This is a genomic window from Bacteroidales bacterium, from assembly GCA_021648725.1.
Lineage (GTDB): Bacteria > Bacteroidota > Bacteroidia > Bacteroidales > JAADGE01 > JAADGE01.
On record JAKISF010000025.1, the window covers coordinates 1 to 52707 of the forward strand.

Annotated in this window: 51 protein-coding genes; 27 read left to right on the forward strand and 24 right to left on the reverse strand. The window is 31.9% G+C overall.

All coding sequences use genetic code 11. From position 1 onward, the window contains the following. Positions 1–243: 243 nt before the first annotated feature. On the reverse strand, positions 244–2535 hold the full coding sequence (locus L3J35_09760) for a T9SS type A sorting domain-containing protein (GenBank protein MCF6366471.1): 2292 nt from the start codon (positions 2533–2535) through the stop codon (positions 244–246). Between the two features lie 27 nt (positions 2536–2562). Beyond that, on the reverse strand, positions 2563–3636 hold the full coding sequence (locus L3J35_09765; protein ID MCF6366472.1) for a TIGR03032 family protein: 1074 nt from the start codon (positions 3634–3636) through the stop codon (positions 2563–2565). A 143-nt stretch (positions 3637–3779) separates the two neighbouring features. Here L3J35_09765 and L3J35_09770 point away from each other — a divergent pair, with 143 nt between their 5' ends. The 8 genes from L3J35_09770 (at position 3780) to arcC (ending at position 11642) form a co-directional block, all read left to right on the forward strand. Further along, a complete protein-coding gene (locus L3J35_09770; protein ID MCF6366473.1) occupies positions 3780–6305 on the forward strand; it encodes a bifunctional aconitate hydratase 2/2-methylisocitrate dehydratase in 2526 nt (841 codons plus the stop codon). Positions 6306–6362: 57 nt separating this feature from the next. Then, positions 6363–7046, forward strand: a complete 684-nt coding sequence (locus L3J35_09775; protein MCF6366474.1) for a hypothetical protein — start codon at positions 6363–6365, stop codon at positions 7044–7046. 238 nt (positions 7047–7284) lie between these two features. Next, positions 7285–7833, forward strand: a complete 549-nt coding sequence (locus L3J35_09780) for an RNA polymerase sigma factor (protein ID MCF6366475.1) — start codon at positions 7285–7287, stop codon at positions 7831–7833. A 32-nt stretch (positions 7834–7865) separates the two neighbouring features. Further along, positions 7866–8435 (forward strand): hypothetical protein, encoded by a 570-nt coding sequence (locus tag L3J35_09785; GenBank protein MCF6366476.1) that lies wholly within the window; start codon positions 7866–7868, stop codon positions 8433–8435. An 18-nt stretch (positions 8436–8453) separates the two neighbouring features. Continuing rightward, a complete protein-coding gene (locus L3J35_09790) occupies positions 8454–8918 on the forward strand; it encodes a hypothetical protein (GenBank protein MCF6366477.1) in 465 nt (154 codons plus the stop codon). Between the two features lie 70 nt (positions 8919–8988). Beyond that, on the forward strand, positions 8989–9987 hold the full coding sequence (holA, locus tag L3J35_09795; protein MCF6366478.1) for a DNA polymerase III subunit delta: 999 nt from the start codon (positions 8989–8991) through the stop codon (positions 9985–9987). 57 nt (positions 9988–10044) lie between these two features. Further along, on the forward strand, positions 10045–10671 hold the full coding sequence (locus L3J35_09800) for a rhomboid family intramembrane serine protease (GenBank protein MCF6366479.1): 627 nt from the start codon (positions 10045–10047) through the stop codon (positions 10669–10671). Positions 10672–10682: 11 nt separating this feature from the next. Further along, positions 10683–11642: a carbamate kinase gene (gene arcC / locus L3J35_09805; protein ID MCF6366480.1), complete on the forward strand. Its 960-nt coding sequence runs from the start codon at positions 10683–10685 to the stop codon at positions 11640–11642. Positions 11643–11705: 63 nt separating this feature from the next. On the opposite strand, the gene L3J35_09810 is transcribed toward arcC, so the two are convergent. Together L3J35_09810 and L3J35_09815 are read right to left on the reverse strand one after the other, a co-directional pair. After that, the gene (locus L3J35_09810; protein MCF6366481.1) at positions 11706–13100 is read right to left on the reverse strand and encodes an MFS transporter; all 1395 of its coding nucleotides are present in this window, start codon (positions 13098–13100) and stop codon (positions 11706–11708) included. Between the two features lie 118 nt (positions 13101–13218). Beyond that, on the reverse strand, positions 13219–13641 hold the full coding sequence (locus L3J35_09815; GenBank protein MCF6366482.1) for a hypothetical protein: 423 nt from the start codon (positions 13639–13641) through the stop codon (positions 13219–13221). Between the two features lie 244 nt (positions 13642–13885). On the opposite strand from L3J35_09815, the gene dnaK reads away from it, so the two are divergent. The 13 genes from dnaK (at position 13886) to L3J35_09880 (ending at position 28324) form a co-directional block, all read left to right on the forward strand. Then, the gene (dnaK, locus tag L3J35_09820; GenBank protein MCF6366483.1) at positions 13886–15817 is read left to right on the forward strand and encodes a molecular chaperone DnaK; all 1932 of its coding nucleotides are present in this window, start codon (positions 13886–13888) and stop codon (positions 15815–15817) included. A 117-nt stretch (positions 15818–15934) separates the two neighbouring features. Next, positions 15935–16312, forward strand: a complete 378-nt coding sequence (locus L3J35_09825) for a hypothetical protein (protein ID MCF6366484.1) — start codon at positions 15935–15937, stop codon at positions 16310–16312. 46 nt (positions 16313–16358) lie between these two features. Beyond that, positions 16359–17645, forward strand: coding sequence for a DUF2851 family protein (locus tag L3J35_09830; protein MCF6366485.1), 1287 nt, complete (start codon positions 16359–16361; stop codon positions 17643–17645). Continuing rightward, positions 17638–18684, forward strand: a complete 1047-nt coding sequence (locus L3J35_09835) for a potassium channel protein (protein ID MCF6366486.1) — start codon at positions 17638–17640, stop codon at positions 18682–18684. The genes L3J35_09830 and L3J35_09835 overlap by 8 nt, the downstream gene beginning before the upstream one ends. 6 nt (positions 18685–18690) lie before the next feature. After that, complete coding sequence (miaA, locus tag L3J35_09840) at positions 18691–19599, forward strand: tRNA (adenosine(37)-N6)-dimethylallyltransferase MiaA (GenBank protein MCF6366487.1); 909 nt, start codon at positions 18691–18693, stop codon at positions 19597–19599. An 80-nt stretch (positions 19600–19679) separates the two neighbouring features. Next, entirely contained in the window at positions 19680–20162 is a 483-nt protein-coding gene (locus L3J35_09845; protein ID MCF6366488.1) for a hypothetical protein, read from the forward strand. 9 nt (positions 20163–20171) lie between these two features. Further along, a complete protein-coding gene (gene gpmI / locus L3J35_09850) occupies positions 20172–21695 on the forward strand; it encodes a 2,3-bisphosphoglycerate-independent phosphoglycerate mutase (GenBank protein MCF6366489.1) in 1524 nt (507 codons plus the stop codon). 3 nt (positions 21696–21698) lie between these two features. Next, complete coding sequence (locus L3J35_09855; protein MCF6366490.1) at positions 21699–22271, forward strand: DUF3109 family protein; 573 nt, start codon at positions 21699–21701, stop codon at positions 22269–22271. Between the two features lie 50 nt (positions 22272–22321). After that, positions 22322–23692 carry a dipeptidase gene (locus L3J35_09860; protein ID MCF6366491.1) on the forward strand — a complete coding sequence of 457 codons (1371 nt, stop codon included), beginning with the start codon at positions 22322–22324 and terminating at the stop codon, positions 23690–23692. Between the two features lie 44 nt (positions 23693–23736). Next, entirely contained in the window at positions 23737–24135 is a 399-nt protein-coding gene (locus tag L3J35_09865; GenBank protein MCF6366492.1) for a hypothetical protein, read from the forward strand. Between the two features lie 26 nt (positions 24136–24161). Beyond that, the gene (locus L3J35_09870; protein MCF6366493.1) at positions 24162–24842 is read left to right on the forward strand and encodes a hypothetical protein; all 681 of its coding nucleotides are present in this window, start codon (positions 24162–24164) and stop codon (positions 24840–24842) included. Positions 24843–24956: 114 nt separating this feature from the next. Continuing rightward, entirely contained in the window at positions 24957–27149 is a 2193-nt protein-coding gene (locus L3J35_09875) for a glutamine synthetase III (protein ID MCF6366494.1), read from the forward strand. A 56-nt stretch (positions 27150–27205) separates the two neighbouring features. Continuing rightward, a complete protein-coding gene (locus L3J35_09880) occupies positions 27206–28324 on the forward strand; it encodes a hypothetical protein (protein ID MCF6366495.1) in 1119 nt (372 codons plus the stop codon). On the opposite strand, the gene L3J35_09885 is transcribed toward L3J35_09880, so the two are convergent. From L3J35_09885 to L3J35_09910, 6 genes are all read right to left on the reverse strand, one after another. Then, positions 28321–28713: an acyl-CoA thioesterase gene (locus L3J35_09885; GenBank protein ID MCF6366496.1), complete on the reverse strand. Its 393-nt coding sequence runs from the start codon at positions 28711–28713 to the stop codon at positions 28321–28323. The genes L3J35_09880 and L3J35_09885 overlap by 4 nt on opposite strands. A 34-nt stretch (positions 28714–28747) precedes the next feature. After that, positions 28748–29563 (reverse strand): 3-methyl-2-oxobutanoate hydroxymethyltransferase, encoded by an 816-nt coding sequence (gene panB, locus L3J35_09890; GenBank protein MCF6366497.1) that lies wholly within the window; start codon positions 29561–29563, stop codon positions 28748–28750. 29 nt (positions 29564–29592) lie between these two features. Further along, positions 29593–30168, reverse strand: coding sequence for a hypothetical protein (locus L3J35_09895; GenBank protein ID MCF6366498.1), 576 nt, complete (start codon positions 30166–30168; stop codon positions 29593–29595). A 55-nt stretch (positions 30169–30223) separates the two neighbouring features. Beyond that, positions 30224–30742, reverse strand: a complete 519-nt coding sequence (locus L3J35_09900; protein MCF6366499.1) for a hypothetical protein — start codon at positions 30740–30742, stop codon at positions 30224–30226. Beyond that, the gene (locus L3J35_09905) at positions 30743–31606 is read right to left on the reverse strand and encodes an FKBP-type peptidyl-prolyl cis-trans isomerase (GenBank protein MCF6366500.1); all 864 of its coding nucleotides are present in this window, start codon (positions 31604–31606) and stop codon (positions 30743–30745) included. It lies immediately after the preceding gene. 89 nt (positions 31607–31695) lie between these two features. Then, the gene (locus L3J35_09910; protein MCF6366501.1) at positions 31696–32556 is read right to left on the reverse strand and encodes a hypothetical protein; all 861 of its coding nucleotides are present in this window, start codon (positions 32554–32556) and stop codon (positions 31696–31698) included. Positions 32557–32819: 263 nt separating this feature from the next. Here L3J35_09910 and L3J35_09915 point away from each other — a divergent pair, with 263 nt between their 5' ends. Beyond that, the gene (locus L3J35_09915) at positions 32820–35723 is read left to right on the forward strand and encodes a phosphoenolpyruvate synthase (GenBank protein MCF6366502.1); all 2904 of its coding nucleotides are present in this window, start codon (positions 32820–32822) and stop codon (positions 35721–35723) included. 6 nt (positions 35724–35729) lie between these two features. Continuing rightward, on the forward strand, positions 35730–36137 hold the full coding sequence (gene arfB, locus L3J35_09920; protein MCF6366503.1) for an aminoacyl-tRNA hydrolase: 408 nt from the start codon (positions 35730–35732) through the stop codon (positions 36135–36137). 9 nt (positions 36138–36146) lie between these two features. Here arfB and arsB read toward each other — a convergent pair whose 3' ends face one another. Continuing rightward, positions 36147–37184 (reverse strand): ACR3 family arsenite efflux transporter, encoded by a 1038-nt coding sequence (arsB, locus tag L3J35_09925; protein ID MCF6366504.1) that lies wholly within the window; start codon positions 37182–37184, stop codon positions 36147–36149. Positions 37185–37267: 83 nt separating this feature from the next. Here arsB and L3J35_09930 point away from each other — a divergent pair, with 83 nt between their 5' ends. Next, positions 37268–39442, forward strand: coding sequence for a carbohydrate binding family 9 domain-containing protein (locus L3J35_09930; protein ID MCF6366505.1), 2175 nt, complete (start codon positions 37268–37270; stop codon positions 39440–39442). Between the two features lie 45 nt (positions 39443–39487). Here the strand turns inward: L3J35_09930 and L3J35_09935 are convergent, their stop codons facing one another. The 12 genes from L3J35_09935 to crcB form a co-directional block, all read right to left on the reverse strand. Continuing rightward, complete coding sequence (locus L3J35_09935; protein ID MCF6366506.1) at positions 39488–40930, reverse strand: DUF3570 domain-containing protein; 1443 nt, start codon at positions 40928–40930, stop codon at positions 39488–39490. 12 nt (positions 40931–40942) lie between these two features. Further along, positions 40943–41155 (reverse strand): DUF4266 domain-containing protein, encoded by a 213-nt coding sequence (locus tag L3J35_09940; GenBank protein MCF6366507.1) that lies wholly within the window; start codon positions 41153–41155, stop codon positions 40943–40945. Further along, entirely contained in the window at positions 41145–42041 is an 897-nt protein-coding gene (locus tag L3J35_09945) for an FAD:protein FMN transferase (GenBank protein ID MCF6366508.1), read from the reverse strand. The genes L3J35_09940 and L3J35_09945 overlap by 11 nt, the downstream gene beginning before the upstream one ends. A 99-nt stretch (positions 42042–42140) precedes the next feature. After that, positions 42141–42572 (reverse strand): thioredoxin family protein, encoded by a 432-nt coding sequence (locus L3J35_09950; GenBank protein ID MCF6366509.1) that lies wholly within the window; start codon positions 42570–42572, stop codon positions 42141–42143. 22 nt (positions 42573–42594) lie between these two features. After that, positions 42595–43101, reverse strand: a complete 507-nt coding sequence (locus L3J35_09955) for an HAD hydrolase family protein (GenBank protein MCF6366510.1) — start codon at positions 43099–43101, stop codon at positions 42595–42597. Continuing rightward, the gene (locus L3J35_09960) at positions 43094–43876 is read right to left on the reverse strand and encodes a DUF2520 domain-containing protein (GenBank protein ID MCF6366511.1); all 783 of its coding nucleotides are present in this window, start codon (positions 43874–43876) and stop codon (positions 43094–43096) included. The genes L3J35_09955 and L3J35_09960 overlap by 8 nt, the downstream gene beginning before the upstream one ends. A 102-nt stretch (positions 43877–43978) precedes the next feature. Further along, positions 43979–44953 carry an electron transfer flavoprotein subunit alpha/FixB family protein gene (locus tag L3J35_09965; GenBank protein ID MCF6366512.1) on the reverse strand — a complete coding sequence of 325 codons (975 nt, stop codon included), beginning with the start codon at positions 44951–44953 and terminating at the stop codon, positions 43979–43981. Positions 44954–44980: 27 nt separating this feature from the next. Next, entirely contained in the window at positions 44981–45724 is a 744-nt protein-coding gene (locus L3J35_09970) for an electron transfer flavoprotein subunit beta/FixA family protein (GenBank protein ID MCF6366513.1), read from the reverse strand. Positions 45725–45890: 166 nt separating this feature from the next. Next, positions 45891–46613: a PspA/IM30 family protein gene (locus tag L3J35_09975; GenBank protein ID MCF6366514.1), complete on the reverse strand. Its 723-nt coding sequence runs from the start codon at positions 46611–46613 to the stop codon at positions 45891–45893. Positions 46614–46703: 90 nt separating this feature from the next. Then, positions 46704–47144 (reverse strand): PaaI family thioesterase, encoded by a 441-nt coding sequence (locus tag L3J35_09980; protein ID MCF6366515.1) that lies wholly within the window; start codon positions 47142–47144, stop codon positions 46704–46706. A 3-nt stretch (positions 47145–47147) separates the two neighbouring features. Next, positions 47148–47885 (reverse strand): bifunctional demethylmenaquinone methyltransferase/2-methoxy-6-polyprenyl-1,4-benzoquinol methylase UbiE, encoded by a 738-nt coding sequence (ubiE, locus tag L3J35_09985; protein ID MCF6366516.1) that lies wholly within the window; start codon positions 47883–47885, stop codon positions 47148–47150. A gap of 12 nt (positions 47886–47897) precedes the next feature. Then, the gene (gene crcB / locus L3J35_09990) at positions 47898–48269 is read right to left on the reverse strand and encodes a fluoride efflux transporter CrcB (protein ID MCF6366517.1); all 372 of its coding nucleotides are present in this window, start codon (positions 48267–48269) and stop codon (positions 47898–47900) included. Positions 48270–48411: 142 nt separating this feature from the next. On the opposite strand from crcB, the gene L3J35_09995 reads away from it, so the two are divergent. Genes L3J35_09995 through L3J35_10005 form a run of 3 tightly spaced genes read left to right on the forward strand, consistent with a single transcriptional unit; the run spans position 48412 to position 50654 of the window. Continuing rightward, positions 48412–49143: a hypothetical protein gene (locus L3J35_09995; GenBank protein ID MCF6366518.1), complete on the forward strand. Its 732-nt coding sequence runs from the start codon at positions 48412–48414 to the stop codon at positions 49141–49143. Between the two features lie 6 nt (positions 49144–49149). Next, positions 49150–49743, forward strand: coding sequence for a response regulator transcription factor (locus tag L3J35_10000; protein MCF6366519.1), 594 nt, complete (start codon positions 49150–49152; stop codon positions 49741–49743). 26 nt (positions 49744–49769) lie between these two features. Beyond that, positions 49770–50654, forward strand: a complete 885-nt coding sequence (locus L3J35_10005; GenBank protein ID MCF6366520.1) for an NAD kinase — start codon at positions 49770–49772, stop codon at positions 50652–50654. 52 nt (positions 50655–50706) lie between these two features. Here the strand turns inward: L3J35_10005 and L3J35_10010 are convergent, their stop codons facing one another. Then, positions 50707–52503, reverse strand: coding sequence for a bifunctional metallophosphatase/5'-nucleotidase (locus L3J35_10010; protein MCF6366521.1), 1797 nt, complete (start codon positions 52501–52503; stop codon positions 50707–50709). Positions 52504–52707 lie beyond the last annotated feature (204 nt).

Genomic DNA, 52707 nt, shown 5'->3' on the forward strand with positions numbered 1-52707 from the left:
GCTATATTTTTCGATTTTAAATTTTACAAAAACACAAATCCAAATTTTTGACTTGTATTTTTGTGATGATAAAATAAAAAAATCAGAAATAAGCTGTTTTTAAGGCCGAGAAAATCAGCAAGCCCTAATTAGGGTTAAATATATTTTCTCACGATTGAATTTTTAACTCGAACTTGATACAAGTATTATTACAAACAAAAACCGCAAATAGTTGCGGTTTTTGTTTGTATAAAAAAGATAAAATTATTTAACAATCAATTTTGCAGTTTCTGAATGCTTTAAATCTGAAACTTTTATAAAATAAATACCGTCTTTTAATTTACTGATATTTATTTTACCGTTGATTATTTTACTGTAGCCTGAAACCATTTTTCCGGCTATGTCAAATATTGAAACTTGTACATTCTGAATATCAAATAATGATAAATCTATAGCTATTTCATTATCGCCCGGGTTAGGGTAAATATTTAATGCATCTCCTTTGTCAACAGTTTCAACTCCTACGGAAACAATTTTGTTTTTAAAGAAATATACTTCTCCGCCGGAAGTTCCTATGAATGCATCATTATCTCCGTCATTATCTATATCAACTAATGAAACTCCCGGAATATACAGTGCTAAATTCAAAGGATTTTCGTTGCCGTATTGTACTTTAAAATCCGGTGTATCGGCAGTTCCTTTATTTTCTGCATATGAAACTCTCCAACCCATTCCATAATAATAACTGCCGGCTAACAAGTCATAATCTCCGTCGTTATCAACATCCGCAAATTCCGGAAACAAATAATACCAAGTACCGGGCAAAGTTACAGGACTTGCTTCGCTTGTAAAAACAGGAGCGGAAACTGTTCCGGTATTTCTGTAAAAGTCTAAAACATTTCCGAAATTTCCGAGAAATAAGTCCAAATCACCGTCATTATCAATATCTACAAAATCAAAATCTAAGGGATTCGAAATACCCGGCAAAGGATTATCTGCCCCCGTTTGTTCCGTGAAAACGGGGTTGTCGGCAGTTCCCGTATTCTCAAAATATCTTAAATCTCCGTTACCGTATCCGCCTACAAAAACGTCTTCATCACCGTCATTATCAATATCAACAAATTTTAGTGTCGGTATAGAGCTTGGATTTAAAACTGCATTTAAGGGATTATCTGCCCAATCTTGTTTTTCAAAAGCGGGAGATGTATTTGTTCCGGTGTTTTTATAATATGCAAATTTAAATGCAGAGGCAGCAGCATTATAAACACCCGTGAACATATCATAATCACCGTCGTTGTCAATATCAACGAAATCAGGTAATACGTAATATGTTGAATCTATTCCGCCGGAAGTGTTTTCAAAAATTGCGGTTGATGATGTTCCCGTATTTTTGTAGTATTCTATTTTATTGTACCGGCCGAAAATTAAGTCTAAATCGCTGTCGGTATCCAAATCAATAAGGTCGGGTAAGTTTGAACTTAAATTGTTAATATTGTTAAACGGATTTGAATTTCCGGTAATTTCTACAAAATCAGGAGTTGTATTGCTTCCCTGATTTTCAAAATAACGATTTCCGTTTAAAAGACCGTCTAAGTCGCCGTCTCCGTCAAGGTCTTTCAGTAACATACTTTCAAGTGAGCTGCCGAATGTTGCATCAAAAAAAGCTGAAGCATCTTCCTGTGTAAATGCAGGATTTTGGGCATCTCCGGTATTTCTGTATAAATAAGGATAATTGTTGTATTTTCCTATAAAAACATCCAAATCACCGTCATTATCAATATCGGCAAAACTTAATCTGTCCATATATTGAGGGTCAACACCGTTCAGCGGATTACTTCCTCCGGTTCTTTTGACAAAATAAGGATTTGAAGTATTACCCAGGTTTTCATAATAAAGAGTCTCACTATTACCTTGGTCTCCTATAAAAGCATCAAAGTCACCATCGTTATCAATATCGGTAAAACTCAGATAAGGTTGGTTTTGAAAGAACTTTCCGTCAAAAGGATTGTTTGTTCCGAATTGTTCTTCCAAAATTGCGTTTGAATTATCGCCGGTGTTTTTAAAATATTTTATTGTGTAAATTCCGGAATTATAATCTTGATAAATTGAAAAAACATCCAAATCACCGTCATTATCAATATCAATGAAATTTGTATAACCTGCATTTGCAATAATATTTCCTGAGAACGGGTTTGTTCCTCCGAAGGGGTTATCGGTACCGGTCATTTGAACAAACATATCTGATTCGTATGCTTTTACTGCGACAGATGTTTTAAAATCAGTTTTAAAAGGCAGTTTTTTGTTGAAATTTTGTGCATCTGCCTGTCCTGCTGTCAACATTAAAGACATTGTTGCACCGGCAGTTGCCAGCTTAAGCAAATTTTTCAAACGTAACAGTTTTTCGAATAATTTTCTTACACGATAAACAAGGCTTCGTTGTTTTTTTTTGGTCAATTGATAAAAAGAACCGCTTTTGATTCTTTTATCAAGACGTTTGCGAAGTTTTTTGTACTTCACTCCGGTTTCCCGAAACTCTCTTAAAGTAATTGTGTTCATGGTACTTAAATTTTAAATTAGAAAAAGTTATTTCTTATCGGGTATTGCCCAATAGCTCTCGTCAGGTGTTGTTATTGCAATACTTACTGATTGATGATCCTGATTTATTATATTTGGCCTTACCGTATTCGGTAATATTTTAACGTCATAAATTTCATCTACACTGTTTTCGTACATAATATTTCCCACAATTGCACCGCTCGGCAAATGCACTATTATAACTCCGGCTTTTTGAGATTTTTTTGCTATCGGCAAATCTTTGAATGCCGAAGTTGTATGTCTTAATTTTGAATGTCCTATGAACAAATAATCACCGATTTTATCCATTCCTCTTAGGAAATAATCAAATTTTGTAACGGTTTCAAACTTTCCTGTTTTTTTATCAATCTCTATTAATTCGCCTGCGGCAGATTGTAAGGCGTATAAATCCCCGTTGTATATTCTCGGAGAATGAGGCATTGCAAGATTTTCTGATATAATTTCATTAGATTCAACATCTATAATAATGCCGCCGGTAAGTTTATTTTCTCTCCATCCTCCGGGAGTATCAGTTTTACCTAATGCCGAAACGTATTTTATTTTTTTATCTTCTGTTGCTGTTCCGTTTAAATGGCAACGGTCTTCCGGAGCAAGTTGAGATATAAACTTAGGTTTCCAAACGGGCTCAAAACTGTAATTATCATTTATCTTTACAATTGATGAAAAAAGAGTGTTCACGGCAAGTAAATCATTATTGTTCCAATTTAAATCATGTAAAGATAATTGCCCTGTATGAAAAGTTGCTCTCGGCATATATAATGCATCATACACATTCGGTTTAGGCGGATATGTTTTTGCCATTGAAGGTGTGTTTGCCAAAATATGCAAATTAGATTTACAAGCAATCGCCATTTTATTCCCTTGGGTTGCAATTCCCATTGCACCTTCAAAAGTTCTCGCAAGCAAGATAATTTTATCGGGTGTGGGGGCACTAAGTAAAACAACTTTTCCTGCCTGATAAGTGCTTAATGCTATGGTGCATTGCAAATTATATAGTATTTCCGGAACTTCAGGACTGTATCTTGAGGTAAAGGGAGGTAACGGTTTTTTTGTGTCGTTCATTTTTTTCTTTTTGATATTTATAACAAATATAATATAATAAAATCAGAATCTTAATTTATAAAAGAAAAGCTTGCATTAGTGACTTGAATTTTGCTTTAAATTTATTACTTTTGTAAAACTTTTGAACAAAATAATCCACTATAATGACAGAAAAATATTTAAAACACGAAGCAGAAAGAAATGCAATGGGAATTCCTGCTCTTCCCCTAAATTCAGAACAAACAGAAGATTTATGCAAACTGCTTGAGAATCCGCTTGCCGGAAAAGAAGAGTTTTTAATAAATTTATTTACCCAAAGAATATTTCCCGGGGTTGACCCTGCGGCAATGGTAAAAGCAAAATTTCTGCATAAAATAATTAAGAAAGAAAAGAAATCTCCTCTCGTTTCTCCGAAAAAAGCTGTTGAAATATTAGGTACAATGCTCGGAGGCTATAATGTTGCTCCGCTTATTGATATACTAAACAACGAAGAACTTGCGAATGATGCCGTTAAATCTTTATCACAAACAATTTTTATTTATGAAGCGTTTAATACGATTTCCGAATTATCAAAAACAAATAAATATGCAAAAAAGGTTATTGAATCATGGGCAAACGCAGATTGGTTTACTGCAAAAACACCTGTTCCCGAAAATTTAAAAGTTAAAGTTTTTATGGTTGAGGGCGAAACAAATACTGATGACCTTTCACCTGCAAGCGATGCTTGGAGTCGTTCAGATATTCCTTTGCACTCACTTTCAATGCTTAAAGCAAGAATGCCCGAAGGACTTAAAGAAATTGCAGATTGGAAAGCAGCAGGAAGCAAAGTTGCCTATGTCGGAGATGTTGTCGGAACAGGGTCTTCCAGAAAATCAGCAACTAACAGCGTTTTGTGGCACATGGGAGAAGATATACCCTTTATTCCGAATAAGAAAAGAGACGCAGTTGTTATCGGAAGTGTTATTGCTCCGATTTTTTTCAACACGGTTGAAGATTCCGGAGGTTTACCGATTGTGGCGGATGTTGCAAAATTAAATCACGGAGATATTATCAATATTAATACCGTAACCGGTAAAATAACTTCTGAAAGCGGAGAACTTTTATCAACATTTGAATTAAAACCGAATACACTTGCAGACGAATTCAGGGCAGGAGGTCGTATTCCGTTAATTATAGGAAGAAAACTTACAAATGATGCAAGAGAGTTTCTGGGATTGGATGAAACAGACGTTTTTGAAAAGCCTCAGAACCCTGTTCCTAAACCTAATCAAGCATATACATTAGCACAAAAAATGGTCGGAAAAGCTTGCGGTACGGAAGGTGTTCTTCCCGGCATGGCGGTTGAACCGAAAATGACAACCGTAGGTTCGCAAGATACAACAGGGCCAATGACGGCAGATGAAATTACGGAACTTGCATGTTTAAAATTTCAATCAGACTTATTTATGCAATCATTCTGTCATACAGCAGCTTACCCGAAGGAAACAGATACAAAAATGCACCAAATGTTACCGAAATTCATTATGGAAAGAGAAGGTGTTTCTTTATATCCAGGCGACGGTGTAATTCATTCATGGCTTAACAGAATGTTGCTTCCCGATACGGTAGGAACAGGCGGAGATTCGCATACAAGATTTCCTTTGGGAATTTCATTCCCGGCAGGTTCGGGACTTGTTGCATTTGCCGGAGCACTCGGCTCAATGCCTCTTGATATGCCTGAATCTGTTCTGGTAAAATTCAAAGGAAAAGCAAAGCCGGGTATCACTTTGCGTGATATGGTAAACGCAATTCCGCTTTGGGCAATTGAAAAAGGTTTAATGACTGTTGAGAAGGAAGGCAAAAAAAATATTTTTAACGGCAGGATTTTAGAAATGGAAGGAATGCCGGATATTACCGCTGAACAAGCATTTGAATTAACAGATGCTGCCGCTGAAAGAAGTGCTGCCGCAGCAACTTATAAATTATCAGAGAAGTCGGTAGCAACTTATTTAAAATCAAATGTTGCACTTCTTGAAAAAATGTTGAAAGACGGATACGGATACGCAACAACTATTCAAAAACGTATTGACGCAATGAAAGATTGGTTGAAAAATCCGCAACTTTTAAAAAGAGATAAAAATGCAGAGTATGCAGCAGTAATTGAAATTGATTTAGCAGAAATTAAAGAACCTATTGTTGCCTGCCCTAACGACCCCGATGATGTTAAATACATTTCGGAAGTTCAAAATACAAAAGTTAATGATGTTTTCATCGGTTCATGTATGACAAATATCGGTCATTTCCGTGCAGCATCAAAAATTTGGGACGGTTTTGAAAGAAATACCGAAATAAGAACCTACATTGTACCTCCTACAAAAATGGACAGTGAAAAATTGAAATCAGAAGGTGAGTTTTCAAAATTTGCAAAAATGGGTGCAAGAATTGAAATTCCCGGATGTTCAATGTGTATGGGAAATCAGTTGAGAGTACCTGACAATGCTGTTGTATTTTCAACTTCAACAAGAAATTTTAATAACAGAATGGGAAAAGGTGCACAAGTTTATTTAGGCTCTGCCGAAATGGCGGCAATTGTTTCTGTTTTAAACAGAATTCCTACACCCGAAGAGTATTTTGAATATTACAATAAATACGTTAAACCGGAAGAAAGTAATATTTATAAATATTTGCAATTTGACGAAGAATATGTATAGGTAAAAGAAAGGTAAGAAAACATTCAACTATTTTTTATAAATTTTAAATTCAAAATCATGAAAAACAAACTTCTAATTGTATCGGTAATAATGTTTATTTCTGCAGGACTTTTTGCTCAAAACTGTGAAGCCTATGTTCCTACAGAAAAAGGTGTAAAATACACATATAAAACAAGCAATAAAAAAGGAAAAGTGCAAAGTTATTATTCGCAAGAATTACTTTCAAAGAAAAATGAAGACGGCGGAACAAAATTTGAAATTTTACATATAAATTATGATGATAAGAAAGAACTTATTAATCAAGACACATTATTCTTTTATTGCAAAGGAAATGTTTTTTATATAGATATGGGAAGTTACCTGAACGAGGAACAGTTAAGTAATTATGACGAATCCCTTATTGAAATTACTTCTGACAACATAGGGTATCCGTCAAATTTAAAACCGGGAACAGAGCTAAAAGACGGCTATGTTCAAGCTGATATAAACGTTGGAATGACTTTGACTTTTAAAACTGATGTAATAAACAGAGAAGCAGAGGCATACGAAGACATTGCAACAGATGCCGGAACATTTAAAACAATACGAGTGTCTGAAGATATTGTAAGTAAAATAGGATTTATTACAATTAAAATGAAAACAATTTCTTGGGTAAAAACAGGAATCGGCAATATAAAAGTCGAAAACTATGATAAAAAAGGCAATTTATCATCTGTTACAGAGCTTGTAGGTATTGAGTAGCTTTCTTTGTCGTACGATTTGACTATACCAAGTTACTTGCTTGAACATTATATTAGTTATTTTAGGCAGATTTTAAGGGTGTCGGAAAGCAGTTTGTCCGTTTATCAACAAATATAACACATAAAACTTCTGCCTGATATTTAGAAATTACAAAACAACATCACAAGCATAAAAATTAGATTGTAACCTTAAACTATTTTAAATATCGACAGTCAAAAATGCAATATTTGAAAACAGCATGAATTCTGTAAAAACGGAAAGTCGAATACAAAGTTTACTGAAAGAGAAAGATTTTTCTTCGGCCTTTAATCAAATTGTTGAAGAATATAAAGAACAACTGTATTGGCATATCAGAAAAATTGTTTTAGTACATGATGATGCAGACGATGTTTTGCAAAATACTTTTATTAAAGTATGGCGTTATTTAGAAAACTTTAAAGGCAATTCCAAAATTTATACTTGGCTTTTTCGTATTGCAACAAACGAATCGATTACATTTATCAATAAAAATAAGAAAAAAGCCGAAGAATCTTTTGAAACTTATGAATATTACTTAAGCAATACTTTGGAAAGTGATGAATATTTTAACGGAGATGAAGCTCAAATGCTTCTTCAAAAAGCGATTTTGCAACTGCCCGAAAAACAAAGAATTGTGTTTAACATGAAGTATTTCGACGAAATAAAATATAAAGAAATGGCAAAAATACTTGAAACATCCGAAGGCAGTTTAAAAGCATCATACCATCATGCCGTAAAAAAAGTTGAAGAATTCTTAAAAGAATATTAAACAATGTAAGTTAATATCAGTCATATATTAAATTGAAAAAAACAAACAACATACAAAACAACGGTTTTAAAACCCCGGAAAATTATTTCAAAAATATCAATGATGAATTGCAAATTCGTATTGCGGAAGAACAATTGAAAAAAAGATTCGGGAATAAAAATCCGTTTTCTGTTCCTGAAAATTATTTTTTTAGTTTTTCAGTAAACATAAAAGATGAACAGAAACCGGAAAGAAAAATCATTCAGTCACTAAAACCTTACTTTTCAATTGCTGCCGGAATTATTCTTATTGTAGGAATTTGGCAAATTTTATTAACAAATATTGATAATTCCGAAACAATTAGTAATGTAATTGACACCGTTACTGAAAACAATCCGGATATTTTTGCAAACAACACATTAAATTTTGAAGATATTGACACAACGGATTTAAACACCGAAGTAGAAAATATTATTTATGAAAATGATGCAAACTCATTAATTGCATTTACGGAAGATAATTTCGACAACTATGAAATTGATGTTGATGACGAATCAATATCTGAATATTTAATTGATTATGCTGATGATGAAGATTATGAAGAAATACTTGCAAGTCTGTAAATTTAAAAAAATAAAAGCATGAGAACTTCGATACTTACAATATTATTACTTACTTTTTTTTCGGTACAATTTTTTGCACAAGCAGGGCATTTTCAAAAAAGAGAAGAAATTAAAAAAAAGCAAATTGAATTCATCAGTACAGAATTACAACTGACCGAAAAAGAAAAAAAAGAATTTATACCTATTTATAAAGAATTCAGCGATAAAAAAGAAGCACTGTTTCAAAAAAAACGAAGTAATATGCGTAACTTTCATCATAACGGGCTTAATATGAGTAATGATGAACTAACAAAATTAGCAGATTTTTTTGTAGATATTGATATTCAATTAGCAGAATTGGGTAAAAAATACAATGATAAGTTTAAAAAAGTTTTACCGCCGATGAAAATAATATTACTTCATAAAGCAGAGCACGAATTTAAAAGAGAATTAATTAAAAAGATTAAACACAAAGGAGGAGGCGGTCATATGAACAGACCTTAATTTTTTGAAATAAATTTAGCTTTATTCAAAACATATTTTTTAATATCTTTACGCTTCAAAAAAATATAGAATGAAGTTCGAAGATATAATTAAAGACTTAAAGAATAAAATATACAAACCGATATATTTCCTTTACGGAGAAGAATCATATTTTATTGACCAAATTTCCGATTATATTGCCGAACACGTTCTTGATGAAGCCGAAAAAGCATTCAACCAAACTGTTTTATACGGAAAAGATTCTAAAATTGAAGATGTAATAAATACCGCAAAACGATTTCCGATGATGGCAAATCACCAAGTTATCATTGTAAAAGAAGCACAAAACCTTAAGCAAATCGAAAAGATTGAATACTATGCCGAACAACCTCTGAATTCTACAATTCTTGTAATAAACTATAAAAGCAAAAATTTCGATAAACGAAAACGAGTTTATAAAGCATTAAAAAAGAATGCCGTAATTTTTGAATCAAAAAAACTTTATGAAAATCAAGTTGCTTCGTGGATAAATTCATATTTGAAGAATAAAAAATATTCGGTCAGTCCTGTTTCAAGCAAATTATTAACCGATTTTCTCGGAACAGATTTAAGCAAAATTTCCAACGAACTGGACAAATTAATGATTTCACTTCCCGAAGGAACAACTATTACACCCGAACATATTGAAAAAAATATCGGAATAAGCAAAGATTTTAACGTTTTTGAATTGCAAAATGCCTTAGGAAATAAAGATGTATTAAAGGCAAACAGAATAATTAATCATTTTGCGGCAAACCCGAAAGATAACCCGATGGTTGTGACTATTATAAGTTTATTCGGTTATTTCTCAAAAATTTTATCATTTCATTATTTGAAAGATAAAAGCAATAATAATGTTGCTTCCGTTTTGGGTGTTCATCCTTTTTTCGTAAAAGATTATATCAGAGCTGCCGGCAAGTATAATGTCAGAAAAACTGTTGCAGTAATTTCTATATTAAGAGAATATGATATGAAATCAAAAGGTTACGAAAACGTAAGCACAACACACGGCGATTTATTAAAAGAACTTATCTTTAAAATTTTGCATTAAATATTAATGTAATTTCTTAGCTTTGCATCCCTAAAAATAAAACATAATATTTATAGCATGTACTTGACTTTATTTTTAATAATAATAACTTCTGTTATTTCTTTTTTGGCATTTAGCAATCATGAACTTTTCAATAAGTTAAAGTTTAATGCCTACCTGGTTTGGAATAAGAAGGAATTTGCAAGATTATTTTCACATGCTTTAGTTCACAGCGGATGGATGCATTTAATTTTTAATATGTATGTTCTTTGGATTTTCGGAGGTTTAGTTGAAGATACTTTTTCAAACAGCGATTTCTTCCCGGCAACTTATTCATACGGACGTTTCTTATATGTTCTGATGTATGTACTTGCAATTCCTGTTGCAACAATCCCTTCCTTATTAAAACATAAAAATAATCACTATTACAATTCAGTCGGAGCATCAGGTGCTGTATCGGCTGTTGTATTTACAACAATTTTATTAGCACCTACTTTACCTTTAGGAATATTATTCATTCCCGTTAGGTTGCCTGCATATATTTTCGGATTGCTGTATTTAGCATATTCCTATTATATGAGCAAAAGAGGTAAAGGAAATATTGCACACGATGCTCATTTTGTAGGTTCCGTTTTCGGATTAATTTTTCCGATAATTTTAAATCCTGCATTAATTCAAAATTTCATACTTCAAATAACTAATTAATTATAATTAAAATGCAAAAGAAAAAAATAGTTATCGCTCTCGGCGGAAATGCACTTCTAAGAGGCGACCAAATCGGCACAATTGAAGAACAAGAAAAAAATACAACTGATACATTAAAAAACATAATTCCGTTCATTAAAGAAGGACACGATGTTATTTTAAGTCACGGAAACGGACCGCAAGTAGGAAATATTTTAATGCGAAATGATGCCGGTGCAGAAATGTATGACATTCCTCAAATGCCGCTTGATATTTGTGTTGCTGATTCACAAGGCGGTATCGGATATATGTTAGAACGTATGCTGCGAAATCTTTTAATTGAAGAAGGCATTGATAAAGATGTCGTTACATTAGTGACACAGACGCTTGTAAGTAAGGATGATTCTGCATTTCAAAATCCCACAAAACGAGTAGGAAGAATGTACCCGAAAGTTCAAGCGGATAAATTGTCGAAAGAAAAAGGTTGGAAATTTAAAGAAAGTCCGAAAGCAGATGATGCTTGGCGACGTGTTGTTGCATCTCCCGAACCGATTGATATTTTTAATATAAAGACGATTGAAAGCATCACAAAAAGCGGTGCAATTGTAATTGCATCAGGCGGCGGCGGTATTCCTGTTTATTATGATGAAAAAGGACAAATAAGAGCACTAGAAGCCGTTATTGACAAAGATAAGGCAACTGCAGTTTTGGCATCAAAAATTAATGCCGACGAATATTATATTTTAACAGATGTTTCTTATGTTTATCTGGACTTCAGACAACATAACGAAAAGAAATTAGATTTTTTAAATAAAGCTGATGCTGAAAAATATATGAAAGAAGGAAAATTCGGAGAAGGAAATATGGCACCAAAAATACAAGCCTGCTTAAATTTTATTGAAAACGGGGGTAAAAAAAGTGTTATTACTGAGGCTACAAAATTGACAGACAAATCTTACGGAACAAAAATTACTTTGGAATACGAAGATTAGTCTAAAAAAATACTATAAATTCTAAAAAGACCTGACATTATTTATAATGTCAGGTCTTTTGTTTTATCTCTTTGGGTTATTATTTTTACTTTTCAGTATCAATTTATCATACAATAATAACAAAACAGCAGTAATGATACCTATTCCGGCAAAAATATACATTACTTTTGTCGGGTCATAAGTGTCCCAAAGAAATTGCGTTAAATCTTGTTGGTTCATTCCGAGCAGTTGTTCTGCTTTTGCATAATAATCCTTTTGAGTAAAATTACCGCTTATTTCAGGAATACTTAGCCCTCGGCTTTCAACTTCTTGTTTTATTAAAAATACCTTATCTGCTAACTTTCCGTAAACACTTCCGGATAAAATGCCTGCTAATTGATGTGCAACAGCAATCGGCAAAAATGATGTTCCCATATAAAGTGCAACTTTATCTTTCGGAGCAATTTTACCCACATACTCAGTATATTTCGGAGAACTTGCCATTTCTCCTATTGCAAAAACGAGTATTGCAAATAACAAAAACCACCCGTTTTGGGTTGAAAACATTAAACCAACGCCGATACTTACAACAACTAAACCTGATATTATAGAATTAATCGGTTTAAATCGCATAACAACGGTAGAAATTATAAGCTGAAACAAGATAATAAAAAAAGCGTCAAAACTTGTCATTGTTACGGAGTTCATTTCAAAACCAAAGCCGGATAAATCTGCCCACTGATCTAAAAAGACCGGGAATGTATAATAAAGTTGATTAAATGCAGTCCAGTAACCAATCATTAAAATCAGGAAAATAAGATATTTATAGTCAGACAGTGCTATTCCTATATTCTTAAATGCCTGTGCAATATTTTTTCCTAATGATTTTTTTTCACCTTTAACTACAGGTTCTTTATAAAAAATAAAAACAATTACATAATTTATTGCCATAACACCCATTGAAAGTGCAAAAACATAGTTCCATTCAATATCCATTAAAATTCCGGCAATAAGAGGTCCGAGCCATCCTCCGATGTTAATCATCATATAAAATATTCCGAATCCGATTGACGATGTTTCATCATCCGTTACTTTTGCGATGGTTCCGGATATGATAGGCTTAAACAAAGCACCGGCAACAGCAACATAGATAAAGGAAATAAAAATAGCTGAAAAAGACTCAAAATAAGCCATCATAAAAAATCCGGAAATATACATCCCGAACGAAATAATCAAAACTTTTTTATAGCCTATATTATCAGCAATAGCACCGGTTATTGTCGGTAAAAAATACAACAGCATAGATCCCGTTCCCATTATAATTCCTTGCTCTGCCGGAGTAAAGCCTAACGATTTTGTTAAATATATAGCTAATGCATTATAAAAGCCGTACCAAGCAAAACGCTCGAATAACTCCATGAAATTTGAAACCCAAAATATTTCAGGAAATTTCTTAATCACTTTTCCGAGCCTGCTCATGTCTGTTTTGTTTAAACAATTAGCTCGCAAAAGTAGATTTAATTGTTGAGAAAAGAAAATGAAAAATTATTCGGAATACTTTAAGATGTATTTCAATCTGTTGTGGAAAATTAAAAATTTAATTACACGAAATTTTATAAGCTTTTTTATTTATATCCTCTTTAAAAAATTTATTGTTTAATATTAAAACATGTCTTACAAGCCATTTTCTTAAATATTCGGCAAAACCGTAAAAAGCAATAATGTCCGCGTCTTTTTTTGTGCAAATAAGATTATTAATTTTTTCCGCAAGTAAATTCTCTTTGTCAAAATATTTTAAAATAATTTCTTCGGAATAAACAGCCCGCTCATAATTATAATGGTATTTATAATAACAGTTCAATTTTTTCAATATGCAATATATCGTTTTGCTGTCCGGAGTAAAAGAATCCGAAAACAGTTCACTGTAAAAACTGTTTACAAGGGAGAATAATTTCTTGTGTTGTGCATCAATTTTTGATATGCCTGTTTCATATATTTTTTTCCAAGTGAAATATCTCATAGCGATTTGTATTTTATAAGGTTGAGGTTACTTAACAGACTTGCAAAATGTAAATTTAGTTGCATAAGACTTATCTGAAACCATTTGTTTCTGCCTTTTTGTCTGTTTTTTTGTCGATATTTCACTCCTTTCCTTTTGTTATATGCCTTTTTTTCCGAAAATAAATAAAGTTAAACATCGGCACAAAGATTGATACTTCATTCTTGAAAAAAAGGAATACTAATTAAATAAATTACAATATATAATGGGAAAAATAATAGGTATAGATTTAGGAACAACAAATTCATGTGTTTCTGTTATGGAAGGAAACGAACCGGTTGTTATACCAAACAGCGAAGGAAAAAGAACAACTCCTTCAATTGTTGCATTTGTTGACGGCGGAGAACGAAAAATCGGAGATCCTGCTAAAAGGCAGGCAATTACAAATCCTGAAAAAACAATATCGTCTATTAAACGATTTATGGGAGAAACTTTTGACAAAGTTCAGAAAGAAGTTAAACGTGTACCCTATAAAGTAGTAAAAGGAGAAAATAATACACCGCGTGTTAAAATTGATGACAGATTATATACACCGCAAGAAATTTCTGCAATGATTCTTCAAAAAATGAAAAAAACTGCAGAAGATTATTTAGGGCAAGAAGTTTCAGATGCCGTAATTACTGTTCCGGCTTATTTTAGTGATTCACAAAGACAAGCAACTAAAGAGGCAGGAGAAATAGCCGGTTTAAATGTTAAAAGAATTATTAACGAACCTACTGCAGCAGCATTGGCATACGGACTTGATAAAAAAGAAAAAGACCAAACAATTGCCGTATTTGATCTTGGAGGCGGAACTTTTGATATCTCTATTCTTGAACTCGGCGATGGTGTATTCGAAGTAAAATCAACAAACGGAGATACACATCTTGGCGGTGATGATTTTGACCAAGTTATTATAGATTGGTTAGCAGATGAGTTTATCAAAGATGAAAATATCGACTTACGAAAAGACCCTATGGCTCTTCAAAGGTTAAAAGAAGCAGCCGAAAAAGCAAAAATTGAATTGTCAAGTTCAACAAGTACGGAAATTAATTTACCGTATATTATGCCGGTTGACGGAATACCGAAACATTTAGTTCGTTCGTTGTCAAGAGCAAAGTTTGAACAAATTGCCGACAAATTAATACAAAATGTTATTGCACCTTGCAAACTTGCAATGAAAGATGCAGGGCTCAAAAATTCTGATATTGATGAAGTAATTCTTGTAGGCGGTTCAACCAGAATACCTGCAATTCAAAAAATTGTTGAAGATTTCTTCGGAAAAACACCTTCAAAAGGTGTAAACCCCGATGAAGTTGTTGCCGTAGGTGCTGCTATTCAAGGTGGTGTATTAACCGGTGAAGTTAAAGATGTTTTATTGCTTGATGTTACACCTCTTTCGATGGGAATTGAAACAATGGGTAAAATAATGACAAAAGTAATTGAGTCAAACACAACTATTCCGACAAAAAAATCACAAACATTTACAACAGCTGTTGATAACCAACCCTCTGTAGAAATTCATATTTTACAAGGCGAAAGAGCAATGGCAACAGACAATAAAACAATCGGACGATTTCATCTCGACGGATTACCGCCTGCACCGAGAGGCATACCTCAAATTGAAGTTACTTTTGATATTGATGCAAACGGTATTCTTAACGTTTCGGCAAAAGATAAAGCAACCGGCAAAGAACAAAATGTCAGAATTGAAGCTTCATCAGGTTTATCAGACGAAGAAATTAAAAAAATGAAAGATGAGGCAGAAGCAAATGCCGAAGCCGATAAAAAAGCAAAAGAAAAAATTGATAAAATAAATCAAGCAGACGGATTAATTTTCCAAACCGAGAAACAACTAAAAGAGTTTGGCGACAAGCTTCCTGCCGATAAAAAAGCACCTATTGAAGATGCTTTAAGCAAATTAAAAGAAGCACACAAATCAGAAGACTTAGATGCAATTGACAAAGCAATGAATGAGTTAAATACTGTATTTCAAGCAGCATCTCAAGAAATGTATAATCAAGGAGCACAAAGCGGAGAACAAGGTGCAAACTTCCAAGATGCAGACATTAATAATCCAAATGCTAATCAACAAGAAGATGATGATAAAAAATCAGACGATGACGTTCAAGACGTTGACTATGAAGAGGTAAAGTAGCAGGGTGAGGTAGATTAAAAGCCGGCATTTGTCGGCTTTTTTTATTAAATAAATAAATTGATGTAAAATTTCATTATTTAATAAAAAAACTATATCATTGTTGAGTTATATATTTTTATGATTAAATCTACTTTTAACTCAAAGTCTAGTATACTTGAAACAATAATATCGGACGAAGTAACAATTGATGAAATAAAAAAATACATTATTTCAATAGCCGAATATAAAAACTTGCCGAATATACTAAAAATTATGACAGATGCATCTTTGGGTAAACTTCCGGAAAATATTAAACCGGAAGAAATCCATAAAATTGTTAAAGTAAATAATTTGCCCTTATTAAAAAGAGACTTAATATGTCATGCTTTGGTAGTTTCAAGTCCTAAAGAAACTGCTTTCGGACACTTATATAAAGACCTCAGCAGAAGAGACAATTATTATTTCAATATTTTCTCAACAAAAGAAGCTGCGATAAATTGGTTAAACAGTTTTTAATTATTTCTTAAAAATGCTATTTTAGCATATTAATTTTTTTACCGATATGCAAAAAAAAATACATTTTAATGAAGATTTCCTGCATTATATCTGGAAAAATAAACTCTTTACAGATAAATACCTTATCGACAACGAAGGAAACAAAATTGAAGTAATAGAAACAGGTACTCATAATTTCGATGCCGGACCTGATTTTTTTAATGCAAAAATTAAAATCGGAGAAACAATTTGGGCAGGAAATGTCGAAATTCATACTAAGTCATCTTTTTGGGAAGCACATAAACATCAACAAGACAAAGCCTATGATAATGTTATTTTACATCTCGTAAATAAAAATGATACAGAAGTTCATAATACAAAGGGTGAGAAAATTTTAACTTGTGAGCTGAAATTTGACAATAAATATATTAATAACTACGATAAACTTTTAAGATCCGAAAACAATATTGCTTGCAATAAATTTATTAACAAAATCGACAGTTTTACTCTTAATTCATGGCTTACAAATATTCTTATTGAAAGAATTGAACAAAAAACAGAATATATTAAAAATATTTTGAGTTTTACAAATAACAATTGGGAAGAAACATTCTACATCAGCCTTGCAAAAGCTTTCGGGTTCAAAGTAAATGCCGATCCCTTTGAACTTCTTGCTAAATCATTGCCGTCAATAATTCTTGCAAAAAATAAGAACAATCTTTTTCAAATAGAGGCTTTGCTTTTCGGTCAAGCAGGAATGTTAAGTGCTCCGGAAATAAAAGACAATTATTTCATATCTTTGAAAAAAGAATATAAACACCTGAAAAATAAGTACAATCTCAAACCCGTTGAACCTCATTTGTGGAAGTTCCTAAGAATAAGGCCCGACAATTTCCCGACAATCCGAATTTCACAATTTGCAGCATTAATTCATAAATCTTCACACCTCTTTTCAAAAGTTTTAGAGAGTAACAATATCAATTCGGTTATGCAATTATTTGATGTTGAGGCAAGTGGCTACTGGAGTACACATTATACTTTCGGTAAAGAGTCAAAAAAAAGAATCAAAACATTCGGGAAAATTGCAACTGAAAATATTCTCATCAATACCGTTATACCTATTATGTTTCTTTACGGAAAAGAAAAAGCAAATGAGAAGGTTAAAGACAGAGCAATAAATTTTCTTGAAAAAATAAAGCCCGAAAAAAACAATATTACAAAAAAATGGGCATCAATAGGTTTAGACATCAAAAATGCTTATTTTTCGCAATCTTATATTCAACTTTATAATGAATACTGCTCAAAAAGAAAGTGTTTAAACTGCAGAATAGGAAATAAGTTTATAAATGTTTAAAGAATTCCGCAACATATACATAGCATCTGTTTCATTACTTACTGTTTTTATCGGCGGTACAATCGGATTTATGTATATTGAAAACTATTCACTAATAGAAGCCGTATATACAACAATAATGGCAATTTCAACTGTCGGTTTTGAAGTTGTCAAGCCTCTTTCTCAAAACGGAATGATTTTTATTGTAATATTGATAATTACCGGATTGGGGTTTTTCGGATATTTTTTAACTTCGGTAACCAGGATTTTTATTGACGGCGACTATAAAAAGTTAGTAAATATATATTTAAGAAATAAAAAAATTGAAAATTTGAAAAATCATATCATAATTTGCGGCTTCGGTCGTAACGGAAGACAAGCAACAATCGATTTGCTTCGAATTAATGAAAAAGTTGTAATTATCGACAATAATGCTGATATAATTCACGAAACAATTAATGAAGAAATCGTAAAAAATAAAAACTTCACTTTTATTCGGGGTGATGCATCGCATGAAGAAAGCTTATTGAAAGCAAATTTAAAAAATGCAAAAGCATTAATTACAACTTTACCTAATGATGCCGAAAATTTATTAATTATACTTACAGCAAGAGATATAAATACACGAATGACAATAATTTCAAGAGCATCTGACGAACACTCTTATTCTAAATTAAAACGTGCCGGGGCTAACAATGTAATTATGCCCGATATTGTAGGAGGTTCAAGAATGGCAAAACTTGTTGTTGAACCCGATATAATTGAATTTTTAGAGATGATTATGTTGCGAGAAGGTGTTGATGTTAATCTTGAAGAAATTTCATGTGATGATTTAGCATCATGTTTTGTTGACAGCACAATTTCAGATCTTGATATCAGAAAAAAAACAGGCTCAAATATTATAGGACTAAAATTAGAAAACGGAGAATATATGTTTAACCCCAACGGGAGTATTAAACTTAAAAAAGAAGATAAATTATTTGTTTTAGGAACAGTAGGGCAAATTCAAAAACTTAAAGACCTCCTTGAAAGCGGACATTATTTTGATGACACAATATAATATAGTATATTGAATAAAACCTTAATTGTCATATTAGGATCAACCGGTATCGGAAAAACAAATTTAAGCATTGAATTAGCCCTAATGCTGAATACTGTTATTATTTCTTCCGATTCCCGACAAATTTATAAAGAACTTAAAATAGGAACTGCAGCACCGGCAAAAAATGATTTAGCCAAAGCTAAACACTATATGATCGGCAATAAATCAATTCATGATTATTACAGTGCGGGAATTTATGAGCTTGAAGTTCTTAAAGTTTTAGATAATATTTTCAAAACAAAAAATACTGCAATTTTGGCAGGAGGTTCAGGCATGTATATTGATGCCGTCTGCAAAGGCATTGACATTCAGCCTGATATTGAAACAGAAATAAGAAGACAAGTTATTAAACAATACGAAACAGAAGGAATTGAAAGCCTCAGATTTGATTTAAAAAAATTCGACCCCGAGCATTATAAATTTGTTGATTTAAATAATCCGCAACGAATAATGAAAGCTCTTGAAATATGTATTCAAACAGGAAAAACATACACATCATTTCTGAAAAATAAAAAGAAAAATAGAGATTTTAATATCATAAAAATAGGCTTGCAAAGAAACAGAGAAGAACTTTACGAAAGAATAAATAAAAGAGTAGATATTATGCTTGAACAAGGTCTTGTTAAAGAAGCAAAACAATTTTATAAATATAAAAAACTTAACTCTTTAAACACAGTAGGTTACAAAGAACTATTTGCATATTTCAACGGAGAGCATGATTTAAAAGAAGCAATAAGATTAATTAAAAGAAACACAAGAAGATATGCAAAAAGGCAAATAACTTGGTTTAAGCGAGATAATGAGATTTCTTGGTTTCATCCCGATGAAAAAGAAAAAATAATTTCATTTGTTAATGAAAGAATTGCAAACTAAATTGAATATATTGTTTCAAAAATACATAACCTTTAATAAAAAAGGATAATTTTGTCTTTTTAACACAAAACATAAAAATCATGAAACTATTATCAATAATTATTCTTGCTTCTCTGTCTTTTTCCGGCAGCCTTTGTTTTGATAAGTTTGAGATTGTTGAAACAACTTCTCAAGAGTGGTCAGGCGGAACAAGAAATTCCGGATACGGAACTCACTACGAAATAAATATTGTTCCGAAAGTAAACTCAACTGTTCTTATTTTCGACCAAGCTTGGATAGGAGATAAGTATTTTGAAATCTCAACCTTTCAAAAAGGAAAAAAAATAAGAAATAATCTTTTTGGAAAAGGAGATACTATTACAATCAGAATAAATGATGCTTTTAGTCCGAAATTCCATGATATTAATAAGGACGAGCAACTTAAAGAAAAGAAACTTATTGAAAAACATGAACTTCCTTATAAATATAAAGGCAAAGCACTGCTCTCATACACTTATAACGGAAAACGAAAATATAAAGAAATCAAAGAATTTACAAAATTAGAACCGCTTCAATATCCTTAAAAAAATAAAATGAGCAAAAAAACACTATTAATGATTCTTGACGGGTGGGGAATCGGAAACAAAACAAAATCCGATGTAATCAGTCAAGGAGATACATCCTATATCGACAGCCTTTTTGAAAAATATCCGCATTCTCAATTATTAACCGACGGAGAAAACGTAGGTTTGCCGGTCGGACAAATGGGAAATTCCGAAGTAGGTCATTTAAACATAGGTGCCGGCAGAGTTGTTTTTCAAGATTTAGTAAAAATAAATAAAGCTGTTGAAGATAATTCTATTTCTGACAATCCTGTTCTTACCGAAGCATTTAAGTATGCAAAAGAGAATAATAAAGCCGTGCATTTTATCGGTTTAGTTTCAGACGGAGGTGTGCATTCTTCACAAAAACACTTGTATAAACTTTGCAACATCACAAAAGAATATGACTTAAAAGATGTTTTTATCCATGCAATTACAGACGGCAGAGATACCGACCCGAGAAGCGGAAAAGGCTATTTGCAAGAACTCGAAAATCACCTGAAAACATCCGGCGGAAAAATTGCAAGCCTTATCGGAAGGTATTACACGATGGACAGAGACAAACGCTGGGACAGAATAAAAAAAGGTTATGATTTAATGACTGCCGGAGTCGGTAAAAATGAAACAAGTGTAATCAATGCCGTTGAAAACTCATATAAAAATAATATTACTGATGAATTTATTAAGCCCGCTGTTTTTGTTGACGAAAACAACAATCCTCTCGGATTAATCAAAAACGAAGATGTAGTTATTTGCTTTAATTTCCGAACAGACAGATTAAGACAAATAACAACTGTTCTCACACAGGAAGACATGCCCGAACAAGGCATGAATACAATGGATTTATATTATCTTACAATGACACGCTATGATGAAAACTTTAAAAATATTCACATTATTTACGATAAAGAAAATGTAAAAAACACATTGGGAGAACTCATTGCAAAATCCGGCAAAAAACAGTTAAGAATCGCCGAAACAGAAAAGTTTGCTCATGTAACATTCTTTTTTTCGGGAGGGCAAGGTGCTGAGTTTGAGAACGAAAAGCGAATATTAATACAATCTCCGAAAGTTGCAACTTACGATTTGCAACCGGAAATGAGTGCATATAAAGTTGCAGATGCCCTTGTTAAAGAAATCAAAAAACAAGAACATGATTTCATTTGTTTGAATTTTGCCAACGGCGATATGGTCGGTCATACCGGAATTTACGAAGCAATTTTAAAAGCCGTTAAAGCAATTGACGAAAATGTAAAAAATGTTGTTGAAACAGCAAAAGAAAACGGATATACCGTAATGATAATTGCCGACCACGGAAATGCAGATAATGCTGTAAACCCTGATGGTTCGCCCAATACTGCCCATTCATTAAACCCCGTGCCTTGCATTTTAATTGATGATGATTTCAAAGAAATCAAAAACGGAATACTTGCTGATGTTGCCCCCACTTTGTTATCAATAATGGATATGGAAATTACGAGTGATATGACAGGAGTTAATTTAATTCAGGAATAATAAATGCTTCAAATAGAAAATACAATTATCTCTGATGATGTCATTGAAAAAAAATTTGCTTGCAACCTTAAAATATGTAAGGGAGTTTGTTGTGTAGAAGGCGATTCCGGTGCACCCTTAGAGAAAGATGAACGAGAATTGTTAGAAAAAGAATATTCAGTAATAAAAAAATTCTTAAGACCCCAAGGACAAAAAGCAATTGATAAAAACGGGCTTTATTACATCGATGAAGAACATGACTATGTTACGACACTTGTTGACGGAAAAGAATGTGCATTTACCGTTTTTGACAATGAAGGTATAGCTGCCTGCGGAATTGAAAAAGCATTTGAAGCCGGAGAAACAAAATTCAGAAAACCGCTTTCATGTTGGTTATATCCGGTACGCACAAAAGAAATATCAAACTTGCAAGCAGTAAACTATGATGTGTGGGATATTTGTAAATCAGCAGTTCTTTTCGGAGAAAAACACAATATTTTTGCATATAAGTTCTTAAAAGAACCTCTAATTCAAAAGTTTGGGAAAGAATGGTATGAACAACTTAAATATTTTGCAAAAAATTCAAATAAAAAATAGTAATTTTACGTCGGAAGTCAAAAAATAATTAAAATATAAAATAATACATAATGAAAGATTTAAAACAATACATCGAAAATAATAAAGATCGTTTTCTCGAAGAATTATTCGGATTAATAAGAATACCTTCAATAAGTTCTCTTGAAGAGCATAAAGATGATATGTACAAAGCAGCTGAATATTGGAAAAAAACAATATTAGATGCAGGTGCTGACAAAGCACAAGTTATGGAAACAGAAGGAAACCCCGTAACATACGGAGAGAAAATTATAGACCCAAATTTACCTACCGTATTAGTTTATGCTCACATGGATGTTATGCCGGTTGACCCGATTGATTTATGGGACAGTCCGCCCTTTGAACCTGAAGTAAGAGACGGAAAAATATACGCCAGAGGAGCTGATGATGATAAAGGACAAGGTTTTATGCACGCAAAAGCATTTGAATATATGGTAAAAACCAACCAACTTCCGTGTAATGTTAAGTTTATTATTGAAGGAGAAGAAGAAATTGGTTCACCCAACCTTCGTAAATTTATGGAAAATAATAAAGAACTTCTTAAAGCAGATGTTATTTTGGTTTCCGATACCGGAATGATTGCTCCTGATATACCTTCAATTACAACAGGATTAAGAGGATTAAGCTATATGGAAGTTGAAGTAACAGGACCGAATAAAGATCTTCATTCAGGTTTATTCGGAGGTGCAGTTGCAAATCCGGCAAATGTTCTTACAAAAATGCTTGCAAGTTTAACCGACAAAAAAGGCAAAATTACAGTAAAAGGCTTTTATGATGATGTTATTGAAGTAAGCAAAGAAGAAAGAGCAGAAATGGCAAAAGCTCCTTTTGACAAAAAAGAATACAAAAAGGCTCTTGATATCAATAAACTAAGCGGTGAAAAAGGTTATTCAACAAGCGAAAGAACAGGAATAAGACCGGCGTTGGATATAAACGGAATCTGGGCAGGATACACAGGCGAAGGTGCAAAAACCGTAATTCCTTCAAAAGCCTGTGCAAAAGTTTCGATGCGACTTGTTCCGAACCAAGATAATGTTAAAATCAGTAAGTTATTTGAAAAACATTTTAAAGCAATTGCACCTAAAACAGTTAAAGTAAAAGTAACTGCACTTCACGGCGGGCAAGGGTATGTTTCTCCTATTGATATTCCCGGTTATAAAGCAGCAGAAAAAGCATATACCGATGTTTTCGGAAAAAAACCCGTTCCGGTAAGAAGCGGCGGAAGCATACCTATTATATCAACCTTTGAAGAAGTTCTCGGAATTAAAACAATTTTAATGGGCTTCGGATTAGAAAGCAATGCAATACATTCTCCTAATGAAAACAATCCTTTGGAAATGTTTTATAAAGGAATAGAAACAATTCCTTTATTTTATAAATATTATGCTGAATTAATGAAATAATTATTGCAACCATTTTATTTTATAACATCATAACTCTTGAAATTATGACAAATGAATATTATTGTCCGCATTGCAAAGCTCAGTTAAAAGTAGGTAATCGTATCATTTTAACGGCAAAAGTCGATAAATATAAAGGAGGATTAATACTTTTTGAGCCTAAGTTAGGGGATTTTAAAATTGTAAAACATAAAAGCTGTAAAATTGAAGAAAACACACATGTTGATTTTCTTTGTCCTGTTTGCCATGAAAATTTAAGTACGGCACAAGAAAATCTTGCAGAGATTTTATTAGTAGATTCTGACGGTGATGAGTATGGAATTATGTTTTCAGAAATTTTAGGAGAACAAGCAACATTTAAAATTAAAGCCGGAAAAGTTTACGATGCATTCGGCAATGATCAAAATAAATACATTAACCATTTCGGGAAAGGTCCTGAATATTAACTTTTACAATAAAATAACTGCAAAAAATGAAACAAATTTCAATAACATTACTATTAACTTTTTTAGGACTTTCAGTATCTTCTCAACCTGTTGATGTCTTTGTGTATTCAGGAAGCGGAGCATCAAAAACACTTCAGATTCAAACAAAGAAAACGGAAACAAAAGGATCATTTTATTATAATGATAACTGGAAACCCGGAGAAATTTATTTAATCACAGGCGAGGTTATTAAAGATTATCCGCTGAAATATGATTTAAGGAAAAATATTATCGAAATTAAAGTTGAAAATATAGTTAAAGTTTTATCTGTAGGAAGAGTAAAAGAAATTCATTGGATTGATGATTTCGGAAATAAAGAAATATTACGAAATGCTATGCTCTATGAGAATTATAACGGAACAGGGCTCTTTTCAATTTTATTAGAGGGTAATAAGTCTTTTTTGAAGAAACCGTATTTAAAACTAATTGAATCAAATTATGTTACAGCATTGGATGTGGGAGAGAAAAGCAACCAAATCGTGAAACGAAACTACTACTTTATTGCAGAAGGTAATAAAGTAATAGAAATTAAAAAAAGCAAAAAACAAATTTTAAAGCAATTTGGAGATAATGCTGACATCATAAAAGAATTTGCACAAAAAAATAAACTGAGCTATAAAAATGATAACGATTTAATTAAAATTTTTAGCTACTATAATAGTTTGTAATATATTTTTATACAACAAAAAAGAAAACCTTTTTCTGTCAAAATACCCTCCTTAAATTTGAACAGCTTAAATATTTTATGTTATTTTGTAAAATAAACTTTAAAAAAACATAAAATGTCAACAATCAGATTTACTGCATTAAAAGAATTAAACAAACGGTCAATTAAAACAATTGAATTTCCTTCAAACAAAATTTCAGATTATTTCGGAACAAATGTTTTTGATCTTCAAAAAATGCAAAAACATCTTTCAAAAGAAGCATATGAAGGTGTAAAAAAATCAATTGAAACAGGAACCAGAATCGACAGAAGAATTGCAAATCAAATTGCTGCCGGAATGAAAGACTGGGCAATCAGTAAAGGGGCATCTCACTATACCCATTGGTTTCATCCTTTAACAGGCAATACAGCCGAAAAGCATGATGCATTTCTTAATATAGACCAAGACGGAAATTCTTTTGAACAATTTGACGGTGAACTTCTTGCACAACAAGAACCGGATGCTTCCAGTTTTCCTCACGGCGGATTAAGAAACACATTTGAAGCAAGAGGGTATACCGCTTGGGATCCGTCATCTCCTGCATTTGTTGTAGGTAAAACTTTATGTATTCCTACAATTTTCATTTCATACACAGGCGAAGCTTTAGATTACAAAACACCTTTGTTAAAATCTATTCAGGCGTTAGATTCTGCAGCAACTGATATTTGTAACTATTTTGATAAAAACGTAAATAAAGTAATTGCCAATTTAGGGTGGGAACAAGAATATTTTCTCGTTGACGAAGCACTTTACCGTGCAAGACCCGACCTTGCTCTTACCGGCAGAACTTTAATGGGGCATGCATCTGCTAAAGACCAACAGCTCAGCGATCATTATTTCAGTTCAATTCCCGAGCGTGTTTTAGAATACATGAAAGATTTTGAGATAGAAGCACACAAACTGGGAATCCCTATAAAAACAAGGCATAACGAAGTTGCTCCTAATCAATTTGAATGTGCTCCTATTTTTGAAGAAGTTAATTTAGCAAACGACCACAACCTTCTTCTTATGGAAATTATGAGAAAAGTTGCAATAAAACACAAATTTAAAGTTCTTTTTCATGAAAAACCTTACGGCGGAATTAACGGTTCCGGAAAACATAACAACTGGTCTTTGGCAACAGATACAGGAGTAAATCTTCTAAAACCCGGAAACACACCAAAAACTAATCTTCAATTTTTAACATTTTTAATAAATACGGTGAAAGCCGTAAAAGAGCATAGTGATTTATTAAGAGCAAGCATTGTTTCGCCGGGGAATCAACACAGACTAGGTGCAAATGAAGCACCTCCGGCAATTATTTCGGTTTTCTTGGGAAATAAACTGAATGAAATGCTAAATGATATTGAACAACGAATTCCGGATAAAAAAATGTCTCCCGATGAAAAAACAGAATTAAAACTTGATATCGGAAAAATACCGGAAATACTTCTTGATAATACCGACAGAAACAGAACTTCTCCCTTTGCTTTTACGGGAAATCGGTTTGAATTCAGAGCAGTAGGCTCAGCAGAAAATAATGCGGGCCCCATGATTGCTCTAAATACAGCAGTTGCAGACCAGCTAATAAAATTCAAAAAAGATGTTGATACTTTAACTGCAAAAAAGTTAAAGAAAGACGAAGCAATTTTGCAAATACTAAGAAAATATATCACAGAATCTAAAAACGTAAGATTTGAAGGAAACGGTTACAGCAACGACTGGGTAAAAGAAGCCGAAAGCAGAGGTTTAACAAATGTTAAATCCGCAGCAGAAGCATACAAAGCTTATATAAGCAAAAAAACTATAAATCTTTTTGAAAGGAATCATATTCTTAATAAAAAAGAACTGCAATCAAGATATGAAATAAAAATTTGTGAGTATGTTCAAAAAATACAAATAGAAGCAAGGGTTCTCGGTGATTTGGCAATAAACCATATTATTCCTACAGCAATTAGATATCAGAATACTTTGATTACAAGTGTTCGAGATTTAAAAGAAATAATTTCCGATAAAAAAGAATTTGAAAATTTAGCTCAAAGAAGAATTGATACAATTAAGAGGATTTCTGAGCATACAACATTTATAAGTATTAAAGTGCAAGAAATGATAAAAGAAAGAAAAAAAGCAAATATTATTAAAGATTGTGCAAACCGAATTGAAAATTACGAATATAAAGTGAAACCGTTTTTGTATGAAATAAGACTTCATATTGATAAACTTGAACTTATTGTTGATGATGAAATGTGGCCGCTTCCGAAATATCGAGAATTATTGTTTAACATATAAAAATGAATTTGTTTTTTGTACATTTATAAAATATTATGAACAAAACCAAACTCAAAATGAAAAAAATATGGTTATATTTTGCCTTAATTATAATGTTTTCTTGCGGAAATGAAACTGAAAAAAATATTGAAACAGATAAATCTATTGAATCGGATACCGTAAAAGTTATTGACCCGATTAAAGAAGATACAATTCAAGATGAGGTTTACGATAAGGAAAATCCTATAGACTCACTACTTAACTTTTGTGATGAAAATTTAAAAAATTCTTTACAATTATACATTTCATTAATTTCGGAAGATATAAAAAGCGAAGCACAAATAAGAAAAGCTTTTGAACTAAGGAAAAAGATATTATATAAACTGGATAATGCAGTTTCAAACTATCTTATTTCTAATAATGAAGATTACAATAATGAGCTTGAAGTTGCATTAAACTCAATAGGATTTCAAGGTGTTTATGCCGAAGGAATGTATATGACATTGGGTGTTTATCCTGTGCTTGAAGATGCAATTAGAAAAGTGGCATCGGATGAATTTAAACTTACTATAGATTTTTATAATGCCTTATCTGCATCAATCGGAGGCGAATATCCGTATGCTACAATGTCGGATGAAATGGAAGTTGTAAGGATAGGAGAAAAAATTCGTTCAGAATACCCGGATACCGACTCAATTAAAAATATTACCGAACACTTTATGCAAAATCTTTTTTGCTTTACGGATTTTCATGTTGTAGTAGATTCCAAAAACCGAGATTCTGCGTACATTGTATGGGGAACTGATGTATATATGTATCCCGGGATGTCAAGCAAATATAATTTTGAAGATTTTTATAAAAAGATGCCTGATTCAAAATACAGTAAAATAGTAAAATCTGTTTGTGATGCTCCGTCAATTATATATTCTGATGAAGGCAGCTCAATTTACCTTGTCGCAGTTCATGTTTTTGATAATTACAGCAGTGCAGAACAACAAATATTTGAATATTTTGAAAAGGGTATTGACATTCCGCACAGAATAATTATCAGAGAAAACGGAAATATTTCCTATGCGGTAGTTTATCGTTTTTTCTCAGAAAAGAAGAAAGCAAATGATGCTTTGAATTATATTAAACGAACAAATGAAAACGCTAAAATAATTACGATTGACCTTGCGGGTAATGTTGTAAATTAAAAAGCGTTTACAAGAAAATCAACAGAGCCGGGTCTGCCGTTTTTTAATACAACTGCAATAATTTTTGCTTTTATTATAAGTTTATTGTCACTTTTTCGGTAAATATCTTGTGAGAAGTTTATTTTTAAAGGTCCGTTTTGCTCAAAATTAAGTTTAGAAACAAATTCATCTCCGCTTTTTAAAGGAAGTTTATAGTCGATTTCAGCTCTGTACACAACAGGGTTAATCCCTTCTTCGTGAAGTTTTGCAAAATCAAGTCCTGCTGTTTTTATAAACTCATGCCTTGTATGTTCCAAATAATTTTGATAAACGGCATTATTTACAATCCCCTGAATATCACATTCGTAGTCGCGTACTTGCATTTCAAGTTGAAATTTGTATTTTTTCATCTTTTTTGAATTTGTTACGCTGTCTTTTAATTTCTTAATACTGCTCCTTCTCATTAGGGAAATCTTTAGAGCGAACATCTTTTACATAGTTTGATACCGCTCCTTTCATTTCGCTTGCTAAATCATGGTAGCGTCTTAAAAAACGAGGTGAAAATTCTTGTGTTATTCCGAGCATATCATGAACAACAAGAACTTGTCCGTCAACACCGCCGCCTGCTCCTATTCCTATAATAGGTATTTTTACGCTTTCGGCAACTTCTTTTGCTAATTGTGCCGGAATCTTTTCTAATACTATGGCAAAGCAACCTAATTCTTCTAATAATTTTGCATCTTTTCTTAATTGCTCCGCTTCTGCTTTATCTTTTGCTCTTACTACATAAGTTCCGAATTTATGTATTGACTGAGGAATTAATCCTAAATGTCCCATTACCGGAATTCCTGCAGATAATATTCTTACAACTGATTCTTTCACTTCTTCTCCGCCTTCTAATTTTACTGTATGTGCTCCGGTTTCTTTCATTATTCTTATTGCAGAATCCAATGCGTGTTTTGAATTGCCTTGATATGTTCCGAAAGGTAAATCAACAACAACCAAAGCTTTTTCAACTGCTCTTACAACAGATTTTGCATGATATATAATCTCATCTAAAGTAAGCGGTAAGGTTGATTCGTAACCTGCCATAACATTTGCTGCTGAATCTCCTACTAAAATTACATCAATGCCGGCTTGATCAATAATTTTTGCCATTGAATAATCATAAGCAGTAAGCATTGCAATTTTTTCATTCTTTGCTTTCATGGCTTGAAGCACATGAGTTGTTATTTTTTTTGCGGTTTTATGTATTGACATTATTTCAGCTTTTATAAATTTCAGAAAAATTAAAATGATTTATAAACAGTTGTTTGTTTTTCTGTATTATTTTGTTGTTTATATTCTTCAATATATTTGTTTAAAAATTTTCTTACTTTAATCGGTAACACATCTATAAATATTGCTTCTTTCGGATTATACGGATTATACACTAAGGGTTCACTCTCTTCATCATTCAATAATGACACAAGATGTGTTCGTACTGTTGCAATATATGTTTCTCCTGAAGTTGTTTTGAATTCATAAAAAAGTTTAAATATCGGTTTTAAGTTTTCGTCATCATCTGTTTTCTCACTTTTTGTTAATATTCCGAAAGCAATTTGTCCGTTTTTAATAATTTGAATATATTTAATTGTATTTCGGAAGACAAAAAATAAAAACCAACCGATAAAAATGAAAATAATAATAGGCAAAAAAACTAAAAAAGGTACGCTGCTTGAAACTGTAAAATTAAAAAATAAACAATTTCCGATTAAAATTATTAAAAATATAATTGTTTGCTTCAATCCTCCGAACAATAAGTTTAATTTTAGCGTAAAAAGAATTTTTCTGCTGTTTTTATCCTTTTTATATGTATAGTTCAACCTTCTTTTTTTGAACTTGCTTTTATGGTTATTTCTGCTTAACACAAAATAATTTTTAATCTTTTACTTCAGTTGATTTGTTTTCATCAGGTAAATAAACAATTTCTTCAATTGTATTTTCGTCAGCTTCCGTTAAAAAGTCCTTATTAAGTTGATTGTAAGAGGGTTTGTTGAGAAAAACTGCAATAAATACAATGCCGAACATATATAAAGGCTCATTTGTTTCATTCAAATAAAATGCAATTAACGAAATTAACGCAGCAAATTCTAAAACGGCAAATTTAATTATTACGGCAAACTGATATTTTTCTGTTTTGGTTTTCTCGCTTGCTTCTTTTTTTAACCGTTTCTTAATTATATCGTAAATTTTAAAAGTTGCCGGAATTGCAGATATCGAAATAATATATGAAAGATATAAAAAGCCTATATCAGAAGAGTCGAAAGATTGGCTGAGTTTTTTCGGAACAAGAACAAAAAAAGTAATTCCGAAAATAGCAACTAATTCAAAAATAAAGAATATCCAAACATAATTAAGAACCTTTATTTTATTGTTTATATATCTGTTATTATTCATCTAATTTATATCAATAAGTTTTATTTCAAATATTAAAGTTGTAAAGGGCGGAACTATTTTTTCAAAACCGAATTCTCCGTAGGCATATTTTGATGAGGTAATAAGTTTTATTTTATCGCCTTCTCTCATTTTTAAAATTGCTTTATCCCATGCGGGGATAACATCTCCTTGTCCTATTAAAAATTTAACGGGTTCTCCTCTGTCAACTGAGGAATCAAAAACCTGACCGTTAATTAATTTCCCGGTATAATGAACTGTTGCTGTTTTTCCTGCACTTGCTTTCTTTCCTTTTCCTTTCTCGAGTTGTATTATATATAAACCGTCTTCTGTAGGAGCTTCTGTAATGTGCTCATTTTTAGTGTATTCTTTCAACAGAGCAGATTCTTGGTATTCTGCTTCAAGTAAATATTGCCTGTATTCTTTATTTAACTCTTCTTCGCTTACAGATTTATTAATTTTAACTTCAAATTTGAATGTTTCATCTTTTTTTACAAAATTCGGAATCTGCTTTTTCATTGTTTCTTTATAAAAATTTTGGGCAGGTATTAAAAAAACAGCACTGTCACCTATATTTAACATAGTAATTGCTTCCTGAAATAAACCTCCGGTTTCGGGGTTCAACACTTGAACACGAAATTTACCGGGCAATGTTTCTGAATCAAAAATTAAAGAATCATTTTGGTTAAAATATCTTAGTTTCAAATCTAAAATTTCATCTTCTTTAACTGTCAAATTTGTATTTTCTTTGGTAATTATTTTGTATTCAAAACCGGATTCATGTTTTTTATAACTCTCTGAATTATCACAAGAAAATAACAAAAGAATTATTGCAGACACAAAAAAAACAATTTTTATCAAATTCATACTTCTTTTATAAAGTAAAAGGCAAATATAAAACTATATATAATTAAAAAAACACATACGATAAAAAACAAATAACAGATATGAGTAAACTACTTTCGAGTAATTTCAATTATTTCATTTAATCTTTTATTTCTTCTTTCTGTTCGTTTTTGCCTTGCAATATCTACGGCATTTTTATATCCGCCTGTGTAATATCTCAAAAACCAAGGGGAAACACTTATTAAGGAATCGTACCAAGCATATCTGATAAGCATATCTGTGCCGATTGCTGCAAATACCGCAACCAGCAAAAAGGAATTTATTGCATTTTTATAATCGCCGGCATATAATTGTCCGCTGCCCGGAACTATTAAACTAAAAATCCCGGCAATTTTAGGATTCGGTCTTTCAAAATACTTTTTTTTCTTAAAAAGTTCAGATACTTCCGATTTTGCCATTATCGCCGTATCGTTTAAAGAATTTATAAAGAACTCTTTAGATTTTTCGTAATTTGTTTGTGCATAATAAATAATACCGAGATAAAAGTTCTTCCTTTTTATTTCTTCGGAAATATTAGTTTCTTCTGATGTAAGTATCATTAATTCCGCATCATTATATTTGCCTGAAAATATTAAACAATCAATTTTTTTATATATTAATTCTTGTATATTTTGTTTAGTTGAACTATATACAAAAGCAGAATCATATAAATTTAGAGCATTTTTATAATCATTTTGCATAAAATAAGCATCTCCGCATTTTTCAAAAACTTCCGATTGTTTTATTTCAGAAAAAAAAATTACTCTTTTTAATAATTCAATTGTTGTTGAATATTCTTTTTTCGAAAACATTTTATCAGCCAAAATGATAGTTTCGTCAATATTTTGAGCATAAATATTTAATTTTAATAAAAATATTAAAAAAAGAAGTATTACTTTTGTTGTTATGCTATGTGCTGATTGTGTTTGCATTACATGATATTGCAGATGTGTAAAAGTGTAAAATTAAAAAAATAAATAAAATAAATGCAGTTTTTATTTTTGTTTTCATAAAATTAACTTACATTTGTCAATGAGTTTAAATACTCATAAAGTGTTTTTTTCATAGTAAGTTTTAGGTTAGTTGTTAAGGCGGAATTTTTATTCCGCCTTTTTTATTTTAAAGCGTTGATTATAAGATGGATATACATAATCACAAATTGTTGAGATTTTCAGAAACTCCTTTCTTCAACCTGATGCAAAGAAGGATTCAAAGAGTATTAATCGTTTGCAGCGAATATGATACATTTACATTAGAAGTTGACGGAAGAATTGAAGAACAAATTTTTAATGAATATGTATCTTTAAATCTCAGTAATCCTCCGAGGTTTAAGCATGTTAATACAGCAGAGAAAGCTTTGAAAGAAATTCATAAAAGCTATTACGACCTTATTATTACAATGTTGAATGTGGGCGAAAAATTTGATGCTTTCGGTTTTGCAAAAGAAATTAAAAAGAAACATCCGAACAAGCCGGTTGTTGTTCTTACCCCTTTTTCAAGAGAAGTTTCGCTGTTATTGGAAAATGAGGATTTAAGTGCTATCGATTATGTTTTCAGTTGGCTCGGAAGTGTTGATGTTATACTTGCTATTATAAAACTTCTTGAAGATAAAATGAATATCGAGAAAGATATAAAATCAGGTGTGCAAGTTATTTTATTGGTTGAAGATTCTGTAAGATACTATTCGGGTTACCTGACAAATATGTATAAAACTCTGCTTGTTCAATCAAAAAAGTTTATGACGGAAGGTTTAAATGAACATCAACAAATGATTAGAATGAGAGGGCGACCGAAAATATTATTAGCAAAAAATTATGAAGAAGCAAACATACTTTATAAAAAATATAAATCAAATATTCTTGGTGTAATTTCAGACACAAAATATCCCCGAAACGGAAAAATAGACCCGAAAGCAGGGGTGAAGTTTTTGAAGAAAATAAAATCGGATAAAATATATATGCCTCTTCTTCTTCAATCTTCGGATATTAAAAACTCTGAAAAAGCAAAAGAAATAAAAGTAGGTTTCATACATAAATATTCAGAGAATTTAGCTGCAGAGCTTATAAATTTTATGAACACATATTTTGCTTTCGGTGCATTTGAATTTAAAAATCCGAAAACAAAAGAAGTTATAAAAAGAACTTTAAACTTAAAAGAACTGCAATACAGTATCTTTGATATTCCCGATGATTCTTTTGAATACCATATATCAAGAAACCATCTTTCCAAGTGGCTGTATGCAAGGGCATTATTCCCTATTGCCGAATTATTTGCGGGTTTGTCGAAGCAAGATTTTGCCGATGATATTAATAAGATAAAAAAGTTCATTTACGAAAATATCTCAAACTACAGACAATCGAGTTCAAGAGGTGTTATTGCTGAATTTAACAGAAATAATTACGACAATTCATTAATTTTTTCCAGAATAGGGAAAGGGTACTTAGGCGGAAAAGCAAGAGGTTTGGCATTTTTAGACAAATTAATAAAGCAACACTCGGAACTTGATAATTATGAAAATATTATAATAAAAATTCCGCAGACCGTTGTGCTGAGTACTGAGATTTTTGATAACTTTATGCTTGATAATGACTTATATGCATTTGCATTATCTAAAAAGAGCAATGAGGAAATCTTAGATAAATTTATAAATGCAAATTTAAGAGATGATACAAAAGATGATTTAAGAGTTTTCTTGGAAGCTGTTGAATTTCCTATTGCCGTTCGATCATCAAGCGTGTTGGAAGACTCACATTACCAGCCGTTTGCAGGTGTATTTGCAACTTATATGCTGTCAAATTCTGCTGATTCGGAAACAAATCTCTCTCAACTGTTAACAGCTGTAAAATCTGTTTATGCATCTGTTTTTTATAAAGAAACAAAAGCATATATGAAAGCAACAAAAAACCTCATTGATGAAGAAAAAATGGGAATTGTTTTACAAGAAGTTTGCGGGAACAGATATGAAAACAGATTTTATCCGACAATTTCCGGTGTTGCTCGTTCAGTAAATTTCTATCCTGTCGGAGACGAAAAAACTGAAGAGGGAATTGTAAATGTTGCCCTCGGTTTAGGAAAACAAATTGTAGAAGGAAAAAGAACATTGAGATTTTCTCCCGAACTTCCGAAAAAAGTTCTGCAATTATCTTCTCCGGAAACAGCTCTGAAAGAAACCCAAAAAACATTTTTTTCTCTTAACTTAACTCCCGAAAGTTTTGTGCCTTCAACAAACGACAGTATTAACTTTGAAGTACACAGAATAAAACAAGCAGAAAAAGATGAATCGATTTATGATATTTCTTCTGTTTATGATTTTGAATTTAATGTGCTTAAAGTAGGCAAAATGTATGAAGGAAAACGTTTGATAACTTTTGCAAATGTATTGAAATATGATTCATTTCCGTTAGCAAACATTATTAAAGATGTACTGAGAATTTGCCAGCAAGCAATGAATAACCCGGTTGAAATTGAGTTTGCCGCAAATTTAACACCTGATAACGGACAACTGAAACAGTTTAATTTGCTTCAAATAAGACCGATTGTAGAAGAAGTCCTTAATGATGAAATTGACTTCTCCGATATAAAAAAAGAAGATTCTGTTATTTTTTCTGAAACTTCATTGGGGCACGGAATAATAAAAGGTATAAAAGATATTGTTTATGTAAAACCTGAAAGCTTTGATTCCGTTAATAATAAAAAGATTGTTGATATAATTGCGAAAATTAATTCGGGATTTACAGAAAATGACAGCAATTATATTTTATGCGGTCCGGGAAGGTGGGGTTCAAGCGACCCGTGGTTAGGAATACCGGTTGTTTGGTCCCAAATTTCGGCAGCAAGATTAATTATTGAATCGGGACTTGAAAATTATCAAATTGAACCCAGCCAAGGAACCCATTTTTTCCAAAATTTAACATCATTTAAGATAGGTTATTTTACAATTAACCCTTTCAGAAATGACGGTTTTTGGAATTTAGAATATTTGGATCAATTTGATGCCGTTTATGAAGATGAGTTTGTAAGACATGTTCGTTTTGATAAAGACTTAATTATTAAAATTGACGGCAAACAGAGCAAAGGAGTTGTTTTAAAACCGGAATAAACTATAATGAAACTTGCAGAACGTAATTTTGACAATGAATTTGAATTTATAACTTCACGAAGCAGCGGAGCCGGCGGTCAGCATGTAAATAAAACAAATTCAAAAGTTGAACTGCGTTTTAATGTTTTAAATTCAAAATTACTTTCGTATGAAGAAAAAGAATTGTTACAAAAAAATATCCCAACAAGAATAAATAAAGACGGAATACTGCAAATTGTTTCTCAGAAATCAAGAAGTCAAATTAAAAACAAAAAAGATTGCATTAAACGATTTTATGAACTTCTTGAAGTGGGGCTTAAAATTCCCAAAAAAAGAAAGAAAACGAAACGCTCTATAAATTCAATTCTCAAAAGATTGAAAAATAAAAAAAGGCAATCGGAGAAAAAAGAAAATCGAAGAAAGGACTTTATTTAGAGCCGGGGGTTATTTATTCGAATAAAACCGTTTCTTTAAAAATAACGAAACATTAACCAACGCGATTAACACCGGCACTTCAACCAAAGGCCCGATAACACCCGTAAAAGCTTGCTGAGAATTTAATCCGAACACGGCAATAGCAACTGCAATTGCTAATTCAAAATTATTGCCGGTTGCCGTAAATGCAATAGATGCGTTTCGTTTATAGTCAATTTTCATTGCTTTTGCGATAAAAAAACTGACAAAAAACATCAGTCCGAAATAAATAATTAACGGAACTGCAATTTTTAAAACATCAAAAGGAATTTTAACTATTAAATTGCCTTTAAGGCTGAACATCAGCACAATAGTTGCAAGTAGTGCAATAAGTGTAATCGGTGAAATAAACGGAATGAACTTTCTGTTATACCAATTTTCTCCTTTATATTTAACAAGTAAAGTCCTGCTTAAAAATCCGGCAATAAACGGAATTCCCAAATAAATTGCAACCGACTTTGCAACTTCATAAATAGAAATATCAACATCAAAACTTTTTACACCAAAATATTTCGGCAAAACCGTAATAAACAACCATGCATAGAAACTGTAAGTAAGCACCTGAAAAATACTGTTTAAAGCTACTAATGCAGCTCCGTATTCTTTGCTTCCTTTTCCTAAATCGTTCCAAACCAAAACCATTGCAATGCAACGTGCTAAACCTATTAATATCAGTCCTGACATATAACCGGGTTCATCTCCGAGAAAAATTATTGCTAAAAAAAACATTAATATCGGACCGATAACCCAGTTCAAAACAAGTGATAATGACATCACTTTTGCATCTTTAAAAATTGAAGGAATTAATTTATAATTTACTTTTGCCAAAGGCGGATACATCATTAATATTAAGCCTATTGCAATAGGAATGTTTGTTGTTCCCGAAGATGCCGAATCAATAGTTTCGGATATACTCGGAAATAAATATCCGATACCAACGCCGATTAGCATCGCAGAAAATATCCATATAGTAAGAAATTTGTCTAAGAATTTTAATCTTGTTTTCATGTCCTGTTTCAAAACATACAAAATTACAATAATTAGTATTTATTTTATAAATTAATATTTATTTTCCTTAAAAACTTTATAAGATGCCTCAACATATTTCTTCTCATTTGATGCGATTTCTTGTATTTATATTGTTTTTTTTAGTAACTGTAAAATCAGGTTTTGCACAGTATTCTGAACCAAAAGTAATTTCGGCAAATAAAATAAGCGAAAAAATAAAATTTGACGGACAGCTTAATGATTCTATATGGCAGAAAATTACACCTGTCAATAATTTTACGCAAAGAGATTTAAACTTCGGGGAACCGGTTACGGAAAAAACAGAAGTTTCTGTTGCTTATGATAAAGATAATCTATATTTCGGAATTTGGTGTTATCAAAAAACTAAAATTACGGCAAAAAATATGAACATTGATTTTGATTACGAATCGGATGATAATTTTCAAATAATGATAAGCCCTTTTAACGACAGCAGAAGCGGATATCTTTTTATTATTAATCCGAATGGTGCAAGAGCAGATATTCAGATTTTTGGAATTGAAGACGGAAACGAGGATTGGAACGGAGTTTGGGATGCTAAAACTACGATTACAACAGATGGTTGGTTTGCAGAAGTTGTGATACCGTTCAGCACATTTCAATTTAAAAAAGGAAACAACTTAAATTGGGCAATTAACTTTGAACGAGATATTGTTTCAAAAAATGAACAAGCACTTTGGCAAGGCTGGTCACGCGATAATTCAATTTTTGCTGTTGTAAAAGCAGGCACTTTAATAAATCTTACAGATATTTCTTATGCAAAACATTTTGAACTAAAGCCGTATATGCTTACCGGTTGGCATTATGATGACGTTGAAGGAAACGATTATCCGATTAAAATCGGCGGGGACTTAAATATTAACCTTACTCCGACTTTGAAATTAAATTTAACAAGTTTTACCGATTTTGCACAAGTTGAAGCAGACAGGATTCCGGTTAACCTTTCTCGATTCAGTGTTTATTATCCCGAAAAAAGACAATTTTTTCTTGAAAGTTCGGATATTTTCAGTTATTACTTAGGCGACAGAAACAGTGCGTTTTATTCTCGCGAAATAGGTATAGAAGAAGGACAATCTGTTCCAATAATTGCCGGTGCCCGCTTATTCGGTAAAGTCAAAAAAAGTAATATCGGGTTCTTAAATATTCAAGAAGCAAATATTGATACAATCCTTACAAAGAATAATATTATTTTCAGATATAAACATGATATCGGCAAACAATCATACATCGGCGGTATTTTTACGAATGTTTTTGATAATGAACATTCAAACCAAGTCATCGGAATTGATGCAACCTACCAAACGTCTAACTTTTTAAAAGATAAAAATTTTACAATCGGTGCAAAACTTACAACAAGCACAGAAAATTTTGAATTACAAGAAGATGCATTTACTTACCGCATTTTTTCCGACTATCCGAATGATTTGATTGACAATTATATGGCATTCGGAACTATGCAACGAAATTTCAACCCGGAATTAGGATATATAAGAAGAAGCGATTATGATTCATATACTTGGTATTTTAGATTAACACCGCGTGTTTTTAATAAATACGGAATTAAACGGCTGATTTTAAAACCTTGGGGATTTACGCTTTATAATACACATTCAACAGGTGAACTCGAAAGTTTTCATAATGAAACTCGCCCTTTCGGAGCAATTCTTAATTCGGGAGAACGATTTGAATTCAATTTCATACAAAATTATGACAGAATTGATGATGCTTTTGAGTTAACGGATGAAATTTCAATACCTACAGGAAAATATTGGATGTATAATTATGAAATACAGCTTGAAACATATAATGCACGTCGAATATGGAGTGAATTATTATATAATTGGGGCGGATTTTATACAGGCACAATCAGAACGCTTGAATTGTCTTTAGGCATTAATATCAATAAACATTTTAACTTGAATGCCGATTATTCATGGAATGAAGTTAAACTTGCCGAAGGAAAAATTATTACGCATGAAATAGCTTCGTATTTGAATTATGCTTTTACTACGAAATTGAATTTTTCTCTTTTCGGGCAATTTAACAGCCTGGACGAACTTATGATTTATAATATTCGCTTTCATTGGATTCCGAAAGTCGGTTCTGATTTATATTTTGTTTATAACATCGGCTATGAAGAACCGATTAAACAAATTGAATATCTTAAACCTCAAACAACGGGAGCAGTTGTTAAAATAATTTACAGATTAACTTTTTGATATAATGTTTATTATTTTCAGTCATCGAGGGTGGGAGCAAAGCCCCTAATCTATTATCAGTTTTATTCCGAAAGATAAAATATGTGCTTTTAATCCTGTAATTCTTTCATAATAACTATAGTTTAAACTTACACTTTTTAAAGCGATTTTCCATATATGTTTTTCGGTTAATATATCTGTGTATTTTATTCCGAACCCATATTGAGTTGAAGTAAACTCAGATAAATCAAAATCTGACGTATAAAACTCTTCGGTTGATTTATGTTGCTCAAAAGGAGCAAAATAGTCAGCAGCTGTTTGTGTATAGAATCTGTAATTAGGATAAAACGTAAACTTAGTTCCTATTTTAACGGGCAACTCAATATTAAACGTGTTTGAGCTTATTCCCCAGTCATCATAATAATAGCGATAGTATGTTCGCAGAACAAGAAATTCATTAATAAAATAATTTAAGCGAACACCTGCCGGAATTTTTGTTCGGCTTTTCGGAAGTCGTTCAATATCGTCTGCCAATTGAAATACATCTATGTTGCTCGGATCTGTATAGTTATTAATGCTTAACGGATTTCCTATATAAAAGTTTTCAGAATCGGAAAAATAAACTCTTTGCATAGGGTTTGCCAACCATCCTTTTTGAATAACAACATCTGAGAATAAAGATATTTGCATACGCTTACTTAGAATTTGAGAAAAACTGAAAGATAATGAGTAGGTATTTCTTCCGTTGTTTTCGATAAGAGTGTTGTTTGTCGGAGCCCAGACGTTTAAGCCGGTTTTATCAATGATATTTCCTTTAGCGTCTAAAATATCAACACCGTTAAAAATATCGGCATTTAAATCTCCGTTGTTTTTTATATATGTTTTTATTTCTATCGGATATTCGGGTCTCCATTGATCCAGAAATATATTTGCAACAAAATTTAATTCTGTATTTTTATTGTTAAACAATCGGACATACCCAATACTGCCGCCCACGGAAGTATAGTCGTATTCATTTGCAAAGCTTAAATTGGTGCTGTATATATTGTTTCTGTTGTCGGAATAATGGCTGTATCCGATTATACCGTTTACCCAAACATCTTCTTTTGATGCTCCGGAAGATTCAACCCACGGAGTTCCCGTAGTTGAACCGGTTAGGTTAGTTGCCTTTTTATCATCGTCGTCGTCATCTCCCGATGCTCCCGTAAACGGATTTAAATTACTTGATGATGCTGAAGTATATGCTGAAATTGTTGCATCAATAGTCATAATATCATCATCATTTAAAGGTATAGCTATATTAATGTTTTCAGCAAAATCATCTAAGCGTTCTGTTCCGATACCTCCGGTAACAGCTGCATTATTACCGTTTTGCGTATAAAAACTCGACAGCATATCAATTTCAACATTTTCGAGAACTCTTTTCTTATATGTAAATGTTGAATCTTTCTTATTTTGTGCAATTGCTGCAAAAGGAAGGCACAGAAATATGTATATTATTACTCTCATTTTTCTTTTATTTTAATTACATCCGCATCCGCCGCCGGATTTTCCGCCGTTTGCTCCTGAAGCACCTTCTCTGTAAACTTGAAAAGTTGTTTCAAATTTCTTTGACTTTCTGTCTGTCAAAGCCATATCAGGATCATTAATGTTCATTTTTTCATATTCTTTTATAACCGTGCAGGAAGTTAAAAAAGAAGCGAAGAAAAGAATTATAAGAACTTTATTTTTCATTTATTTTTATTTTTTCAGATGTATGTATTTTTCCGCTGTCGTCAATTATTATGCATTCAATATCAGGCAATTGATTTATTATGTTTAAGCCTGTTTCGGAGCCCGTTACAAATATAGAGGTTGCTAATGCATCTGCTAATTCTGCACTCGGAGCAAACACGCTTACGCTTATAATTCCCGTTGCAGGATAACCGGTTTTAGGATCAATAATATGTGAGTATCGTTTTCCGTTGAACATTACAAATTTTTCATAATCTCCGGATGTTACAACAGCTCTGTTTGAAATAGGTAAAACAGCAAATGCTTTTTCTTTATTTAACGGATTTGTTATTGCTATTGTCCAATCGTTACCTCCGGGTTGTTTTCCCCATGTGTTCATATCGCCCGAAGCATTAATAATTCCTGCATTAACACCTTTTGAAATAAGTAATTTTTTTGCTTTATCGGCTGCATACCCTTTGCCGATTGCTCCGAAGCCAATTTTCATTCCTTTTAACCTCAAATAAACGGTTTGTTCTTTTTTGTTTATTATAATATTTTCAAATCCGACTTTAGAAACGGAATTATTTATTTCGGTTTTCGAAGGAAATTGCTTCATTAGTCCGTCAAATTTCCAAATTCTATCCATTGAAGCATAGCTTATATCAAATGCCCCGTCTGTTAATTTTGAAATTATAAGAGATCGCTCAATTAAATCAAATAATTCACTGCTGACTTTAACCGGCTTAATACCTGCGTATTTGTTTATTTTTGATGTTTCGGAAGTGCTGTCCCAAGAAGATATTATTTTTTCAATTCTTGATATTTCATTTATTGCAGAGCTTATGTATTCGTTTCCGAGTACAGGGTTTTCGGCAACTACGGTAATGTCGAAACGACAGCCCATCAATTTTATTTTTTTATGGAAAATTTCCTGAGATTGCAGTAAACTCACATAAAAAACAAAAAATATTAATGCAAAACAGCGTTTCATCAGAAATTAGGACTAAAAAGATGTTAAAATTTTAATATACTCTGCCGGTGTAACCTTTTTGTATCCGGTTGTTCCCAAAACCTTTTCTTCACAATTCAATATAACTACAAATGGAAAAAAACCTTGTTTATTATATTTTTCTGCAAGTAGATTATTCTTTTCTTGTAACTCTTTCGGTAACTGATTCTTTTTTCTTCTCGGAAAATCAGCTTTTACTAATACAAAATTATCTTTTGCATAATTCTTGAAAACTTCCGAACTCCAAATTTCTCGGTCTAACTTGATACACGGAGCACACCAATCAGAACCTTGAAAAACTAAAATTATTGTTTTATTTTCATTTTTTGCAGTTATTTTTGCTGAGTCAAGGTCAGTTTGCCACTCTTGTGCGTTTAGTTGCGGCATCAAAAGTGAAGTTAATAAGGCAATAATTATTATTCTCATATTCATTTAATATATTAGGTAATTATTTCAAGACAAACCATTTTTTCTGAACTCGCATTACTTGTTCGATAACATCTCTCACACAACCTTTTCCACCGTCTTTATCAGAAATATAATGAGCAATATTTTGAATTTCTTCAACAGCATCAGCCGGGCAAGTTGCTAAGCCGGATGCTTTCATAGGTTCAAAGTCAGGAATATCATCACCCATATAAAGAAGTTCTTCGGGTTTTAAACCATATTTCATGTAGAAATCTTCATAATCTTCGATTTTATCATGCGAACCCAAGTAAATATCCGTTACACCGAGTCCCTGAAATCGAGTTTTTACAGAAACAGAAGTCCCTCCGGTAATAATTGCAACAATAAATCCTTTATCAACTGCAGTTTTTACGGCAAACCCGTCTTTCACGTTCATGTGTCTGGTCAGTTCGCCGTCAGTATGTAAAACCATATCTTGCGAAAAAACACCGTCAACGTCAAAAACAAATGCTTTTATATCTTTTAATTTTTCTTTAAAGTTATCCATTATTATTTATATTCTTACTAATTAAATTGTAAATTTCCTGTAAATTTTTATTTTCGCTAAGAAGTTTAATGTGCATATCTGTTACTTCTTTATCATTCCTTATTGCCGGACCTGTTTGAGATTTTGAAGGGCTGTTTTTTTGAATTTTAGCAACAGTTTCATTAATTAAAGGCAGCATAATATCAAAATTAATTTGTTTATCTTTCAATATTTCTTCGGCAATTGCAAACATTCTGTTTGAGAAATTATTTGCAAAAACTGCTGCAAGGTGAATATATTTTCTTTGTTCAGAATTAATTTTCCTCACATCTTCACTAATTTGAAAAGCATATTTGCTTAATCTGTTATAATTAAATCCTGAATTTGCCTCTAAACATAAAGGAATGTTTTTGAAATTTGCTTGTTTAAATTTAGAAAAAGTCTGTAAAGGGTAAAATATGCCGTAATTTGCCGATAAATTTTTAAGAACATCCATTGAAATACTTCCGGCAGTGTGCACAACAAAATTATTGTTTATTTTTTCTTTCAGAGTTTTATTTTGAACAATTTCTGAAATTGCATTATCACTTATTGAAATAATATATAAATTTGCATTAGGTGTAATGTTGTTGAAATCAGACGAGTATGAGGCTTGTAGTTTGTCGGCAAGTAATTTTGCGGAATTTTCTGTTTTGCTGTGTATATGTATTTCTGCACCAACTTTTTCTTTTAAAACTTTTGCAATATTTGTTGCAACATTTCCTGCACCTATAATTACAATCTGATTATTTCCCATTATCTGTTGAATTAATAATATCTCAAAAGTATCATTTTATAAACAAACAAAAACATCCGATATTATAATTTACCGGATGTTTTTTGAAATTATTTATTGAAATTAACTTTCTTGAATAAATTTCTTAAATGCTTCATTTAATTTCGGTACTACTTCAAATGCGTCTCCTACGATACCGTAATCTGCTGCTTCAAAGAATGGTGCATCTGCATCTGTGTTAATGCAAACTATTATTTTTGAGCCGTTTACGCCTGCAAGATGTTGTACTGCTCCGGATATGCCTATGGCAATGTATAAATTTGGGGCAACAACTTTTCCGGTTTGTCCGACATGTTCATCGTGCGGTCGCCAGCCTAAATCACTTACGGGGCGAGAACAACTGATTCCTGCACCTAAAATATCTGCCATTTCTTCAATCATTCCCCAATTATCAGCAGCTTTTAACCCTCTTCCTGCAGATACAAGAATATCAGCATCCGTAACGGATAATTTACCCGAGCTTTTAACAACTTCAATCGGTTTAACGGCATAAGCTCCTTCCGAAATTTCTGCTTTAAAATCTTCAACTTCAATATAAGTTGATTTTTCAACTATTTTATATGAATTTTGAGATAATGTAATAACTTTAATGTCTGAATTTACAACAACATCAGCAAAAGCTTTTCCTGAATATGCTCTTTTCTTAACAGTAAAAGGAGACAAAGATGAAGGAGCTGCAACTGCTCCGGCAACAAGACCTGCATTCATTCTAACAGCTAATCTCGGAGCAATTGCTCTTCCTGACGGATTGTTTCCGAAAATAATTACATCTGCGGAATTATTTTTTGCAACTTGCTCAATTGCAGCTGTGTATGCTTGTGCCGAGAAATCTTTTAACTCGTCATTTAAAACTTTTACTGCTTTTTTTGCCCCGTAATTTCCGAGTTCTTTTAAAACTGCTTCCTCAACATTCCCGATTGTTACGGCAACGGCTTCTGTTCCTTGTTGATTTGCTATTTCAGTGCCGTATGACACTAATTCATAGGATGATTTTTTAAACTTACCGTCGTAATTTTCTGTATATATTAATACTGCCATTTTTTTCGATTTTAGAATTTAAATAAACTAAATTGCTTTTGCTTCTTCGTGAAGTAATCTTACCAGTTCTTCAACATTATCGGGAGAAACCAATTTGCATTCAGGTTTTGCTTCCGGCAGATAATGTTTGATTACCTCGGTCATGTTATTTTGATCAACAGGTTCAACAACTTCTAAGCTTTTTCTTCTTGCCATCATTATACCTCTCATATTGGGTATTCTCGGTTCAACGGCAAACCCTTTACCTGCACTAACTACAAATGGAAAACTTGCTTCGAGAACTTGCTTTCCGCCTTCTATTTCTTGTTCTAATTTAACTTTATCACCGTCAATTTCAAATAATGATGCTCCGGAAACAGAGGGTAATCCAAGAAATTCAGCAATCATTCCTTCGGTTTGCCCACCGTTATAATCAATTGATTCTTTTCCTGTTACAACTACGTCATATTCTCCTTTTTTGAAAACTTCTGCAATTTGTTTTGCAACGAAAGCAGCATCAGTAGGTTCGGCATTAATTCTGATTGCCTCATCAGCTCCCATTGCCAATGCTTTTCTTAAAGTTGCTTCTGTTTCAACTGAACCGACATTAACAGCCGTAATGTGCATATCTGTTCCTGCATCTTTTAAATCTAATAATCTGGTTAAAGCCAGTTCTTCATAAGGTCCTACAATATACTGAATATCAGTTGTGTCAAATTTAGTGTCTTCGTCAGTAAATTTAACCTTTGAGGTCGTATCCGGAACGTGTCCGATACAAATAAGTGCCTTCATATTATAATTATTTTATTGTTATTTAATTAAGCTAAAAAATCTTATGCAAACATAATAAATTTTATTTATTTTTCAAAGGAAAATAAATAATTAATGTGTGCAAAAATAAAAACCGTTTATCAAAAAAAGACAAACGGTTCTATGTTATAAAAAATAAACAGATAAATTATTCTGTAATAGCTGTGTTTTCATCACCTGATAGTTTAGCTTTTAAAGCTGCTAATGCATCAGAACCGCTTCCGGCAGTACTTTCTAAAACGCTGTCAATTTCTTCATCAATACTTTGATTTTCGAAGGCAATATCAGCATAAGATTCTGCCAAAGCTTCATCTTGTTCAACTTTTTCTCTCATTCTTTCAAGCATTGCAACTGTTCCGTCAGCATCTATATTTGCTAATTGTTTATTAACAGTTTTTGTTGCTTTGCTTACTTTTGCTCTTGCTTTAAGTATTTTTGCTTCATTTTCCCATTGACGAATATGTTTTTTCAGTCTGTCAATAGTTGAATCTAATTTTGCAACTTGAGCATCATAAGTTTTTTGAGTTTTAAGAGAAGTTTGAAGGTTTTGTCCTGCTTGTTCTTTTTCTTCCAAAGAGGCTGTTGCTAAACGATCAGCTTCTGAAGGGTCGATTGCACCTTTTTCGGCACGTTTAATTAAAGCAATTGCTTTGTTTTCATACTCTGTCATTTTATTACGGTATTTATTTGCATCATTTTTTGCACGAATTGCTAATGCCTTAACTTCAGCTAATGCTTTAATGCTTTCATCTAATTTTCCTTTCATGTCACGAATACCTTGTTCGGTCATTTTTACCGGATCTTCTAAATGGTTTAGTGCTGCATTTGCTTCTGCTTGTCCGATTTTAAATAGTCTTCTGAAAAATCCCATTTTTATTATATTTTAAAGTTTATAAATATTTTTCCTCAAAGATGATAAAAAAAAGATTAAATGCCAAAAATTTTGGCAGTGAAAATAAAATTAACAGTTATCTTCTTTCCTTTTAATTCTGAAAACGCCTCTGCCTATTGCAATAATTTTTTCTTTATCGTCAGAATGATAAATTTTCATTTCGGTAACAATTGACCTGCGTCTTTTACTCAGAACATATCCTTCGGCAATAAGGTCTTTGGCTTTGCCGGGTCGTAAATAATCAATACGCATATCAATTGTTGCAACATCATCATCAGGAGAGGTCATATATGTCATTGAAGCAACACCGCCTGCAAGGTCAACGGCTGTTGCCGTATATCCGCCGTGAAGTCGCTTTGTTCTGGGGTCACCAATAAATTCATCTCTGTACGGAAAAAGAAGTTTGACAAAGCCTTCGTCAATTTCTAATACTTTGACACCGATAAATTTTGCCATCGGTATTTTTTGTTCAACAACTTCTATAAATATTTTTTTTATAAAATCTTCCATAAGTTATTTTTTTCCGTAATAAACAGAAGAAATTCCGAATGTCAGTTTTTTTTCAGATGTATTTTTAAAACCTGACTTTTCCATTTTTTTAATAAATCTTTCTCCGTAAGGAAATGCATCTACAGATTCCGGTAAATAGGAATATGCAGACATGTCTTTTGAGAATAATTTGCCTACCGACGGTAAAATTCGTTTAAAATAGAAATTGTAAAGTTGTTTAACGGGAAATTTCTCAGGTCGTGAAAATTCTAAAACGATAAGTTCTCCTTCGGGTTTTAAAACTCGGTACGTTTCATTAATTCCTTTTTGCAGGTTTTCAAAGTTACGAACACCGAAAGCAACGGTCACGGCATCAAAATAATTATCCGGAAAATTTATTTGCTCGGAATCTCCTTCTTGAAATTCAATAATTTCATTTAATTTCTTTTTTAAAACTTTTTCTTTACCGACTTTTAACATCCCGGTTGATATGTCGATACCGATTATTTTCTCAGGTTTTAAGCTTTTATTAATTCGGACTGCAAAATCTCCCGTGCCGGTGGCAACGTCAAGTATTATTTTCGGTTGTGATTTTTTTAATAATCCGATTGATTTTTTTCTCCAAATTTTATCAATATTAAAAGATAAAAAATGATTCAGGAAATCGTATTTAGTAGCAATATTGTTGAACATTTCGGCAACTTGCTTCTTTTTTCCTTTATCGGAATTTTTATACGGTAATATTGTTTCTGCTTTATTCAAAGTTCTTTTTTTTTATTTTGCTATCCAAAAACCGAAATATACAGCTGCTAATCCAAGAATTAAACTGACTCCGACATACATAAAAGATAACATAAATTGCTGAGATTGTAAGAAATTAAAATTTTCTAAGGCAAATGCGGAAAATGTTGTGAACCCGCCGCAAAAACCTACGGCTAAAAACAGCTTCCAATTAGAAGACATCATTGCTCCTTTTTCAAACAGCCCTAATATAATTCCTATTAAAAAACTTCCGATTATATTAACGAAGAATGTTCCTATGGGATGAGTTGAATCAAACAATTTAACCATTATTTGGTTTGAACCGTATCTCATAACACTACCCAAAAATCCGCCGGTTCCTATAAGAAGCATATTTTGTAACATGAAATGTAAATTTTATTTTGCCGGCAAAGATAACAATTATAAGATTTTTTGAACAAATTTTATAAAAAGAGATAAAAAACATTGATTTTCATACAAAGGAAAACATTTTGAGAATAAAGTATATATTTGTAAAAAAAAGTTAATGATTATTACGGAAAATATTAAGCTTGCAGAACTTATACATCAAAATTACCACCTTATTCCTATTGTTACACGTTTTGGTATAAAATTCGGTTTCGGAGATAAAAGTGTAAAACAAGTTTGTGAATTATACGGCATACAAACGGATTTTTTCCTTGAAATTGTGAATGCGTTTAATGACAAAGATTATTCTCCTGTTAAAAACCTAAAGCGTTTTCCTTTAAGTGTAACTGTTAACTATTTGTTGAAATCTCATTATTACTTTAATCAAATAAAATTGCCTTTAATAGAAAAGTTGATTCACCAATTAAAATGGCAAGGACATGAAAACAAAAAGAACAAATCACTTTTAAATAAATTTTTTAATCAATACAGAACAGAAGTTAATGAACATACTGCAAATGAAGAGAATGAAGTTTACCCGTTTATTTTAGAGGTTGAGAAAAATTATAATTCTAATATATTAAGTTCTGAATTCGTAATTATTTTGCGAAACAAATCTGTAAATAATTATGCCGATACGCACAGTGATTTAAATTCTGCATTATTGGACTTGAAGAATATAATAATAAAATATTTGCCTGCGGCTGATAACTCTGAAATAACTGAGCAAATTTTAGTTGAAATATTTGACTTAGAGAAAGATATGGCAGATCATACGGGAATTGAGAATTCTGTGGTTATACCGGTGGCTTTGGAAATGGAAAATGAACTAAGAAAGCAATTAAGTTAAATTGACATGGAAAAGGTTTCGTTTATTATTGCAGAGAAGTCATATATTATCAGAACCGGTTTGATGAAAATTATTAACAGTTTTCCGGGAACTTCGGTTATTAAAGAAATTTCGGATGTTAATAATCTTGCTAAGTCAATAAATAAATATAAGCCTGATTTTTTAATTATTAATGCGAAACTTGTAAATGACCCGCATGATGATATAAGAAGATTGTTTTCTGAAAATATTAACACAAAATTTATTATTTTTACAGGAAGCAAAAGAGAAAAAGAACATTTTGTTTATTTTGACGAACAAATATCTGTTGATGAAAGCAAAACCGATATTATTAAAAAACTTAATATACTAATTTCAGAAAATAGTCCTAAAAGCAAAACCGATGAAAATACAGGATTGTCCGGAAGAGAAAAAGATGTAGTAAGACAAATTGCATTAGGAAAAACAAATAAAGAAATAGCAGAAGAGTTATTTATAAGCACACATACGGTAATTACGCACAGGAAAAATATTACCGGGAAGTTGGGAATTAAAACCGTTTCGGGTTTAACTGTTTATGCTATTTTAAACAATATTATTGATATTGATGAAGGAGTTTAAAGTTTAAAAGTAAAAAAGCAGGAGTTATGATGAAAGCGGCAATTTTCGGAAAAAACTATAATGAAAGTTTTAAAGATTCAATAATTGAGTTTTTTAAAATTATAAAAGGGTTTAAATATGAAATTTTGATATATGAGCCATATTATCAGTTTATTAAAGAGTTTTCAAATTTTGATATTAAACCCGATGAAGTTTTTAATTCTGCTTTGAGCAAAAAAGATGAGGTTGATATCGTTTTCAGTATAGGAGGTGACGGAACATTTTTAGAAAGTGTTTCGTTTGTTCGTGATTTGCAAATTCCGGTTGTAGGAATTAACAGCGGGCGATTGGGCTTTTTGGCAAATATATCACAGAACAATATCCCTGCGGCATTAAATGCCATACATGAAAAAAAATACAGTATTGAAGAAAGAACTTTATTAGAGGTTAACTCAAATAAAAGAATATTTAAAAATTTTAATTTTGCATTAAATGAAATTACTGTTCAAAAAAGGGATTCAGGCTCAATGATTACTATTAAAGTTTTTTTAAACGGAGAATTTGTAAATACCTATTGGGCAGACGGACTAATACTTTCAACACCGACAGGTTCTACTGCGTATTCTTTAAGCTTGGGCGGACCTATTGTTGTTCCGGGTTCTCAGAACTTTATTCTCACACCCATTGCTCCTCATAATTTAACCGTAAGACCTATTGTTGTTCCTGATGATAATGAAATTACGATTGAAGTTTCGGGAAGAACTGATAATTATTTGGTTTCGGCTGATTATCAAGCTGAAATTGTTGAGAAAAATACTATTTTAACTATAAAAGCTGCAAATTTTAAAGTTAAAACCATACGAATTGAAAATCATACGTTTTTTAATAACATACGAGAAAAACTTTTATGGGGACTTGATAAAAGGAATTAGAATTTTATTAAATATTACTTATAAAAGTACTCTGGTTTTTACTAAATGCAAGTTATTTTTCAATTTCAACCAAGCTTTCATCTCCTTTTTTATATCTTTCAGGAATAACGGAAAGACCGCTGTTACCTTTTTCAAAACTTTTCATATATTCAATTAATGCAATCCACTCTTTGGCTTCTTGTGTGCCGGTTTTGTTTGTATCAATATCACAATATTGCTTAGTCATATCTTTTACGGGGTTGCCGTTTTTGTCTTTAGGAATTATTTTTATTAGTCCGTGGCTCATTTTTTTTATTCTGCCTATGAAACTTAATAAATATCCGTTGGCAACCATACTGTAAAGTTGTTTGTTTTTCTTAGACGTATCAATTATTTTTCCGTTCAGTTCAACTTTTTGTACTTTTCGTAACATCATTTTATCGGTATCTGCATAAATTTTCAGCCCTGATGTGTATAAGTAGCCGTCACCGCCGGATGCTCTTGACATAATTATAACTTCGCAAAGTTTTTTTAACTCTTTTGCCGAAATATAAATTTTTGCCAACGGGTAACCGGGAATATTATCATTTCCTTTTCCCAGTGACATTACTCTAAACACATCAGGAACAGTAATAATACCGTTCATCCCTTTTAATAAATCCTCTCTGATTGTTCCGGAAGCCACAAAGCCGAAATCAGAATCAATTCCGTTTTGTTTTAAATAAAACCTGTTTGCATCGGAAATAAAAGGTCCGAGGTTGCTGTTTTTTAAGTTTCGGTAGTCTGTTTTTAAATTAAAAGTTATTTGAGCAACTTTTGTGTTATATGTTAATCCTGTTTTTGAAAGATATTTTTTATCAATAAATTCTGTTTGTTTGTTTATTTTATCATTTGTTGTTTTATCTCCGTTAATTTTATCGTCAACCGGAATAAGTTTAAAGTTAAATGAAGAAATTTTACCGTTTTCGACTTTAAGTTTTATTTCTCCCAAATTTGAAGCATAACTGCCGGTTTGCACAATATAAGTATTGTTGATTTTAATTGCTTCGGGTGTTTTAACATGTGTGTGTCCGCTTATGATAATGTCAATTCCTGCAACTTTTTTTGCTAATTCAATATCTTCGCCGACAAATGATTTTCCGTCTTTCGAAGGATATACTCCGCTGTGAGAAAGGCAAATAATTAAGTCAGGATTATCATTTGTTTTGATTTCTTTTACTATTTCTTTTGCGGCATCATCAGGTTCTGCAAATTTAACAGGCTTGCTTGAAGGGGCAACATTGGCTGCATCTTCTCCGACTAAACCGAATATTGCTATTTTTAAACCGTTTCTATGAATAATTATGTAAGATTTTATTTTTCCGACATCATATATTTTCTCAAGTTTGTCATCTGCTTTTGATTTTTTGTCAAAAATGATATTTGAACAAACAATATTAGGATAACCGGTACTTTTTTCGGCAACATCCAAAATATTTGCAAGTACTTCAGAACCGAAATCAAATTCATGATTTCCGAGAGTGATAACATCGTAGCCTATTTCTTTCATTAAGTTCATTTGAAAACCGGTTTCTTCTTCAGCTACATGAAATAGACTTCCCATAAGGAAATCGCCGGCATCAACAATTAGTGTTGCATCTTTATTTTTTGCTTTTTCATCGGCAAAAAGTGTTGCTAATCTGGCAAAACCGCCCAATGTATTATCGTTGTTTGTTACAGTCGGGCTGTATTCGCTTTCGGGTCCGTAACCTGTTAATTTTGAGTGCATATCGTTGGTATGCAATATTGTTAATTCTTGCCCGGTTGCTGTTACAACAGATAAAAACAGAATTAATGCTGTTTGGTTTAAAAAGAGAATAAGATATTTCATAATTGTTTATTATTAAAAGTATAAAAATAAGAATTGTATTTTATTTTAATAACATATTGTTAAAAGATTTAATATTTATTAATTCTACTTTACTAAGTTAAAATTTCCTGTTTTTCAGCTTGTTTCCTGTAATTTAGGTCAATATCGTATTTTCTTTTCTTGTGTCTTTTTTCCATTTGTTCAAGTCTAATTTCGACATCTTTT

Coding starts and splice junctions, on each gene's coding strand:
- L3J35_09760 (MCF6366471.1), bottom strand. CDS start 2,535: ATGAACACAATTACTTTAAGAGAGTTTCGGGAAACCGGAGTGAAGTAC.
- L3J35_09765 (MCF6366472.1), bottom strand. CDS start 3,636: ATGAACGACACAAAAAAACCGTTACCTCCCTTTACCTCAAGATACAGT.
- L3J35_09770 (MCF6366473.1), top strand. CDS start 3,780: ATGACAGAAAAATATTTAAAACACGAAGCAGAAAGAAATGCAATGGGA.
- L3J35_09775 (MCF6366474.1), top strand. CDS start 6,363: ATGAAAAACAAACTTCTAATTGTATCGGTAATAATGTTTATTTCTGCA.
- L3J35_09780 (MCF6366475.1), top strand. CDS start 7,285: ATGAATTCTGTAAAAACGGAAAGTCGAATACAAAGTTTACTGAAAGAG.
- L3J35_09790 (MCF6366477.1), top strand. CDS start 8,454: ATGAGAACTTCGATACTTACAATATTATTACTTACTTTTTTTTCGGTA.
- holA (MCF6366478.1), top strand. CDS start 8,989: ATGAAGTTCGAAGATATAATTAAAGACTTAAAGAATAAAATATACAAA.
- L3J35_09800 (MCF6366479.1), top strand. CDS start 10,045: ATGTACTTGACTTTATTTTTAATAATAATAACTTCTGTTATTTCTTTT.
- arcC (MCF6366480.1), top strand. CDS start 10,683: ATGCAAAAGAAAAAAATAGTTATCGCTCTCGGCGGAAATGCACTTCTA.
- L3J35_09810 (MCF6366481.1), bottom strand. CDS start 13,100: ATGAGCAGGCTCGGAAAAGTGATTAAGAAATTTCCTGAAATATTTTGG.
- L3J35_09815 (MCF6366482.1), bottom strand. CDS start 13,641: ATGAGATATTTCACTTGGAAAAAAATATATGAAACAGGCATATCAAAA.
- dnaK (MCF6366483.1), top strand. CDS start 13,886: ATGGGAAAAATAATAGGTATAGATTTAGGAACAACAAATTCATGTGTT.
- L3J35_09825 (MCF6366484.1), top strand. CDS start 15,935: ATGATTAAATCTACTTTTAACTCAAAGTCTAGTATACTTGAAACAATA.
- L3J35_09830 (MCF6366485.1), top strand. CDS start 16,359: ATGCAAAAAAAAATACATTTTAATGAAGATTTCCTGCATTATATCTGG.
- L3J35_09835 (MCF6366486.1), top strand. CDS start 17,638: ATGTTTAAAGAATTCCGCAACATATACATAGCATCTGTTTCATTACTT.
- L3J35_09845 (MCF6366488.1), top strand. CDS start 19,680: ATGAAACTATTATCAATAATTATTCTTGCTTCTCTGTCTTTTTCCGGC.
- gpmI (MCF6366489.1), top strand. CDS start 20,172: ATGAGCAAAAAAACACTATTAATGATTCTTGACGGGTGGGGAATCGGA.
- L3J35_09855 (MCF6366490.1), top strand. CDS start 21,699: ATGCTTCAAATAGAAAATACAATTATCTCTGATGATGTCATTGAAAAA.
- L3J35_09860 (MCF6366491.1), top strand. CDS start 22,322: ATGAAAGATTTAAAACAATACATCGAAAATAATAAAGATCGTTTTCTC.
- L3J35_09865 (MCF6366492.1), top strand. CDS start 23,737: ATGACAAATGAATATTATTGTCCGCATTGCAAAGCTCAGTTAAAAGTA.
- L3J35_09870 (MCF6366493.1), top strand. CDS start 24,162: ATGAAACAAATTTCAATAACATTACTATTAACTTTTTTAGGACTTTCA.
- L3J35_09875 (MCF6366494.1), top strand. CDS start 24,957: ATGTCAACAATCAGATTTACTGCATTAAAAGAATTAAACAAACGGTCA.
- L3J35_09880 (MCF6366495.1), top strand. CDS start 27,206: ATGAAAAAAATATGGTTATATTTTGCCTTAATTATAATGTTTTCTTGC.
- L3J35_09885 (MCF6366496.1), bottom strand. CDS start 28,713: ATGAAAAAATACAAATTTCAACTTGAAATGCAAGTACGCGACTACGAA.
- panB (MCF6366497.1), bottom strand. CDS start 29,563: ATGTCAATACATAAAACCGCAAAAAAAATAACAACTCATGTGCTTCAA.
- L3J35_09900 (MCF6366499.1), bottom strand. CDS start 30,742: ATGAATAATAACAGATATATAAACAATAAAATAAAGGTTCTTAATTAT.
- L3J35_09905 (MCF6366500.1), bottom strand. CDS start 31,606: ATGAATTTGATAAAAATTGTTTTTTTTGTGTCTGCAATAATTCTTTTG.
- L3J35_09910 (MCF6366501.1), bottom strand. CDS start 32,556: ATGCAAACACAATCAGCACATAGCATAACAACAAAAGTAATACTTCTT.
- L3J35_09915 (MCF6366502.1), top strand. CDS start 32,820: ATGCAAAGAAGGATTCAAAGAGTATTAATCGTTTGCAGCGAATATGAT.
- arfB (MCF6366503.1), top strand. CDS start 35,730: ATGAAACTTGCAGAACGTAATTTTGACAATGAATTTGAATTTATAACT.
- arsB (MCF6366504.1), bottom strand. CDS start 37,184: ATGAAAACAAGATTAAAATTCTTAGACAAATTTCTTACTATATGGATA.
- L3J35_09930 (MCF6366505.1), top strand. CDS start 37,268: ATGCCTCAACATATTTCTTCTCATTTGATGCGATTTCTTGTATTTATA.
- L3J35_09935 (MCF6366506.1), bottom strand. CDS start 40,930: ATGAGAGTAATAATATACATATTTCTGTGCCTTCCTTTTGCAGCAATT.
- L3J35_09940 (MCF6366507.1), bottom strand. CDS start 41,155: ATGAAAAATAAAGTTCTTATAATTCTTTTCTTCGCTTCTTTTTTAACT.
- L3J35_09945 (MCF6366508.1), bottom strand. CDS start 42,041: ATGGGCTGTCGTTTCGACATTACCGTAGTTGCCGAAAACCCTGTACTC.
- L3J35_09950 (MCF6366509.1), bottom strand. CDS start 42,572: ATGAGAATAATAATTATTGCCTTATTAACTTCACTTTTGATGCCGCAA.
- L3J35_09955 (MCF6366510.1), bottom strand. CDS start 43,101: ATGGATAACTTTAAAGAAAAATTAAAAGATATAAAAGCATTTGTTTTT.
- L3J35_09960 (MCF6366511.1), bottom strand. CDS start 43,876: ATGGGAAATAATCAGATTGTAATTATAGGTGCAGGAAATGTTGCAACA.
- L3J35_09965 (MCF6366512.1), bottom strand. CDS start 44,953: ATGGCAGTATTAATATATACAGAAAATTACGACGGTAAGTTTAAAAAA.
- L3J35_09970 (MCF6366513.1), bottom strand. CDS start 45,724: ATGAAGGCACTTATTTGTATCGGACACGTTCCGGATACGACCTCAAAG.
- L3J35_09975 (MCF6366514.1), bottom strand. CDS start 46,613: ATGGGATTTTTCAGAAGACTATTTAAAATCGGACAAGCAGAAGCAAAT.
- L3J35_09980 (MCF6366515.1), bottom strand. CDS start 47,144: ATGGAAGATTTTATAAAAAAAATATTTATAGAAGTTGTTGAACAAAAA.
- crcB (MCF6366517.1), bottom strand. CDS start 48,269: ATGTTACAAAATATGCTTCTTATAGGAACCGGCGGATTTTTGGGTAGT.
- L3J35_09995 (MCF6366518.1), top strand. CDS start 48,412: ATGATTATTACGGAAAATATTAAGCTTGCAGAACTTATACATCAAAAT.
- L3J35_10000 (MCF6366519.1), top strand. CDS start 49,150: ATGGAAAAGGTTTCGTTTATTATTGCAGAGAAGTCATATATTATCAGA.
- L3J35_10005 (MCF6366520.1), top strand. CDS start 49,770: ATGATGAAAGCGGCAATTTTCGGAAAAAACTATAATGAAAGTTTTAAA.
- L3J35_10010 (MCF6366521.1), bottom strand. CDS start 52,503: ATGAAATATCTTATTCTCTTTTTAAACCAAACAGCATTAATTCTGTTT.